Origin of the sequence: Streptomyces sp. A5-4 (assembly GCF_051131715.1) — a bacterium.
Lineage (GTDB): Bacteria > Actinomycetota > Actinomycetes > Streptomycetales > Streptomycetaceae > Streptomyces.
In genome coordinates this window covers 3278463-3334739 of sequence record NZ_CP178591.1, presented here as the reverse complement: position 1 = coordinate 3334739, position 56277 = coordinate 3278463, and the positions used below count along the sequence as shown (strand labels likewise).

Annotated in this window: 49 protein-coding genes and 1 pseudogene (2 of these 50 running past the window's edge); 26 read left to right on the top strand and 24 right to left on the bottom strand. The window is 72.2% G+C overall.

Annotated elements, in window-relative coordinates; genetic code table 11:
* Both ACLLJJ_RS15250 and thpR read left to right on the top strand, forming a co-directional pair.
* Positions 1–15 carry the 3' portion of an MFS transporter gene (locus ACLLJJ_RS15250; RefSeq protein ID WP_434591178.1) on the top strand. Its footprint begins 1383 nt before the window's first position, so 15 of the gene's 1398 nt are visible here — the last part of the coding sequence; the start codon falls outside the window, past its left edge; it ends in the stop codon at positions 13–15.
* Between the two features lie 102 nt (positions 16–117).
* A complete protein-coding gene (thpR, locus tag ACLLJJ_RS15245; RefSeq protein WP_434591176.1) occupies positions 118–684 on the top strand; it encodes an RNA 2',3'-cyclic phosphodiesterase in 567 nt (188 codons plus the stop codon).
* Between the two features lie 174 nt (positions 685–858).
* Here the strand turns inward: thpR and ACLLJJ_RS15240 are convergent, their stop codons facing one another.
* A complete protein-coding gene (locus tag ACLLJJ_RS15240) occupies positions 859–1851 on the bottom strand; it encodes an aldo/keto reductase (protein ID WP_434591174.1) in 993 nt (330 codons plus the stop codon).
* A 149-nt stretch (positions 1852–2000) separates the two neighbouring features.
* Positions 2001–2756, bottom strand: a complete 756-nt coding sequence (locus tag ACLLJJ_RS15235; protein ID WP_434591171.1) for an SGNH/GDSL hydrolase family protein — start codon at positions 2754–2756, stop codon at positions 2001–2003.
* Here ACLLJJ_RS15235 and ACLLJJ_RS15230 point away from each other — a divergent pair.
* Positions 2755–3741 carry a WD40 repeat domain-containing protein gene (locus ACLLJJ_RS15230; protein WP_434591169.1) on the top strand — a complete coding sequence of 329 codons (987 nt, stop codon included), beginning with the start codon at positions 2755–2757 and terminating at the stop codon, positions 3739–3741. The genes ACLLJJ_RS15235 and ACLLJJ_RS15230 overlap by 2 nt on opposite strands.
* Before the next feature lie 75 nt (positions 3742–3816).
* On the opposite strand, the gene ACLLJJ_RS15225 is transcribed toward ACLLJJ_RS15230, so the two are convergent.
* Complete coding sequence (locus tag ACLLJJ_RS15225; RefSeq protein WP_434600429.1) at positions 3817–4629, bottom strand: TetR/AcrR family transcriptional regulator; 813 nt, start codon at positions 4627–4629, stop codon at positions 3817–3819.
* Here ACLLJJ_RS15225 and ACLLJJ_RS15220 point away from each other — a divergent pair.
* Positions 4591–5083, top strand: a pseudogene (locus tag ACLLJJ_RS15220) (ABC transporter permease); the annotation flags it as partial. The gene ACLLJJ_RS15225 and the pseudogene ACLLJJ_RS15220 sit on opposite strands and share 39 nt — an antisense overlap.
* Positions 5084–5092: 9 nt before the next feature.
* Here ACLLJJ_RS15220 and ACLLJJ_RS15215 read toward each other — a convergent pair.
* The 8 genes from ACLLJJ_RS15215 to ACLLJJ_RS15180 form a co-directional block, all read right to left on the bottom strand.
* A complete protein-coding gene (locus ACLLJJ_RS15215) occupies positions 5093–5716 on the bottom strand; it encodes a Uma2 family endonuclease (RefSeq protein ID WP_434591167.1) in 624 nt (207 codons plus the stop codon).
* 156 nt (positions 5717–5872) lie between these two features.
* Complete coding sequence (gene serC / locus ACLLJJ_RS15210; protein WP_434591164.1) at positions 5873–6991, bottom strand: phosphoserine transaminase; 1119 nt, start codon at positions 6989–6991, stop codon at positions 5873–5875.
* A gap of 321 nt (positions 6992–7312) precedes the next feature.
* Positions 7313–8557, bottom strand: a complete 1245-nt coding sequence (locus ACLLJJ_RS15205; protein ID WP_434591161.1) for a cytochrome P450 family protein — start codon at positions 8555–8557, stop codon at positions 7313–7315.
* Positions 8554–9816, bottom strand: coding sequence for a cytochrome P450 (locus ACLLJJ_RS15200; RefSeq protein ID WP_434600428.1), 1263 nt, complete (start codon positions 9814–9816; stop codon positions 8554–8556). The genes ACLLJJ_RS15205 and ACLLJJ_RS15200 overlap by 4 nt, the downstream gene beginning before the upstream one ends.
* A 35-nt stretch (positions 9817–9851) precedes the next feature.
* Positions 9852–10562 carry a GTP-binding protein gene (locus tag ACLLJJ_RS15195; RefSeq protein WP_434591158.1) on the bottom strand — a complete coding sequence of 237 codons (711 nt, stop codon included), beginning with the start codon at positions 10560–10562 and terminating at the stop codon, positions 9852–9854.
* Entirely contained in the window at positions 10543–10926 is a 384-nt protein-coding gene (locus tag ACLLJJ_RS15190; RefSeq protein ID WP_434591156.1) for a DUF742 domain-containing protein, read from the bottom strand. Before ACLLJJ_RS15190 ends, ACLLJJ_RS15195 begins: the two co-directional genes overlap by 20 nt.
* Positions 10923–11363, bottom strand: coding sequence for a roadblock/LC7 domain-containing protein (locus tag ACLLJJ_RS15185; RefSeq protein ID WP_434591153.1), 441 nt, complete (start codon positions 11361–11363; stop codon positions 10923–10925). Before ACLLJJ_RS15185 ends, ACLLJJ_RS15190 begins: the two co-directional genes overlap by 4 nt.
* Positions 11360–12856 carry a sensor histidine kinase gene (locus ACLLJJ_RS15180; RefSeq protein ID WP_434591151.1) on the bottom strand — a complete coding sequence of 499 codons (1497 nt, stop codon included), beginning with the start codon at positions 12854–12856 and terminating at the stop codon, positions 11360–11362. Before ACLLJJ_RS15180 ends, ACLLJJ_RS15185 begins: the two co-directional genes overlap by 4 nt.
* A gap of 178 nt (positions 12857–13034) precedes the next feature.
* Here ACLLJJ_RS15180 and ACLLJJ_RS15175 point away from each other — a divergent pair, with 178 nt between their 5' ends.
* The 10 genes from ACLLJJ_RS15175 to ACLLJJ_RS15130 all read left to right on the top strand — a co-directional run bounded on the left by ACLLJJ_RS15175 (position 13035) and on the right by ACLLJJ_RS15130 (position 28357).
* The gene (locus ACLLJJ_RS15175) at positions 13035–15998 is read left to right on the top strand and encodes an FAD-binding and (Fe-S)-binding domain-containing protein (RefSeq protein WP_434591148.1); all 2964 of its coding nucleotides are present in this window, start codon (positions 13035–13037) and stop codon (positions 15996–15998) included.
* 358 nt (positions 15999–16356) lie between these two features.
* Positions 16357–17334 (top strand): EamA family transporter, encoded by a 978-nt coding sequence (locus tag ACLLJJ_RS15170; RefSeq protein WP_434591145.1) that lies wholly within the window; start codon positions 16357–16359, stop codon positions 17332–17334.
* A gap of 102 nt (positions 17335–17436) precedes the next feature.
* Positions 17437–18261 (top strand): TIGR03084 family metal-binding protein, encoded by an 825-nt coding sequence (locus ACLLJJ_RS15165; RefSeq protein WP_434591142.1) that lies wholly within the window; start codon positions 17437–17439, stop codon positions 18259–18261.
* Positions 18258–19973 carry an acyclic terpene utilization AtuA family protein gene (locus tag ACLLJJ_RS15160; protein WP_434591139.1) on the top strand — a complete coding sequence of 572 codons (1716 nt, stop codon included), beginning with the start codon at positions 18258–18260 and terminating at the stop codon, positions 19971–19973. Before ACLLJJ_RS15165 ends, ACLLJJ_RS15160 begins: the two co-directional genes overlap by 4 nt.
* A 349-nt stretch (positions 19974–20322) precedes the next feature.
* Positions 20323–21924, top strand: coding sequence for an acyl-CoA carboxylase subunit beta (locus ACLLJJ_RS15155; protein WP_434591136.1), 1602 nt, complete (start codon positions 20323–20325; stop codon positions 21922–21924).
* A 7-nt stretch (positions 21925–21931) separates the two neighbouring features.
* Positions 21932–23947 (top strand): biotin carboxylase N-terminal domain-containing protein, encoded by a 2016-nt coding sequence (locus tag ACLLJJ_RS15150; protein ID WP_434591133.1) that lies wholly within the window; start codon positions 21932–21934, stop codon positions 23945–23947.
* Between the two features lie 119 nt (positions 23948–24066).
* Positions 24067–25236 (top strand): acyl-CoA dehydrogenase family protein, encoded by a 1170-nt coding sequence (locus ACLLJJ_RS15145; RefSeq protein ID WP_434591131.1) that lies wholly within the window; start codon positions 24067–24069, stop codon positions 25234–25236.
* A gap of 48 nt (positions 25237–25284) precedes the next feature.
* Positions 25285–26892, top strand: coding sequence for a 4-coumarate--CoA ligase family protein (locus ACLLJJ_RS15140; RefSeq protein ID WP_434591129.1), 1608 nt, complete (start codon positions 25285–25287; stop codon positions 26890–26892).
* Positions 26893–26975: 83 nt separating this feature from the next.
* On the top strand, positions 26976–27737 hold the full coding sequence (locus ACLLJJ_RS15135) for an enoyl-CoA hydratase family protein (RefSeq protein WP_434591127.1): 762 nt from the start codon (positions 26976–26978) through the stop codon (positions 27735–27737).
* Complete coding sequence (locus tag ACLLJJ_RS15130; protein WP_434591125.1) at positions 27725–28357, top strand: TetR/AcrR family transcriptional regulator; 633 nt, start codon at positions 27725–27727, stop codon at positions 28355–28357. Before ACLLJJ_RS15135 ends, ACLLJJ_RS15130 begins: the two co-directional genes overlap by 13 nt.
* A gap of 86 nt (positions 28358–28443) precedes the next feature.
* On the opposite strand, the gene ACLLJJ_RS15125 is transcribed toward ACLLJJ_RS15130, so the two are convergent.
* Entirely contained in the window at positions 28444–29544 is a 1101-nt protein-coding gene (locus ACLLJJ_RS15125; RefSeq protein WP_434591122.1) for a citrate synthase 2, read from the bottom strand.
* Between the two features lie 388 nt (positions 29545–29932).
* Between ACLLJJ_RS15125 and pdxH the strand changes: the two genes are divergently transcribed.
* Positions 29933–30556 carry a pyridoxamine 5'-phosphate oxidase gene (pdxH, locus tag ACLLJJ_RS15120; RefSeq protein WP_434600427.1) on the top strand — a complete coding sequence of 208 codons (624 nt, stop codon included), beginning with the start codon at positions 29933–29935 and terminating at the stop codon, positions 30554–30556.
* 377 nt (positions 30557–30933) lie between these two features.
* The gene (locus ACLLJJ_RS15115; RefSeq protein ID WP_434591119.1) at positions 30934–32316 is read left to right on the top strand and encodes a PAS domain-containing protein; all 1383 of its coding nucleotides are present in this window, start codon (positions 30934–30936) and stop codon (positions 32314–32316) included.
* A gap of 476 nt (positions 32317–32792) precedes the next feature.
* On the opposite strand, the gene ACLLJJ_RS15110 is transcribed toward ACLLJJ_RS15115, so the two are convergent.
* Genes ACLLJJ_RS15110 through ACLLJJ_RS15095 form a run of 4 tightly spaced genes read right to left on the bottom strand, consistent with a single transcriptional unit; the run spans position 32793 to position 36308 of the window.
* Positions 32793–33992 carry an ABC transporter permease gene (locus tag ACLLJJ_RS15110; RefSeq protein WP_434591117.1) on the bottom strand — a complete coding sequence of 400 codons (1200 nt, stop codon included), beginning with the start codon at positions 33990–33992 and terminating at the stop codon, positions 32793–32795.
* Positions 33992–34744 carry an ABC transporter ATP-binding protein gene (locus ACLLJJ_RS15105; protein ID WP_434591114.1) on the bottom strand — a complete coding sequence of 251 codons (753 nt, stop codon included), beginning with the start codon at positions 34742–34744 and terminating at the stop codon, positions 33992–33994. Before ACLLJJ_RS15105 ends, ACLLJJ_RS15110 begins: the two co-directional genes overlap by 1 nt.
* Positions 34741–35799 (bottom strand): peptidoglycan-binding protein, encoded by a 1059-nt coding sequence (locus ACLLJJ_RS15100; RefSeq protein ID WP_434591112.1) that lies wholly within the window; start codon positions 35797–35799, stop codon positions 34741–34743. The genes ACLLJJ_RS15105 and ACLLJJ_RS15100 overlap by 4 nt, the downstream gene beginning before the upstream one ends.
* Positions 35796–36308: a hypothetical protein gene (locus ACLLJJ_RS15095; protein ID WP_434591110.1), complete on the bottom strand. Its 513-nt coding sequence runs from the start codon at positions 36306–36308 to the stop codon at positions 35796–35798. The genes ACLLJJ_RS15100 and ACLLJJ_RS15095 overlap by 4 nt, the downstream gene beginning before the upstream one ends.
* A 144-nt stretch (positions 36309–36452) precedes the next feature.
* Between ACLLJJ_RS15095 and ACLLJJ_RS15090 the strand changes: the two genes are divergently transcribed.
* Complete coding sequence (locus tag ACLLJJ_RS15090; protein WP_434591108.1) at positions 36453–37118, top strand: response regulator transcription factor; 666 nt, start codon at positions 36453–36455, stop codon at positions 37116–37118.
* Between the two features lie 113 nt (positions 37119–37231).
* Complete coding sequence (locus ACLLJJ_RS15085) at positions 37232–38419, top strand: ATP-binding protein (RefSeq protein WP_434591106.1); 1188 nt, start codon at positions 37232–37234, stop codon at positions 38417–38419.
* Positions 38420–38502: 83 nt separating this feature from the next.
* On the opposite strand, the gene ACLLJJ_RS15080 is transcribed toward ACLLJJ_RS15085, so the two are convergent.
* Positions 38503–39258, bottom strand: coding sequence for an SIS domain-containing protein (locus tag ACLLJJ_RS15080; protein WP_434591104.1), 756 nt, complete (start codon positions 39256–39258; stop codon positions 38503–38505).
* A 199-nt stretch (positions 39259–39457) separates the two neighbouring features.
* Between ACLLJJ_RS15080 and ACLLJJ_RS15075 the strand changes: the two genes are divergently transcribed.
* Both ACLLJJ_RS15075 and ACLLJJ_RS15070 read left to right on the top strand, forming a co-directional pair.
* Positions 39458–40150, top strand: coding sequence for a metal-dependent transcriptional regulator (locus ACLLJJ_RS15075; protein WP_434591101.1), 693 nt, complete (start codon positions 39458–39460; stop codon positions 40148–40150).
* A 688-nt stretch (positions 40151–40838) separates the two neighbouring features.
* On the top strand, positions 40839–41714 hold the full coding sequence (locus tag ACLLJJ_RS15070) for an alpha/beta fold hydrolase (RefSeq protein WP_434591099.1): 876 nt from the start codon (positions 40839–40841) through the stop codon (positions 41712–41714).
* A gap of 179 nt (positions 41715–41893) precedes the next feature.
* Here ACLLJJ_RS15070 and ACLLJJ_RS15065 read toward each other — a convergent pair whose 3' ends face one another.
* Genes ACLLJJ_RS15065 through ACLLJJ_RS15055 form a run of 3 tightly spaced genes read right to left on the bottom strand, consistent with a single transcriptional unit; the run spans position 41894 to position 45074 of the window.
* Positions 41894–43519, bottom strand: a complete 1626-nt coding sequence (locus ACLLJJ_RS15065) for a transporter (protein WP_434591096.1) — start codon at positions 43517–43519, stop codon at positions 41894–41896.
* On the bottom strand, positions 43516–44337 hold the full coding sequence (locus tag ACLLJJ_RS15060; RefSeq protein WP_434591095.1) for an ABC transporter ATP-binding protein: 822 nt from the start codon (positions 44335–44337) through the stop codon (positions 43516–43518). Before ACLLJJ_RS15060 ends, ACLLJJ_RS15065 begins: the two co-directional genes overlap by 4 nt.
* Before the next feature lie 41 nt (positions 44338–44378).
* Positions 44379–45074 carry a bifunctional DNA primase/polymerase gene (locus ACLLJJ_RS15055; RefSeq protein WP_434591094.1) on the bottom strand — a complete coding sequence of 232 codons (696 nt, stop codon included), beginning with the start codon at positions 45072–45074 and terminating at the stop codon, positions 44379–44381.
* Positions 45075–45347: 273 nt separating this feature from the next.
* Between ACLLJJ_RS15055 and ACLLJJ_RS15050 the strand changes: the two genes are divergently transcribed.
* Together ACLLJJ_RS15050 and ACLLJJ_RS15045 are read left to right on the top strand one after the other, a co-directional pair.
* Positions 45348–46739 carry a transcriptional regulator gene (locus ACLLJJ_RS15050; RefSeq protein WP_434591091.1) on the top strand — a complete coding sequence of 464 codons (1392 nt, stop codon included), beginning with the start codon at positions 45348–45350 and terminating at the stop codon, positions 46737–46739.
* A gap of 195 nt (positions 46740–46934) precedes the next feature.
* Positions 46935–48803 (top strand): hypothetical protein, encoded by a 1869-nt coding sequence (locus ACLLJJ_RS15045; RefSeq protein WP_434591088.1) that lies wholly within the window; start codon positions 46935–46937, stop codon positions 48801–48803.
* Between the two features lie 93 nt (positions 48804–48896).
* On the opposite strand, the gene ACLLJJ_RS15040 is transcribed toward ACLLJJ_RS15045, so the two are convergent.
* Complete coding sequence (locus ACLLJJ_RS15040; protein WP_434591086.1) at positions 48897–50219, bottom strand: ABC transporter substrate-binding protein; 1323 nt, start codon at positions 50217–50219, stop codon at positions 48897–48899.
* Between the two features lie 87 nt (positions 50220–50306).
* On the opposite strand from ACLLJJ_RS15040, the gene ACLLJJ_RS15035 reads away from it, so the two are divergent.
* Positions 50307–50837, top strand: a complete 531-nt coding sequence (locus ACLLJJ_RS15035) for an SCO4402 family protein (RefSeq protein ID WP_434591083.1) — start codon at positions 50307–50309, stop codon at positions 50835–50837.
* A gap of 95 nt (positions 50838–50932) precedes the next feature.
* A complete protein-coding gene (gene purU, locus ACLLJJ_RS15030; RefSeq protein ID WP_434591080.1) occupies positions 50933–51829 on the top strand; it encodes a formyltetrahydrofolate deformylase in 897 nt (298 codons plus the stop codon).
* A gap of 64 nt (positions 51830–51893) precedes the next feature.
* Here purU and ACLLJJ_RS15025 read toward each other — a convergent pair whose 3' ends face one another.
* On the bottom strand, positions 51894–53219 hold the full coding sequence (locus ACLLJJ_RS15025; RefSeq protein WP_434591078.1) for a zf-HC2 domain-containing protein: 1326 nt from the start codon (positions 53217–53219) through the stop codon (positions 51894–51896).
* Positions 53216–53788, bottom strand: coding sequence for a sigma-70 family RNA polymerase sigma factor (locus ACLLJJ_RS15020; RefSeq protein ID WP_434591075.1), 573 nt, complete (start codon positions 53786–53788; stop codon positions 53216–53218). Before ACLLJJ_RS15020 ends, ACLLJJ_RS15025 begins: the two co-directional genes overlap by 4 nt.
* A gap of 287 nt (positions 53789–54075) precedes the next feature.
* Here ACLLJJ_RS15020 and ACLLJJ_RS15015 point away from each other — a divergent pair, with 287 nt between their 5' ends.
* Together ACLLJJ_RS15015 and ACLLJJ_RS15010 are read left to right on the top strand one after the other, a co-directional pair.
* A complete protein-coding gene (locus tag ACLLJJ_RS15015) occupies positions 54076–54450 on the top strand; it encodes an STAS domain-containing protein (RefSeq protein WP_434591073.1) in 375 nt (124 codons plus the stop codon).
* Positions 54451–54573: 123 nt separating this feature from the next.
* Positions 54574–55098: an EF-hand domain-containing protein gene (locus ACLLJJ_RS15010; protein WP_434591070.1), complete on the top strand. Its 525-nt coding sequence runs from the start codon at positions 54574–54576 to the stop codon at positions 55096–55098.
* Between the two features lie 11 nt (positions 55099–55109).
* Here the strand turns inward: ACLLJJ_RS15010 and ACLLJJ_RS15005 are convergent, their stop codons facing one another.
* A protein-coding gene (locus ACLLJJ_RS15005; protein WP_434591067.1) for an AMP-binding protein crosses the window boundary here: on the bottom strand, positions 55110–56277 show its 3' portion. It continues 395 nt past the right edge of the window; the window shows 1168 of its 1563 coding nt (coding positions 396–1563); its start codon lies off the right edge, out of view; its stop codon occupies positions 55110–55112.

Below are 56277 nucleotides of genomic sequence, written 5' to 3'. Positions count from 1 at the left end.
GCGACGGTGGCCTGACACCGATGAGCGGGGCGGGACAGGGCCCGGACGCACCCGCATCCGGGCCCCCCCGCACGCCCGAACCCGAAACCCGCGAGCCCGATCCCTGAAACTGTTCGCATGAGACTCTTCGCCGCCGTACTGCCGCCCGCCGGAGCCGCCGTCGAACTCGGCCTGGCCGTGGACCACTTGCGGACCCTGCCCGGCGCGGACGAGCTGCGCTGGACCGCGCGCGCCGGGTGGCACTTCACCCTCGCCTTCCTCGGCGAGGTGGACGACACGCTGCTCCCCGGCATCAAGGAGCACCTCGGCCTGGCCGCCGCCCGCCACGAGGCCTTCCCGCTGCGCATCGACTCCGGCGGCCACTTCGGGCAGCGCGCGCTGTGGGCCGGCGCCTCGGGCGGCCTCGATCCAATGCGCCGCCTCGCGGAGCGCACGGACGCGGCGGCGCGGCGGGCCGGCGTGCCGATGGAGGAGCACCGCGCGTACCGGGCGCACCTGACGCTCGCCCGCAGCCGGACGGGGGAGACCGACCTGCGGCCGTACGTCGAGGCCCTCGGCGGGTTCGAGGGCGCCGGGTGGACGGCGGGTGAGCTGGCGCTCGTACGCAGCAACCTGCCGGTCGTCGGGGTGCGCGGCGAGGAGTCCAGGTACGAGACGGTGGCGGCCTGGGCGCTGGGGCGCTGACCGAGGCCGTTAGGCTCGACGGGTGGACCCGAAAATCAGAAACCAGGTCATGGCCGGCGTGCTCGTACTGCTCTTCGTCGTCGTCGCGGTGGCGGCCGCGGTCGGCGGCTGACCGGCCGGGGCCGCCGACCGCAGGTGACGTACGGCGGGTGACGTACCGCGTGCGGGCCCGTCCTACCAGGCGAACGCCTCGGGGGACGGTCCGGGACCCGGGAAGATCTCGTCCAACGACTTCAGCATCTCCTCGGGCAGCCCCAGCTCGATCGCGCGCAGCGCCGAAGCCAGCTGGTCCGACGTGCGCGGGCCGACGATCGGTCCGGTGATGCCGGGCCGGGTGAGCAGCCAGGCCAGGGCCACCTCGCCGGGCTCCAGGCCGTGCTTGGCGACGAGGTCCTCGTACGACTGGATCTGTGCGCGCACGTCGGTGTTGGCGAGTGCCTCCGCCGACCGGCCGGTCGCCGCGCGGGCCGAACCGCCCTCGGTCTCCTTGCGGATCACACCGCCCAGCAGACCGCCGTGCAGCGGCGACCACGGGATGACCCCCAGGCCGTACTCCTGCGCGGCCGGGACGACCTCCATCTCGGCGCGGCGCTCGGCGAGGTTGAACAGGCACTGCTCGCTGACCAGGCCGTACGAGCCGAGCCTTCGGGCCGCCTCGTTGGCCTGGGCGATCTTCCAGCCGGGGAAGTTCGACGAGCCCGTGTAGAGGACCTTGCCCTGTGCGACCAGGACGTCGATCGCCTGCCAGATCTCCTCGACGGGGGTGTGCCGGTCGATGTGGTGGAACTGGTACAGGTCGATGTGGTCGGTCTGCAGCCGCTTGAGGCTGGCGTCGACCGCACGCCGGATGTTGAGGGCGGACAGCCGGTCGTGGTTGGGCCACGGGTCGCCCTCGGCCATGTTGGCGAACACCTTGGTGCCCAGGACGACCTTGTCGCGGCGCCCGTCGCCCTTGGCGAACCAGGAGCCGATGATCTCCTCGGTGCGGCCCTTGTCGGCGCCCCAGCCGTAGACGTTGGCGGTGTCGAAGAAGTTGACGCCCGCGGCGAGTGCGGCGTCCATGATCGTGTGGCTGTCGGCCTCGCTGGTCTGGGGGCCGAAGTTCATCGTGCCGAGGACGAGTCGGCTGACCTTGAGGCCCGTGCGTCCGAGCTGTGTGTACTTCATGGGCATACAGCCAATGCCTTCGAGTGCGCTCGAAGCAAGGACCAACCTGCCCGGAACGAGCGGGCGTCCGGACGCGCCGGCCCGGCCGGAGTGCCTCGTCGGGGCCGAAGCGGTGGCGGCCGTCCCGGAGCAGGCGTGGCGAGCGGGCCCTAGACCAGGGCCCCCGCTGTCCCGTACCGCACGCCGACCCCCCACGCCTGGTGCATCGCGTCCGCGAACGCCGCCGCGAGTTTGTGCTCGCCGGTCGGGCCCGGGTGCGTGCCGTCGTAGGTGTCGGTGTGGATGTCGTACGCCGTCGGGTGTGACGCCAGGAGCACCGGCGAGGCGGCGGTGTCGAGGTCGGCGACGGCCTTTGCCAGCAGTTCGTTGAAGCGCTCGCACTCGGCGGCGAACGCGGGGTCGGTCTCGGCGCGGATGTTGGGTATGACCGGCAGGAGCACCGCGCGGATGTGCGGGTTCGCCGCGCGGGCCTCCGCGATGAAGTGCCGGGCGTTGCGCGCGGTCTGAGCGGCGTCCGTGTAGAAGCCGAGGTCGATCAGGCCGAGCGAGACGAGCAGGACGTCCGGGCGGGTGGCGGTCACCGTCTCGCGGATCAGCGGCGCCATGTGCAGCCACCCCTCGCCCCAGCCCGCCAGGTGCTTGTGGGCCTTGGGCGGGAACGCGGGGTCGCCGTACGCGGACGAGACCGGGGCGTTCGCGAGGGTGTCGTACACCTCGGTGCGGGGGCCGACGATGCGGAACGGGCCGCCGAAGGAGGTCGCCAGGTGCTGCCACATGCGAAAGCGCCATGTGAAGTCGCCGGCGCGCCCGATGGTCATGGAGTCGCCGACGAACAGGAAGCGCATCGCGTCATTGTCGCGGATCTCTGCGGTGACCTGCGACGTGATGCTCGACACTTGGGTCATGCGTTCGCTCTTGTACGTCGTGCCCGGTGCCGCCGCCCTGTCCGCCCTCGTCCTGTTCGGGGCCGGTACGGCCGTCGCCGACGACGGTGACTTCACGATCAAGGATCCACGGATCACCGAGTCCAGCGGACTGGCCGCCAGCCGCGCGCACCCCGGCGTGTACTGGACCCACAACGACCAGGACAAGCCGTACATCTACGGGATCGACTCCAAAACCGGCGAGACCGTCGCGACGATCACCCTGCGCGGGGTGGGGGCGCCCCGCGACATGGAGGCGATCTCGGTGGGGTCCGACGGCAATGTGTACGTCGGCGACATCGGCGACAACCTCAACGGGAGCTGGAGCCATGTGTGGATCTACCGCTTCCCGGAGCCGAAGCAGCTGAAGGACGCGACGGTCGACGCGACCCAGTTCACGGTGAAGTACGCGGACGGGGCCCGCGACGCGGAGGCGCTGATGGTGCATCCGAAGACCGGACGGGTCTACATCGCCAGCAAGAACGAGGACGGTGGCGGGCTCTACGAGGGCCCGGCGCAGCTGTCCGCGGGGGGCACGAACACCTTCCGGCGGGTCGGGGAGGTGCCGTGGGTGACGGACGGGGCGTTCTCGCCGGACGGCAGCCGACTGGTGCTGCGCTCGTACTTCAGCGCGCGTGAGTACGCGTGGAAGAACGGGCGCCCGGGGGAGGACAGTTCGGTCGGCGCGCCGTTCCAGGGGCAGGCTGAGTCGGTGACGTACACCGTGGACGGCTCGGCGCTGATGTTCGGCTCGGAGGGCGTCGGGAGCGAGGTGCGCGAGGTCGACGTGAAGGAGCCGGAGGGCGGCGGCGGGAACGCGGACTCCGGGTCCGATTCGCCTTCCCGTGCGGGCGGTTCGGGGGATGGGGGCGGCGGCTCGGACAACAAGGTCGTGCTTGGCCTCGGCGGATTCGCGGTGGTGGCCGTGCTGTTCCTGGGGCTGCGGCGGATGACGCGGCGCGGCTAGGTCCCATCGTGAGCCCGGGTGCCGGGTGCCGGGTGCCGGGTGTCGGGCGGTGTCCGGGCTCAGAGGGGGCGTGGGTCACCCCTCGGGGTGCTTCCCGGCGTTCTCCCCGGCGTTCTCCTCCGCGCGCTGCCTCACCAGGGTCTCGAAGCCGTCGATCAGTCGCCGCAGGCCGAATGCCAAGTGGTCGAAGCCGGTGGCGAAGGTGTCCTCGGACAGGGCCGCCATGCGCGGGAAATCGCCGCTCAGCATGGCCCGTTCGAGATAGGGCTGCTGGCCCTCCCAGAACGCCTCGTGGCTCAGGCCGGTCTCCCGCACCGCCTCGGCGGTCTGGATCTCGGTGCGCGCGGTGCCGGTGACGTAACTCTGGATCGTGATGATCACGGCGATCAGCTCGGGGTCGGTGAGCCCCATGCCCTTGAGGGCGCCCACGGCCGCTTCGAGCCCGCGTACGGCGCTCGGTCCCAGGACGGTACGGGCCTGGTTGACCTTGAGCAGCCACGGGTGGCGGCGGAACAGGTCGAGGTCGCCGCGCGCCATGCCCTCGACGGCCCCCTGCCAGTCGGCCCCCTCGTGCGGACCTGCGGCGTCGAGCGTTTCGCCCCGCACCCGGTCGAGCATCAGGTCGAGCAGCTCGACCTTGCTCGGGACGTAGCGGCACAGGGACATGGTGCCCGTGCCGAGGTCGGTCGACAGCCGTCGCATCGAGACGGCGTCCAGGCCCTCGGCGTCCGCGATCCCGATGGCCGTGGCGACGATCCGGTCGAGGGTGAGGCCGGGCTTGGGGCCCCGGCTGGGTCGCTCGCCGGTGCCCCAGAGGAGCTCCAGGCTGCGGCGGATGTCGCCGCTTCCGCCCCCTCGGCCGTGGTGACGGGCCGGGGCGTCAACGATCTGATCGTGGCCTGCGCGGAGTTGACCATCCTGGCGATGACGGCGTACGCGATGGGCTGGCGCTCCGACGGCGGCTTCGCGGCGGCGTCGGCCGCCTTCGCCCTGCTGCTGCTCCTGCGGTTCTGCCTGATCTGGGTGGGCGTCCTGCTCGGCCTGCTGGTGCCGAGCGCGGAGGCGGCCGGCGGGCTCTACGTGGTCGCCTTCCCGGTCACCATGGTCTCCAGCGTCTTCGTGCCGCCGTCGACGATGCCGGACTGGCTGGGCACGGTCGCCGCCTGGAACCCGATCTCATCGACGGCCGCGGCGACCCGCGAGCTTGTTCGGCAACCCGGTGGCGAGCGACGGCAGCTGGATCCAGGAGAACGCGCTGCTGATGGCGATGGTGTGGCCGGTGGTCATCACGGCCGTGTTCCTGCCGCTGGCGGTGCGGCGGTTCCAGCGGTTGAGCCGGTGAGGACGCCCCTCAGGCTTCGGGAGTCTGCCTGCGGGCCCCGGCGTTGAGGATCTCCGCGACGTCGAGGTTGACCTTGGCGCCGATGGACTCCGGGAGGGTGACCTGCTGGCCGGGGGCGTAGACGCGGTGGCTGTCGTATTCGCCTGCGACGGGGTCGGTGAGCACGTGGATACGGCCGTGCTTACGGTCGACGATCACGTAGACCGGGATCTTGGCTTCGGCGTAGGCGGCCACCTTGTTGCGCAGGTCGTTGTCGTAATTGCTGGCGGTGACCTCCAGGACGAGGCGGAAGACCGCCGGGTCGTAGCAGTTGTTGTCGAGTTCGTGTTCGTCGAGGTCGGCGTCGACGATCGCGAGGTCGGGGATGGCGTAGTCCGCCGGGCCGCTGGGCAGCCATACGCCGACGGCCTGGAGGACTCCGGTCTCGTCATCGTCCAGACCGGCCATGATGAACGGGCGCATGAGCTTGGTCAGCGCTCGCGCGTGGGGGCCGTCTGCCGATGGGGTCACGGTGATGACGCCTCCGATGATCTCGACGCGGTAGCCGGGGAGCTGCTCCATGAGCCGGTTGGCCGCTTCGAGCAGCGATTCCGGCTCGCCGTCGCAGGAGTGCTCGACTGCTGCTGCAGACATCGCGGGCCTCCTGATGGGCTTGGTCGAGGACATCATCGTAGGCCGGAGAGCCGCCGTGTGTCCTGTATGTACCCCTTCACCCCGTCGAGTGAGCGTGAAGGGCCCCGGCGCACAACTCGGCGCCGGGGCCCTTCACGTACAGCGTGCGGGGTGCTGTTAAAGCTTCTCGATCACGTAGTCGATGCACGTCGTGAGCGCTGCCACGTCCGCCGGGTCGACCGCCGGGAACATCGCGACGCGCAACTGGTTGCGGCCCAGCTTGCGGTACGGCTCGGTGTCCACGATGCCGTTCGCGCGCAGCACCTTGGCGACCGCGGCCGCGTCGATCTCGTCCGTGAAGTCGATCGTGCCGATGACCTGCGAGCGCTTGGCCGCGTCGACGACGAACGGCGTCGCGTGCTTCGACTCCTCGGCCCAGCCGTACAGGTTGCGCGCGGAGGTCGCCGTGCGCTCGACCGCCCAGTCGAGGCCACCCTGGCCGTTGAGCCACTTCAGCTGCTCGTTGAGCAGGAAGAGGGTGGAGAGGGCGGGCGTGTTGTACGTCTGGTTCTTCAGCGAGTTGTCGATCGCCGTCGGCAGGCTGAAGAACTCCGGGATGTGCCTGCCGGACGCGTGGATGCGCGCCGCGCGCTCCAGGGCCGCCGGGGAGAACGCCGCGATCCACAGGCCGCCGTCGGAGGCGAATGACTTCTGCGGGGCGAAGTAGTAGACGTCGGTCTCGGCGATGTCGACCGGGAGGCCGCCCGCGCCGGAGGTGGCGTCCACCAGGACGAGGGAGCCCGCGTCGGCGCCGGGGACGCGCTTGATCGGGGCCGCGACGCCGGTGGAGGTTTCGTTGTGGGTGAACGCGTAGACGTCCACGCCCTCCTCGGCCACCGGGTCCGGGTGCGTGCCCGGGTCGGCGGACAGGACGGTCGGGGCGGCCAGCCACGGTGCGAGCTTGGCGGCCTTCGCGAACTTCGACGAGAACTCACCGAAGGTGAGGTGCTGCGACTTGTTCTCGATCAGACCGTGGGTCGCGATGTCCCAGAAGGCGGTGGAGCCGCCGTTGCCCAGGATCACCTCGTAGCCCTCGGGGAGCTGGAAGAGGTCACGTACGCCGTCGCGCACCGCGCCGACCAGGTTCTTGACCGGGGCCTGGCGGTGGGACGTACCGAGCAGTGAGGTTCCGGTGGCGGCGAGGGCGTCCAGCGCCTCCGTACGCACCTTGGAGGGGCCCGCGCCGAATCGTCCGTCGGCGGGCTTGATGTCAGCGGGAATCTGGATCTCAGCCACGGGTGGAGCGTAGTCGCTCCGTGGTGGGGTGAGAGAGCCGTGTCCGGCGGTTGAGATGTGGGGTGCGGGTGCGGGGGCGTGCGGGTGGGGCGCCTGCGGCGGGCTGTTCCCCTATCCGCCCCTTCCCGCAACCGGCCCGGCCCCGGGCCCCCGGACGCCCTTCGGGCGTGTCCTCAAACGCCGGACGGGCTGGACGTTTCCCGGATGCCGCGCATATTCAGCCCGTCCGGCGTTTGGGCACCGGGGCCGGGGAGGGAGCCCCGGTTCGGGAAGGGGCGGGCAGGGGACAGTGCCGCGCAGCGGCCCGGCCCCCCGCCCCGCTCAGCCCAGCCGGACCGGCAGGTCGTACAGGTCGTTCTGGGTCACCACCGGCTTGTTGCGGAGCTCCGCCGCGGGGACCGCGAGCTCAAGGCCGGGGAAGCGCGCGTACAGCGCCGGCAGCGCCACCCCCGCCTCCAGGCGGGACAGCGCCGCGCCGGGGCAGACGTGCGGGCCGTGGCCGAAGGAGATGTGGCGGTTCGGCGTGCGCGTGACGTCGAAGTCGCCCGCCGTCGGACCGTGCTGCTCCTCGTCGCGGCCGATCGCCCCGAAGGAGACGATCAGCGCCTCGCCCGCCGGCAGCACCGCACCCGAGTCCCCGACCGCGATGTCCTCCGTGGCGAAGCGGAAGAGGACGTGCGAGGTCGGCGTGGACCAGCGCAGGGTCTCCTCGATGACGTTCTCCCACGGGACCTCGCCGGACAGCACGAGCGCGCGCTGCTCGGGGTGCGTCTGGAGGGCGACCACCGCGTTGACGATCAGGCTGATCGTCGTCTCGTGACCCGCTGCGACCATCAGCTGGAGCGTGTTGCGGATCTCCTCGTCGGTGAGGTGGTCACCGTCCTCGGAGGCGGCGATCAGCGCGCTGGTGAGGTCGTCGCCGGGATCCGCCCGCTTCGCGTCGACGACCCGGGTGAACAGCTCCCCGAGGTCCGCCATCATCTGCGGGACCTCCTCCGGGGGCGTCTGCGAGGAGAAGAACCGGTCGAAGAGCGCCTTGAGACGGGGATGGTCGGCCGCCTCCACGCCCATCAGCTCACCGACGACGTTCATCGGGAGGGGGTACGCGAACTCCGCCTTCAGGTCCACCACTTCACCCGTGGGGCGCGCCGCCAGGCCGTCCAGCATGCCGGTGGTGAGTTGCTCGATACCGGCGCGCAGGAGCTCGACCCGGCGCACGGTCAGCGCCTGCGCGACCAGCGTGCGCAGCCGCCGGTGCTCCGCGCCGTCGACGGTGAGCATGGAGCGGCCCGGATTGGCGAGACCGATCAGCGGCCAGTCCAGGGGTATCTCGCCGCGCTGCCACGCGCCCCACGCGTTGATGTCCTTCACCAGACGGGCATCCGTGAGCAGCTGACGGGCCGCCGCGTGATGGGTCACGGAGTAGCAGGCCACCCCGCCCGGCAGCGCCACCCGGGCGAGCGGGCCCGCCGCGCGCAGCACGGCGCTCTCGGCGTCCAGATCGGCGACGAACGGGTCCAGAGTGATGGTGTCGCCTGCGGCAGCGGAGTGCGGGCAGGTCGTCATCTGGGGCCTCCGAGAGCGGGTGTTCCGAGTGAAGGGGTCGGGGTGAAGCGCACCGGTAGCACCGACAGGCCGCGCAGCCACGGCGACGGGCGCCGTTCGAGCGCGTCGGCCGGGACCGAGAGATCGAGGTCGGGCAGCCGGTCGAGGAGCACCTCGATGCCCGTGCGCGCGATGACCTCGGCCATCTCCTGCGCCGGGAACGGGCAGCGGTGCTCGCCGTGACCGAAGGAGAAGAACGCGTTGTTCCCGCCGGTCAGCGCCGTGCCGTCGATGTGCACCTGCGGGTCCGCGTTGGCGGCGCCGATGCCCAGCAGCAGCAGGTCGCCGCGGCGGATGTGGCGGCCCCCGAGGTGGGTGTCGCGGGACGCCCAGCGGCCCGCGACGTTCTGGGTCGGGGTGTCCTCCCACAGGACCTCGTTCATGGCCTCGGCGACGCTGTGCCGGCCGCCGGACAGGGACGCGGCGAACCGGTCGTCGGTGAGCATCAGCCGCAGGGAGTTGCCGATCCAGTCGGCGGTCGGCTGGTGGCCGGCCGCCAGCATGACCATCAGGTCCTGGCCGATCTCCTCGTGGGTGAAGCCGTCCGCCAGGCCCGACTGCCCAGTGATCATGCGGGAGGCCACGTCGGCCCCCGGATCGGCGCTCTTGTCGGCGATCAGCCGCAGCATGGACGTCCCGAGGTGGGCCTGGCCCGCGAGGGCGTCCGTACTTCCGTCGATCATGTCGTTCATGGCTGTGGCGAGACCGGGACCCTGGGCGTCCGTGAAGCCGTAACAGCGGGCGAGCACCAGGATCGGGAGCAGCGTGGCATACCGCCCGATGAGCTCGGTCTCGCCGCTCCCGCAGAACGCGTCGATGAGGGCGTCCGCGAACTGCTCGGCGTGCCGCCGCAGTTCGAAGGGGTCGACGGCCTCCAGCGCGTCGCCGATCATCGCTGCCCGCCGCTGGTGGCGCTCGCCGACGGTGTAGAGGATCGACGGCTGCTTGCGGCCGATCATCGGCAGCATCGGCCAGTCGTCGGGGATGTGCTCCCACTGGTTCCACAGGTCGGAGTCGCGGCTGAAGAGGACCGGGTCGCTGGTGAGCTGGTGCAGCTCGCGGTACCCGATGACCAGCCACGCCGGTATGTCGCCGGCCAGCAGCACCGGGCTGACGGAGCCGTGGTCGCGGCGCATCTCCCGGTAGAGGGCGCCCGGATCGGAGTGGAAGCGGTCCCCGCTCAGCGGCACGGCGGAGGTGTGGGTGTCGGGCACCGGGATGTGGGCCGGGCACTGGGGCGGTGGCGGGGTGGACGTCACGGTGTGGTGGTCTCCGGAATCGGTGTCGTGTCCCGAGTCGGCGCGGTGTCCCGAGCCGCCGGCATGTCCCCGCGGGCGGCGGAGGTGCTCGGGCGGCTCCGGAGACTCTGCAGGTGCTCGACGAGCGTGATGAGCACGTCCTTGCTCGACGTACGGGACCGTGCGTCGCAGTCGATCATCGGTACGTCGTCGGGCAGATCCAGCGCCTCGCGGACCTGCTGCTCGCTGTGGACCGGGCCGCCGAAGTCGTTGCGGGCGACGACGAACGGCGTCCCGTGGTGCTCCAGGCGGTCGATGGCGTACCAGGAGTCGGCGAGACGGCGGGTGTCGACGAGGACGACCGCGCCCAGGGTGCCGGAGAACAGCCGGTCCCACAGGAACCAGAAGCGTTCCTGGCCGGGCGCGCCGAACAGGTAGAGGACCGTACGGTCGTCGATCGAGATCCGGCCGAAGTCGAAGGCGACGGTGGTCGCGGACTTGGTCCGTACGCCGCTGAGGTCGTCCAGGACGTCGACGGACTCGCCCGCCTTGGTCATCGTCTCCTCGGTGTTCAGCGGACGGATCTCGCTGACCGAGCGGACCATGGTCGTCTTGCCGACGCCGAAGCCACCGACAATGACGATCTTGAGACCGTTGTCGGCGGTGCGCGCGAGAGCGCGGCGGCCCGGCTCGCGGCCGGACGTTCGGTCAGAGATTGCGGAGTCCAACGAGCACCTGCTCCAGGAGGTCGTGGTCGGGCAGTTCGGCCGAGGACGGCGCCGCGCGCGGGTGGCGGGCGCTGATCCGGCCGGTGTCGAGCAGGTCGCTCAACAGGATGCGGACGATGCTCACGGGCAGGTTGAGCTCGGCGGCGATCTCCACCACGGCGATCGGGAAGCTGCACATCCGCAGGATCGCGGCGTGCTCCGACTGCATTCCGGGCGTCGGCTCGCACTCGCCGACGACCAGGGTCACCAGGTCGAAGGCGTCCGATCCCGACCGGCTGCGCCCCTGCGTGAGGGTGTACAGCCGGTCCGGGTCGTCGTTGCGGCTGAACCGGGACCTCCCCGCCGGAGGCAGGGGAGGGGTCACGGCTGCAGGTCGGCGTCGGGCCGGCCCGTTTCGCCCGGTTCCTGCCGTGGTTCCGCGCTGAGGTATTCGCCCAGCTGCTCCACGAGTTCGCTCATGTTGTGGCCGATGAGGCCGACGTCGGAGTCCTCGCCCGCCACGACCGCGAGATGCGCGCCCGAGCCGGCCTCGACGATGAACAGGATGCCGCCGTAGAACTCGGCCATCGCCTGGCGTACGCCGCCGCTGCCGTCGCCGAACTCCATCGAGGCGCCGTGCGAGAGGCTCTGGATGCCCGCGGAGATGGCGGCCAGCTGGTCGGCCTGGTCGACGGAGAGTTCGGGAGTGCGGCAGAGCCGGAGGCCGTCCCGGGACAGGACGAGTGCGTGCCGGGCGCCGGGGGTGCGCTCCAGCAGGCTCTCCAGCAGCCAGTTGAGCTTCTCGTCGGTGGTGGCGGTCATGGGGTGTTGCCCTCCGGGTGAGACGAAGACGGTGACGCGCTCCGGCCCTGTACGGCGCGGCGGAAGGTGCTGAACCGCTCCGCCCTGGCCGTCTGGTCCGGCGGCGGTGAGGCCGGGGTGGTGCCGGGGGTGCGGACCTGCGGGGTTTCGGCGTGTGTGGCGGCGAGGGTCCGGCCCCGGCGGCGCTTGGGGAGGCCGCTGTCGCCGAACTGGGGCAGACCGGCGGTGGTTTCCGCCGATGGGGATGCCGATGCGGATGCGGGTGCCGGTGACTCGGTGGCGGGCCGGGCGGGCGTGGACGGCTGCCCGGGAGCCTGCGCTGCCTCTGCCGTGGTGGCCGGAGGCCGTGCTGCCGGTGCGGGTACGGGCTCGGGCGCCGGGTCCACTTCGGGGCGCGGGCGGGCGACGAGCTCCTGAGGGAGCATCATCAGCGCGCCCGTGCCGCCGCGCGCGGACGGGCGGAAGGAGACCGTCAGCCCGTGCTTGCGGGCCAGGCAGCCCACCACGGCCAGGCCGAGGCGGGTGCCCGACAGGGTGGTCAGGTCCAGTGCCGCCGCGGACACGGCCCGTTCGGCGCGGCGCAGTTGCACATCGCTCATCACCAGACCGCTGTCCTCGACGGTGATGATGATCCCGGCCGGGACCTCTTCGACGTACACATGGACTTCGGCGGTGGGCGGCGAGAAGTTGGCCGCGTTGTCGAGCAGTTCGGCGAGGGCGTGCATGACGCCCTCGGCGGCGTGTCCCGCGACCGCGACCTCGCTGGTGGAGTGCAGCCGCACCCGCTGGTAGCCGCTGATCCGGCCCATCGCGCCGCGCAGGATCGACTCCATGACGATGGGCTTCGCCCAGCGCCGACCGGAGCGCGCCCCGGTCAGTACGGCGACACTGTCGGCCAGCCGGCCCGCCTGCGCGGTGCGGTGGTCCAGGTGCATCAGGTCGCCGAGGACGCTCTCGTCGGTGTGCCGGTGCTCCATCTCGCGCAGGTCGGCGGCCATGCTGGTGGCCAGGGCCTGCATGCGGCCGGCGGCGTTGGCGCAGGCCGACATGGCGGCGGAGCGCGACGACTCGCCGCGGGCGACCTCCTGGGCGAGCGTGGCCAGGACGCGGCGCGCGGCGCCGTCGTCGCTGGCCGGCAGCGGGGTCGCGGCCAGGGCGGTCGCGGCGGAGGCACCCTCGCGCAGACGCGTCACCAGGGCGGGCACCGTCCGGTCGGCGAACCGGTCGCTGTCGGCCTCGGTCCCGGCGATCCGCTCACGCAGCAGACGTACCGACCCGAGGGCGTACGTGGCGACCGTGACGGCCGCGCTGAGCGCTACGGCGGCTGCGCCCGCGCCCCAGGCGAGCGGGACTTGCGCCCGGTCCGGGGCGACGGCCACCGCCCAGACGAAGAGCAGGGCGGTGACGGCGACCGACAGGAGGAGAGCCGTGGCGGCGGGCCGCAGGTGTGGGCGCTCCGTCCGGCGTTGCGCGAGGTGGGTGTGCGCTGACATCAATCGTGGCCTCGTGGACGTCATGGACGGGAGGAAGTCGGGCTCACTATAAGAGAGTTCTTGATCACTTTGGGAAGTTCTTGTTGGGATTCTTGCTACTTGTGCTCGGCAACTCGCCCTGGAAGTACCGATACGGGGTGTGAGATGCGACACGGGATGCCGGGGCATCCTTGATTGCATGGCTGAACAGCAGGACGGGACGACGATCCGGGCGCGTGACACCACGGCGCTGGTGCGCGAGTTGAAGTCGGCCGTGCGCGGAGAGGTCGCCTTCGACGCGGCGGCCCGCGCCCTCATGACGATGGACGCCTCCAACTACCGCCGCGTGCCCCTCGGAGTCGTCGCCCCGCGCGACGCCGACGACATGGCCGCCGCGCTCGCCGTCTGCCGGGCGCACGCGGTGCCCGTCGTGCCGCGCGGCGGTGGCACGTCGATCGCGGGACAGGCCACCGGCACCGGAGTCGTCCTCGACCTCACCCGCCACCTGCGGGCCATCACCGACCTCGACCCCGAGGCCCGCACCGCCGTGGTGCAGCCGGGCGTCGTACTCGACGATCTGCGGGCGGCGGCGGGCGCGCACGGACTGACCTTCGGCCCCGACCCCTCCACGCACAGCCGCTGCACCATCGGCGGCATGATCGGCAACAACTCCTGCGGCTCGCACTCGGTGGCCTGGGGCACCACCGCCGACAACATCCACCAGCTGTCGGTCGTCGGATACGGCGGCGAGGTGCGGCACATCGGGCAGGGCTGGCAGGGGGCGCCCGAAGGGCTGCGCGCGCTGGTGGACACCAACCTCGCGCTCCTGCGCACCGGATTCCCCCAACTGCCCCGCCGCATCTCCGGATACGCCCTGGACGCGCTGCTCCCGGAGAAGGGCCTGGACCTGGCGCGCGCGTTCTGCGGGAGCGAAGGCACGCTCGGGGTGGTGAGCGCGGCGACCGTGCGCCTGGTGGAGGCGCCCCGCGCGCGGGCGCTCGCGATCCTCGGGTACGCCGGGGAGAGCGCCGCCGCCGAAGCCGCGTCCGCCCTGCTGCCGTACGGGCCGCTGACCGTCGAGGGCATGGCCGAGGACCTGGTCCCCGCGCCGGAGCGGGCCCTGCTGCCGCGCGGCTCCGCCTGGCTGTTCGTGGAAATGGGCGGCAGCAGCCCCGCCGAGGCCCGCTCGCACGCCGAGGCGCTGGTGAAGGCGGCCCAGGCCCTGGATGGCGCGGTCGTCACGGACGCGGCCGGACAGCGCGCCCTGTGGCGCATCCGCGAGGACGCCAGCGGCACGGCGACGAGGATGCCCGACGGGAGCGAGGCCTGGCCCGGCTGGGAGGACTGCGCGGTCCCGCCCGCCCGGCTCGGCGGGTACCTGCGGGACTTCAGGGCGCTCCTCGGCCAACACGGACTGCGCGGCACGCCCTACGGCCACTTCGGCGACGGCTGCATCCATGTGCGGATCGACTTCGACCTGCTGAGCGAGGACGGCGTACGCCGGTTCCGTCGGTACTCCGAGGATCAGGCGCAACTCGTCGTCGCACACGGCGGCTCACTCTCCGGCGAGCACGGCGACGGCCAGGCCCGCGCCGAACTGCTCCCGAAGATGTACGGCGACGAGCTCGTCGCGCTCTTCGGCCGGGTCAAGGACGTGTGGGACCCGGCGGGCGGCATGAACCCGGGCATCCTGGTCCGCCCCGCCCGTCTCGACGAGAACCTCCGCTTCGCCGTGCTGCCCAAGGACCGGGTTGACGTCGCCTTCGCCTACCCGCACGACGGCGGCGACTTCTCGGCCGCCGTACGCCGCTGCGTGGGCGTCGCCAAGTGCCGCACCGAGGCGCCCCCGGGGGCCGCCGTCATGTGCCCCTCCTTCCGGGCCACCGGCGACGAACAGCACTCCACGCGCGGGCGCGCGCGACTGCTGCACGAAATGCTCGCAGGAGAGGTCGTCACGGACGGCTGGCGCTCCACGGAGGTGCGCGACGCGCTCGACCTGTGCCTGTCCTGCAAGGGGTGCAGGACCGACTGCCCGGTGGGCGTCGACATGGCCACGTACAAGGCGGAGTTCCTGCACCACCACTACAAGGGGCGGCTGCGCCCCGCCGCGCACTACGCCATGGGCCGACTGCCCCGGTGGCTGCGGCTGGTGTCCCGGCTGCGGCTGGCACGGGCGGCGAACGCGGCGGTACGAGTGCGTCCACTGGCCGCCCTCGCGAAGCGGCTCGGCGGGATCGCTCCGGAGCGGAGCATCCCCCGGCTGGCCACCGAGACGTTCAGCAGCTGGTGGCACCGGCGGCTGAAGGAGCGGATGCGGGACGGCCGGCAGCTGCGGGAGGACGGGCGGCCGGGCGGTGGGCCGACCGTCGTCGTATGGCCCGACACCTTCACCAACTACCTGTCGCCGTCGGTGGGACAGGCCGCCGTACGGGTCCTGGAGGCGGCCGGGCTGACGACCGTGCTCCCACCCGCGATTGTCGTCCCTGTCCCCGACGAGGGGGACGGCGAGGTGGCGCGGAAGGGAGCCCACGCCTTCAGCGCACGCCGCCGGGGGGTCTGTTGCGGGCTCACCTACGTATCGACGGGCCAGCTCGACCGGGCCCGCGAGGTCATGCGGCGCACACTGGACCTGCTGACACCGCTGCTCGCCGGGGGTGCGCGGCTCGTCGTACTGGAACCGAGCTGCGCGGCCGCACTCAAGTCCGACCTGCCGGAGCTTCTGCCCGACGACCCGCGCGCCGCCGCCCTCGCCTCGTCGGTACGGACCTTCGCCGAGGCCATCGAGGAGTGCGCCCCGAACTGGCAACCGCCCCTCGTCGACCGCCCCGCAGTCGGCCAGACGCACTGCCACCAGCACGCCATCCTCGGCGACGCGGCGGAACGCCGACTGCGCGAACGGGCGGGGCTGACGGGCGAACTCAGCGGCGGATGCTGCGGTCTCGCCGGGAACTTCGGCTTCGAGCGCGGGCACTACGAGGTGTCGGTGGCGTGCGCGGAGGAACAACTGCTGCCGGCGGTGCGGAAGGCGACGGCTGATGACGCTGGGGGAACGGTCGTCCTCGCGGACGGTTACTCCTGCCGCACGCAGCTGGAACAGCTGGCCGGCCGGCGGGCCAGGCACCTGGCGGAGGTCCTCGCGGAGGGGCTGGGGGAGGGGGCGTAGGGGCGGTCTTCTGTACGTGCTCATGGAAGAAGCGGTCCGCTGACTCACGCGGGCAGCACTTCCCGCAACCGCGCCTCGAAGGCCATGGCGTGTCCGGCCGGCCCGACTTCACGCGGTTCGGGCTCACCGTCGCGGCGGAGGGGCAGACCGCTTGGCTCGATGCCCCGGAGTATCCGGTGCCGGTGGTGGGCTGACCGCCGGGCGCGCTCTCGGGGGCCTCGCGAAGCCCCGGCCGTCCGCGCTGTCGGCAGGTCAGGGCGTGTGGCCGCCGGGCATCCCGTTCCCGCCCCCCGCCCCCCTCGCGCCCCGGGTAAGGGGTGTGGGCGGCGCATGGTCCTGTTCCCCTTACCGTGGAGCTATGGACCAGCCCACCTCTGCCGACCTCGGCCACGCACCCGCCCCGGAGATATCCGGATTGCTTTCCGCCGCCGGGGCCGCCGACGCCTCCGCCACCCCCGCCGCGCCCGGTCCGGGCAACCGCGCCAGGCTGGTGCCGGTCGCGATGGTGGTGGCGGGCGGGCTGTCCGTGCAGTTCGGGTCCGCCGTCGCCGTGACGCTGATGCCGAGCACGGGCGCGGCCGGTGTCGTCGCCGTGCGGCTGACCTTCGCGGCCCTGATGCTGCTGGTCGTGTGCCGCCCGCGTGTACGCGGGTACGCACGTGCCGACTGGGGGACCATCGCCGCGTTCGGCGTGGCCATGGCAGGCATGAACGGGCTCTTCTACCAGGCGGTGGACCGCATCCCGCTGGGCGTCGCAGTCACCCTTGAGGTGCTGGGCCCGCTCGCCCTGTCCGTGTTCGCGTCCCGCCGCGCGATGAACGCGGTGTGGGCCGGGCTCGCGCTCGCCGGGGTCGCACTGCTCAGCGGCGGCGGCTTCGGCCGCCTCGACCTGGTCGGTGTGGCCTACGCGCTCGGCGCCGGGGCGTGCTGGGCGGCGTACATTCTCTTCAGTGCCCGCACCGGACGCCGCTTCCCGCAGGCCGACGGGCTCGCGCTCGCGATGGGGGTGGCGGCGCTGCTCAGCCTGCCGCTCGGGCTGGCCGAGGCGGGCAGCAAGCTGCTGGAGCCAAGGACACTGCTCCTCGGCGCCGCTGTCGCGCTGATGTCGTCCGTGCTGCCGTACACGCTGGAGCTGGTGGCGCTGCGCCGGCTGCCCGCCGCGACCTTCGCGGTCCTGATGAGCCTGGAGCCGGCCATCGCGGCGGTCGCCGGATTCCTGGTGCTGCACCAAGCCCTGTCCACGACCGACGCGTTGGCGATCGCGCTGGTCATCGGGGCGAGCATGGGCGCGGTACGGAGCCAGACGCGGCAGGGGCGGCGGAAGGCCGCCGCGTAGGGCCCTCGGACCCGGCACGGAAATAATGCAAGCACGCTTGCTTGTTTCTGTGCGGGCTGCCATGCTCCGGGACACACCGCCCACCCTTGAGGGGAGCGCACCGTGTCCGATCCGTCAGCCGTGCTCGACGATCTCCGTGCCGAAGGGGACGCGCTCGACCAGTTGGTCGGGGGCCTGAGCGAGCAGCAGTGGTCGCTGGCCACCCCCGCGCCACGCTGGAGCATCGCGCACCAGGTCGCGCATCTCGCCTGGACGGACACGGCGGCCCTGCTGTCCGTGACCGACCCGGAAGCCTTCGCGGAGGAGACCAGGAAGGCGCTCGAATCCCCCGGCACCTTCGTGGACGAGGGTGCGGAGGCGGGCGCCGAGCTGCCGGTCGACGAGCTGCTCGCGTGGTGGCGCGACGGGCGCGAACAGTTGCAGCGCGCGGTGCGGGCGGCCCCGGCCGGGGCGCGTTTCCCCTGGTACGGGCCCCCGATGAGCGCCGCTTCCCTGGCGACGGGCCGGCTGATGGAGACCTGGGCGCACGGCCAGGACATCGCGGACGCGGTGGGCGTACGCCGCGCACCGACCGCCCGGCTGCGGCACGTGGCGCGGATCGGTGTGCGGGCGCGCGACTACGCCTACTTCGTACGGGGCCTGGCCGCGCCCACCGAGGAGTTCCGGGTGGAGCTGACGGCGCCGGACGGGTCCGGCCTGTGGGCGTACGGGCCCGAGGACGCCCCGCAGCGGGTGACCGGACCCGCGCTGGACTTCTGCCTTCTGGTCACCCAGCGGGCGCACCGCGCGGATGTCGCCGTACGCGCGGAGGGCGCCGACGCGGACCGGTGGCTGGACATCGCGCAGGCCTTCGCGGGCCCCGCGGGTGACGGGCGCCCGGCGTCGGCGGAGACCGCGGCACCGCCGGGAGAGGGTGCGGGCGCGTGACCCCGGCGCCGCGACGGCCGCTGCGGATCGGCAACGCGTCCGGGTTCTACGGCGACCGGTTCGACGCCGTGCGCGAGATGCTCACCGGCGGCGAACTGGACGTACTGACCGGCGACTACCTCGCCGAACTGACCATGCTCATTCTCGGCCGGGACCGGCTGAAGGACCCCACGCGCGGCTACGCCAAGACGTTCCTCCGGCAGCTGGAGGACGGGCTGGGTCTCGCCCGGGAGCGCGGCGTGAAGATCGTCGCGAACGCGGGCGGGCTGAATCCGGCCGGACTCGCCGACGCTGTACGGGAGTTGGCCGACCGGGTCGGTGTGCCGGTATCGGTGGCCCAGGTGGAGGGCGACGACCTGCTGGCTCGCGGCGGCTGGGGCGAGGGCGTACTGACCGCCAACGCGTATCTGGGCGGAGGCGGCATCGCCGCCTGTCTGGACGCGGGCGCGGATGTGGTGGTGACGGGCCGGGTCACGGACGCGGCACTGGTCACCGGGCCCGCGGCGCACTGGTTCGGGTGGGGCGCGAGGAGCGCCGAGGACCTGGACGCGCTCGCCGGGGCGGTGGTCGCCGGGCATGTACTGGAGTGCGGGACACAGGCGACCGGCGGGAACTACTCCTTCTTCGGCGGGCTCGACGTGCGGCGGCCGGGCTTTCCGGTGGCGGAGATCCACTCCGACGGCTCCTCGGTCATCACCAAGCACGAAGGCACGGGCGGGGCCGTCGACTTGGGGACGGTCACCGCGCAACTGCTGTACGAGACGGGGGGAGCCCGCTACGCGGGGCCCGATGTCACGGCGCGGCTCGACACCGTGCGGCTGGCCCAGGACGGGCCCGACCGGGTGCGGATCTCGGGTGTACGGGGCGAGGCGCCGCCGCCCACCCTCAAGGCAGGGCTGACCCGGATCGGCGGGTGGCGCAACGAGGTCGTGTTCGTCCTGACCGGGCTGGACATCGACGCCAAGGCCGCGCTGGTGCGCGGCCAGGTGGAGGACGCCCTGGCCGCGACGGAGCGGCGCCCGGCGCAGGTGCGCTGGGAGCTGTCCCGCACGGATCACGCGGACGCCCCGACGGAGGAGCGCGCGAGCGCGCTGCTGCGGCTGGTGGTCCGAGGCAGTGACCCGGAGGCGGTCGGCCGGGTGGTGAGCGGCGCGGCGATCGAGCTCGCGCTGGGCAGTTACCCCGGCTTCCACGTGACGGCGCCGCCGGGCAAGGGGACGCCGTACGGGGTCTTCGAAGCGGCGGCGGTGGACGCGGCGGGCGTTGAGCATGTCGCGGTGCTGCCGGACGGGGCGCGGGTGCGCGTGCCGGCCGCCGCGCTGACCCGGGTGCTGGAACCGGTGGACGCGCCCCCGCTGCCCCCGCCGCCGGCGCCCGGCCCCACCCGGTGGGCCCCGCTGGGGCTGGTCGCGGGGGCGCGGAGCGGTGACAAGGGCGGGGACGCGAATGTCGGGGTGTGGGTGCGCTCGGAGGAGGCGTGGCGGTGGCTGGCGCACGAGCTGACGGTGAAGCGCTTCGGTGAACTGCTCCCGGAGACGCAGAAGTTGACCGTCACCCGGCATGTGCTGCCGAACCTTTGGGCGCTGAACTTCGTGGTGGAGGGGTTGTTGGGTGAGGGGGTCGCGGCACAGGCGCGGTTCGACCCGCAGGCGAAGGGGGTGGGGGAGTGGTTGCGCTCCCGGCACGTGGAGATACCGGAGGGGTTGCTGTGAGTGGTGGGTGCGCGGGGGCGGGTAGGGGAACAGCCCCGCACCGCGCCACCGCGCACCGCGCACCCCGCACCCGCACCGCGCCACCGCGCACCCCGCACCCGCACCGCGCCACCGCGCACCCCGCACCCGCACCGCGCCACCGCGCACCCCGCACCCGCACCGCGCCACCGCGCACCCCGCACCCGCACCGCGCCACCGCGCCACCCCGCACCGCGCCACCGCGCACCCGCAACCCGCGCACCCATACCGCGCCCTTGCTCCCACTCTCGTCCGCGCCCCCTCCCCTCCCCTCCCCTCCCCTCCCCTCCCCTCCCCTCCCCTCCCCTCCCCACCCCACAGAGGTGACCCCGTGACCACGCTCGCCTCCGCCCTCGACCCCCGCTCCCCCGAGTACGCCGCCAATCGCGCCACCACCCTCGCCGGCCTCGCCGAGCTCGACGAAGAGCACGCCAAAGCCCTTGCCGGCGGCGGCGAGAAGTACGTTGCCCGGCATCGCAAGCGCGGCAAGCTCCTCGCCCGTGAGCGCATCGAGCTGCTGCTCGACCCCGACACCCCGTTCCTGGAGCTGTCGCCGCTCGCCGCGTGGGGGAGCGACTACCAGGTCGGCGCCTCGATGGTCACCGGCATCGGTGTCGTCGAGGGCGTCGAGTGCCTGATCACCGCCAACGACCCCACCGTGCGCGGCGGAGCCAGCAATCCCTGGACGCTGAAGAAGGCACTGCGGGCCAACGAGATCGCGTACGCGAACCGCCTGCCCTGCATCAGCCTCGTCGAGTCCGGCGGCGCCGATCTCCCCTCCCAGAAGGAGATCTTCATCCCCGGTGGTGCCCTCTTCCGGGACATCACCCGGCTGTCCGCCGCCGGCATCCCGACCATCGCGGTCGTCTTCGGCAACTCCACGGCGGGCGGCGCGTACGTACCCGGCATGTCCGACCACACGATCATGATCAAGGAGCGGTCGAAGGTCTTCCTCGGTGGTCCGCCGCTGGTGAAGATGGCCACCGGCGAGGAGAGCGACGACGAGTCGCTGGGCGGCGCCGAGATGCACGCCCGCACCTCCGGCCTCGCCGACCACTTCGCCGTCGACGAGCCCGACGCCCTGCGCCAGGCCCGCCGGGTCGTCGCCCGCCTCAACTGGCGCAAGGCGCACCCCGACCCGGCGTCGACCGCCGAGCCGCCCAAGTACGACGAGGACGAGCTGGCGGGCATCGTGCCGGGCGACCTCAAGGTCCCCTTCGACCCCCGCGAGGTCGTCGCGCGCATCGTCGACGGCTCGGACTTCGACGAGTTCAAACCGCTGTACGGGGCCAGCCTGGTCACCGGCTGGGCCCGGCTGCACGGCTATCCGGTCGGCATCCTCGCCAACGCGCAGGGCGTGCTGTTCAGCGAGGAGTCGCAGAAGGCCGCCCAGTTCATCCAGCTCGCGAACCAGCGCGACATCCCGCTGCTCTTCCTCCACAACACCACCGGCTACATGGTCGGCAAGGAGTACGAGCAGGGCGGCATCATCAAGCACGGCGCGATGATGATCAACGCGGTGTCCAACTCCAAGGTCCCGCACCTGTCCGTCCTGATGGGCGCGTCGTACGGCGCGGGGCACTACGGCATGTGCGGGCGCGCGTACGACCCGCGTTTCCTCTTCGCCTGGCCGAGCTCCAAGTCCGCGGTCATGGGCCCCCAGCAGCTCGCCGGGGTGCTGTCGATCGTGGCGCGCGCGTCCGCCGCCGCGAAGGGGCAGCCGTACGACGACGAGGCCGACGCGGGACTGCGCGCCATGGTCGAGCAGCAGATCGAGTCGGAGTCCCTGCCGATGTTCCTGTCCGGGCGGCTGTACGACGACGGGGTCATCGACCCGCGCGACACCAGGACCGTCCTCGGCCTGTGCCTGTCGGCCATCCACACCGCCCCCGTCGAAGGCGCCCGCGGCGGCTTCGGCATCTTCCGGATGTGAGTCGGACATGACGAACAGCTCCGCACCGACCAACAGCTCCGCACCGACCAACAACGCCACCCTGGCCATCAACTCCGTCCTCGTCGCCAACCGGGGCGAGATCGCCTGCCGGATCTTCCGCACCTGCGCCGAACTCGGCATCTCCACCGTCGCCGTGTACTCCGACGCGGATGCCGACGCGCTGCACGCGCGCGTGGCCGACTCGGCGGTGCGCCTGCCGGGCGCCGCCCCGACCGACACCTACCTGCGGGGCGACCTGGTGGTGAAGGCGGCGCTCGCGGCATGCGCGGACGCCGTGCATCCCGGGTACGGCTTCCTCTCCGAGAACGCGGGCTTCGCGCGCGCCGTACTGGACGCCGGCCTCGTATGGATCGGGCCACCGCCCGAGGCGATCGAGGCCATGGCGTCCAAGACGCGGGCCAAGGAACTGATGGCGAAGGCGGGGGTGCCGCTGCTCGCGCCGGTGGAGGAAGTGACCGCCGCGGACCTGCCCGTGCTCATCAAGGCGGCGTCCGGGGGCGGCGGTCGCGGCATGCGGGTCGTAAGAGAACTTGCGGACTTCAGCGGCGAGTTGGAGGTGGCCCGTGCCGAGGCGCTGTCCGCGTTCGGGGACGGCGAGGTGTTCGTCGAGCCGTACATTGAGCGTGGCCGGCATGTGGAGGTGCAGATCCTCGCTGACCACCAGGGCACGGTGTGGGCGCTGGGCACCCGCGACTGCTCCCTCCAGCGCCGCCACCAGAAGGTCGTCGAGGAGGCGCCCGCCCCCCTCCTGCCCGCCGGGCTGGCCGAGACCCTGTACGCCGCGGCCGTCCAGGCGGCGAAGGCCGTCGGCTACCGGGGCGCGGGCACGGTCGAGTTCCTGGTCTCCGGCGACCAGGCGTACTTCCTGGAGATGAACACCCGCCTCCAGGTCGAACACCCGGTGACGGAGGCGGTGTTCGGCCTCGACCTGGTCGCGCTCCAACTGCGCGTCGCAGAGGGCGAGTCGCTGCCGCCCGAGCCCCCGGCCCCGCACGGGCACGCGGTGGAGGCACGGCTGTACGCGGAGGACCCGGCCCGCGACTGGCAGCCCCAGACCGGGCCACTGCACGCCCTGCGGTTCGCCGAAGCGCCCGGACTGCGGGTCGACAGCGGATACGCGGACGGCGACGGGATCGGGGTGCACTACGACCCGATGCTGGCCAAGGTCGTCGCCCACGCGCCCACCCGCGCCGAAGCGGTCCGCAAGCTGGCGCACGCCCTGGAGCGGGCCCGTATCCACGGACCCGTCACCAACCGCGAGTTGCTCGTACGCTCCCTGCGCCATCCGGACTTCGTCGCCGGACGGCTCGACACCGGCTTCTACGACCGGCACCTGGAGACCCTGACCGGCGCGGCCCCCGGAGCGGCGCCCGCCCTGGCCGCCCTCGCCGCCGCGCTCGCCGACGCCGCGACCCGGCGGGCGGCGACCGGGACCCTCGCGGCCCGCATCGGCGGGTGGCGCAATGTGGCCTCTCAGGGGCAGGCGAAGACCTACCGCTGCGAACCCGACGGCGTCGAGCACGAGGTCCGCTACCGGGCCACCCGCGACGGCTTCACCGCCGAAGGCGCCCCCGGCGTACGGGTCCATGCCGCGCGCCCCGACCGGGTCACGCTCGAAGTCGACGGCGTACTGCGCCACTTCGACGTCACCGCGTACAGGGACGAGCGCGGCGACAAGGTGTACGTCGACAGCGCCACCGGCGCGCACACCCTCACCGCACTGCCCCGCTTCCCCGACCCCACGGCCCCCACCGAGCCCGGCTCCCTGCTCGCCCCCATGCCCGGCACGGTGGTGCGCGTCGCCGAAGGGCTCGCGGAGGGCGCGCATGTCACCGCCGGGCAGCCCCTGCTCTGGCTGGAGGCCATGAAGATGGAGCACCGCGTCACCGCGCCCGCCTCCGGCATCCTCACCGCGCTGCACGCCGTCACCGGCCGCCAGGTCGAGGTGGGCGCCCTGCTCGCCGTCGTACAGGCCGAAGAACCCCCGGCAGCAGCCGAATAGGAACCCGCACCTGCCGCGCACGGCACCCGTCCGACCGCACCCGCGCGAGCCGCCGCACCCGCACCCGTACCCGTACAGACCGAAGAAGCACCCGCAACGGTCCAGGAGGCACAGCACTCATGAGCATCGCCACCGCAGTCGTCGAAACCGAAGAGCACAAAGCACTCCGCTCCGCCGTCGCCGCCCTCGGGCGCCGCTACGGGCGCGACTACCTCACCACCGTCGTACGCGAAGGACGCCACCCCGACGACCTCTGGGCGGATGCCGCCAAGCTCGGCTACCTCGGCGTGAACCTCCCCGAGGAGTACGGCGGGGGCGGTGGCGGCATAGCCGAACTCTCCATCGTCCTGGAGGAACTGGGCGCCGCGGGCTGCCCGTTGCTCATGATGGTCGTCTCGCCCGCCATCTGCGGCACCGTCATCGCCCGCTTCGGCACCGACCGGCAGAAGGCCGCCTGGCTGCCCGGCCTGGCCGACGGCAGCCTCACCATGGCCTTCGGCATCACCGAACCCGACGCGGGCTCCAACTCCCACCGCATCACCACCACCGCGCGGCGCGACGGCGCCGACTGGCTGCTCACCGGGCGCAAGGTCTTCGTCTCCGGCGTCGACATCGCCGACGCGACCCTCATCGTCGGCCGCACCGAGGACGCGCGCACCGGCAGCCTCAAGCCGTGCCTGTTCATCGTCCCGCGCGAGACCCCCGGCTTCCAGCGCTCGCAGATCGACATGGAACTCCAGGCGCCGGAGAAGCAGTTCGAGCTGGTCCTCGACGACGTACGGCTGCCCGCCGACGCACTCGTCGGCGACGAGGACGCGGGCCTCCTCCAGCTCTTCGCCGGCCTCAACCCCGAGCGCGTCATGACCGCCGCCTTCGCCGTCGGCATGGGCCGCTACGCGCTGGGAAGGGCCGTCGAGTACGCCAAGGAGCGCACGGTGTGGAAGGCCCCCATCGGCGCCCACCAGGCTATTGCCCACCCCCTCGCGCAGGCGCACATCGAGCTCGAACTGGCCCGCCTGATGATGCAGAAGGCCGCCCACCTCTACGACGCGGGCGACGACCTCGGCGCCGGAGAGGCCGCCAATATGGCGAAGTACGCCGCCGCCGAGGCCTGCGTGAAGGCCGTGGACCAGGCCGTCCACACCCTCGGCGGCAACGGCCTCACCCGCGAGTACGGCCTCGCCTCCCTGATCACGGCGGCGCGGGTGGCCCGTATCGCCCCCGTCAGCCGGGAAATGATCCTGAACTTCGTTTCCCACCAGTCCCTGGGTCTCCCCAAGTCGTACTAGGAGGCGCGATTCTGGCCACCACCCATTCAGTTGCGGGAGGGAATCGTCATGGTGTTCCACAGCGAGTACGCACCGGTACAGCCCGTCGATATGCCCATCCACGAGGCGGTGCTGGGCCACGCGGCCGACTACGGCGAGACACCCGCCCTCATCGACGGTGCCAAGGGCGACACGATCACCTACGCCCAACTGGACGCCTTCCACCGCCGCATCGCCGCGGCGCTCACCGAGGCGGGGGTGCGTAAAGGCGACGTACTCGCTCTGCACAGCCCCAACACCATCGCCTACCCGGCGGTCTTCTACGCCGCCACGCGCGCGGGGGCCTCGGTCACGACCGTCCATCCGCTCTGCACGGCGGAGGAGTTCGCCAAACAGCTCCAGGACTCCTCCGCCCGCTGGATCGTCAGCGTCTCACCGCTCCTCGGTGTGGCACGCAGGGCCGCCGAGCTCGTCGGCGGGGTCGAGGAGATCTTCGTCTGCGACAGCGCGGAGGGGCACCGCTCGGTCCTCGACATGCTCGGCTCGACCGCCCCCGAGCCGAACATCACCATCGACGCGGCCGAGGACATCGCCGTACTGCCGTACTCGTCGGGCACCACCGGCGTCCCCAAGGGCGTGATGCTCACGCACCGCAGCATCGCCACCAACCTGGCGCAGCTGCACCCCTTCATCCCCATGGGCCCCGGCGACCGTATCCTCGCCGCACTGCCCTTCTTCCACATCTACGGGCTCACCGCGCTCATGAACGCGCCGCTGCGCAACGGCGCGACGGTCGTCGTGCTGCCGCGCTTCGACCTCGACCAGTTCCTCGCGGCGATCGAGAAGTACCGCATCAACGGGTTGTACGTCGCCCCGCCGATCGTCCTGGCCCTCGCCAAGCACCCGTCCGTCGCCACCTACGACCTGTCCTCGCTGGAGTACATCGTCAGCGCGGCGGCCCCGCTCGACGCCAAGCTGGCCCAGGCCTGTTCGAGCCGCCTCGGCCTGCCGCCCGTACTCCAGGCGTACGGCATGACGGAACTGTCCCCCGGCACCCACGTCGTCCCGCTGGACGCGCACCACCCGCCGCCCGGGGCCGTCGGCAAGCTGCTGCCCGGCACCGAGATGCGCATCCTGTCGCTCGACGACCCCGGCAGGGACCTGGGCGTCGAGGAGGAGGGCGAGATCGCCATCCGCGGCCCGCAGGTCATGAAGGGCTACCTCGGCCGCCCCGACGCCACCGCCGACATGATCGACGAGGACGGCTGGGTGCACACCGGCGACGTCGGCAGGACCGACGCGGACGGCTGGCTGTTCGTCGTCGACCGGGTGAAGGAACTCATCAAGTACAAGGGTTTCCAGGTGGCACCGGCCGAACTGGAGGCGCTCCTGCTCACCCACGACGGCATCGCCGACGCGGCGGTCATCGGCGTGTACGACGACGACGGCAACGAGGTGCCGAAGGCGTACGTCGTCCGGCAGCCGCGCCCGGGGTTCATCGACGGGATTTCCGAGGGACTCGGGGAAGGGCTGACGATGGCGGACGTGATCGCGTTCGTGGCGGAACACGTGGCGCCGTACAAGAAGGTGCGGCGGGTGGAGTTCATCGGTGGCATCCCGAGGGCGGCATCCGGCAAGATCCTCCGGCGCGAACTGCGCGACCGGGAGCGCGCGTAGACCACCGGACACTCAGGGGCCATAGGGACCACAGGAACGGCAACACACACCAGAGCTGTCAGAACGACAGGAAGAGGCCCGCCATGACGCCCGTATCCCCGCTCGTACGGGCCGCGCACGACCGGGGCATCACCACCCTCACCCTGGACTCGCCGGCCAACCGCAACGCGCTCTCCGCGCGACTGGTCGGCGAGCTGGGTGACGCCCTGGCCGCGTGCGCCAAGGAACCCACCGTGCGGGCCGTGCTGCTCACCCACACCGGCAACACGTTCTGCGCGGGCGCCGACCTCAAATCGCCGGCCGACCCGCACGCCTTCGTCCGGCTCATGCGGGCCGTCGTCGAGCTGCCCAAGCCCGTCCTGGCCCGGGTGACCGGGCACGTAAGGGCCGGGGGGCTCGGGCTGCTCGGCGCGTGCGACATCTCCGTGGCCGGGCCCGGCGCGAGCTTCGCGTTCACCGAGTCCCGGCTGGGGCTCGCACCCGCCGTCATCTCGATGCCGCTGCTGCCCCGCATGGACGGCCGGGCAGCAGCCCGCTACTACCTGACGGGGGAGCGGTTCGACGCGGCGGAGGCGGCCCGTGCCGGGCTGATCACTCTCCCGGCCGACGGGGCGGCGGACAACGCCGTCGACGAGGCGCTGGCGCCCGTGCTCGACGGGCTGCGCAGGGCGTCCCCGCAGGGGCTGGCGGAGTCCAAGCGCCTGGTCACAGCTACAGTGCTGGCAGCTTTCGACCGGGACGCCGCCGAGCTCGTCGAGCGGTCGGCGGGCCTGTTCACCTCACGGGAGGCGGCCGAAGGCGTGACGGCATTCCTCGAACGACGGGACCCCGCATGGGTGCTGTGACCCCGCCCCCGGCCACAGACGAAGCAACGGGCAGGGCCCCCGGCCACGCCCCCAAGCAGGACCGCTCCCGGGCCACCCGGCAGCGCCTCCTGGAGGCCGCCGTGTCCTGCCTGGCCGAACGCGGCTGGGCGGGCTCCACGGTGTCCGTCGTCGCGGAACGGGCCGGCGTTTCGCGAGGCGCGGCGCAGCACCACTTCCCGACCCGGGAGGACCTGTTCACGGCGGCCGTCGAGTACGTCGCCGAGGAGCGCTCCACGGCCCTGCGCGCCCTCTTCCCGGAGGGCCCGGCGCACCGCGCGGCCGTCGTCGGCGCCCTCGTCGACCTCTATACGGGCCCGCTCTTCCGGGCGGCCCTGCACCTGTGGGTCGCCGCGTCCAACGAGCACCAGCTGGGTACCCGCGTCACCGAACTCGAAGCCCGCGTCGGCCGCGAGACCCACCGGATAGCCGTGGACCTGCTCGGCGCCGACGAATCGGTCCCCGGCGTGCGCGAAACGGTCCAGGGCCTGCTCGACATGGCCCGCGGCCTGGGCCTGGCCAACCTCCTCACCGACGACGCGACCCGGCGCGACCGGGTGGTGGCCCAGTGGGCCAAGCACCTGGACGAGGCGCTGGGGTGAGTGCGTGACGAACGCCGGGCGGCCCACTCCGCGAGGAAGTGGGCCGCCCGGCGCGTCGTACGGTCCGCCCGGCGTGCGATGCCGCCTCAGCGTGCGATGTCGTCGAACCCCGTGACCTCGCGCGGATTGCGCGTCGCCGGGCCGATATAACGCGCGGAGGGGCGCACCAGGCGGCCGGTGCGCTTCTGCTCCAGGATGTGCGCGCTCCAGCCCGCCGTGCGCGCACAGGTGAACATCGACGTGAACATGTGCGCCGGGACCTCGGCGAAGTCGAGCACGATCGCCGCCCAGAATTCGACGTTCGTCGCCAGCACCCGGTCGGGGCGCCGCGCGTGGAGCTCCTCCAGGGCCGCCTTCTCCAGCGCCTCGGCGACCTCGAAGCGCGGCGCCAAGAGTTCCTTCGCCGTACGCCGCAGGACGCGCGCCCGGGGGTCCTCGGCGCGGTAGACGCGGTGGCCGAAGCCCATCAGGCGCTCGCCCTTGTCCAGGGCCTGCTTGACGTACGCGGTCGCGTCGCCGGTGCGCTCGATGTCCTCGATCATGCCGAGGACGCGCGACGGCGCACCGCCGTGCAGCGGCCCCGACATGGCGCCGACCGCGCCCGACAGCGCCGCGGCGACGTCCGCGCCCGTCGAGGCGATGACCCGTGCCGTGAAGGTGGAGGCGTTCATTCCGTGCTCGGCGGCCGACGTCCAGTACGCGTCGACGGCCTTGACGTGCTTGGGGTCCGGGTCGCCGCGCCAGCGCTTCATGAAGCGCTCGACGACGGTGTCCGCCTTGTCGATCTCCTTCTGCGGCACCATCGGCAGGCCCTGCCCGCGCGCCGACTGGGCGACGTACGACAGAGCCATCACGGCGGCGCGCGCGAGGTCGTCGCGCGCCGTCCGCTCGTCGATGTCGAGCAGCGGCTTCAGGCCCCACACCGGCGCGAGCATCGCCAGCGCGGACTGCACGTCGACGCGGATGTCACCGGAGTGCACCGGGATGGGGAAGGGCTCGGCGGGCGGCAGACCGGGGTTGAACGCGCCGTCGACCAACAGGCCCCACACGTTCCCGAAGGACACGTGCCCGACCAGGTCTTCGATGTCGACACCCCGGTAACGGAGGGCCCCGCCCTCCTTGTCCGGTTCTGCGATCTCCGTTTCGAACGCGACAACTCCCTCAAGTCCGGGTACGAAGTCGGACATCAGGCGGCTCCTCATGAGGTGTGCGGAATCAGCAGAGTCAGCAGATTCAAGTGTCAATTTCCGTCAGCGCCGGGCAGGTTCCGCGGCCTTCTGTGCAGGCATGTGTTCATACGTGCACGACTCGCGGTCCTTGTCGGTCACTCCGGTGATGCCCCGCGCGGCCGGTGCTCACCCAACCGCGCAGGAAGCAGGCACGATATCCCCTGCTGTGCGGAGGCCACAGTGCCCAGGGAGAAGATTTTGGCGGGTTCCGCCGATGCGGGGAAGCGTGACATCCGGCACACTGCCCCATCCGTGCCCGGGAGGATTGACGGCACCGCGTGCCGGGCAAACTGCGTCCCTGCGGCAGGATGACACTGTGCCGAACCGAGATTTCGACCCCGCCGCCATGCGCGCGCAGTACCGCACCGAAGCCTTCACGGAGGCGGACCTCGCCGCCGGCCCGATGGATCAGTTCGCCCGCTGGTTCCGGCAGGTCGCCCACAGCGGCCTGCACGAGCCGAACGCCATGGTCGTCTCCACGGCCACCCCCGAAGGCCGCCCCTCCTCACGCACCGTGCTGCTCAAGCACTACGACGAGAAGGGCTTCGTCTTCTTCACGAACTACGCCTCCCGCAAGGGCCTGGAGATCGAGGCCAACCAGTACGTGGCCCTGCTCTTCCCCTGGCACCAACTGGCCCGCCAGATCACCGTCACCGGCACGGCGACCCGTATCGGCCGCGACGAGACGGCGGCCTATTTCCGGACCCGCCCGCACGGCTCGCAGCTGGGCGCCTGGGCGAGCGCCCAGTCGTCGGTGATCGCCTCGCGCGAGGAACTGCTGCACAGGTACGAGGAGCTGGCCGCCCGCTACCCGGAGAGCGAGCGCGTCCCGGTGCCGCCGCAGTGGGGCGGATTCAGGGTCGCGCCCGAGACCGTGGAGTTCTGGCAGGGCCACGAGAACCGCCTGCACGACCGGCTGCGGTACGTCGCCGACGAGGGCGCGTGGCGCGTCGAGCGCCTCTGCCCGTAGGTCCGCGGCGGCGGGAACGGCGGGAACGGCGGGAACGCAGAGACCCGCGGGCTCTGGTTCCTCCGGAGAGGAGCCGGCCGGACGTACCGGCGAGCCCGCGGGTCGGTGACTGCTTGGGATTGGGCCGGCGACGCCGGCACCGCACATCATGCGACGACGGGCGTCAGCCCGCAGTCACCTCACGCGTCCGGTTTCCATACATCGGCCGAACCACCTCCCTTCGTGTGTGCTCCACACGATAGGAAACCCGCCCGCACGGCTCAACCCATTTACGGAAGCCCGGCCGGGGCCACCTATTTCCGCGAACTCGCTGTGGGCTGGGTCACGTTCGAGTTGAATGATCCCCAGTGCAAGGCGACATCTGCAGGGGGTGCCAGGTGAGTGCTTCCCGAAGTAGCAAGACCACCGACGCGCCGGGGCCCGGCGAGCCGGGACCGGGCTCCGACGAACTCCTGGCCGCGCTTCTCGACGGCATGGACGCGGCGCTCTGCGCCTTCGACGCGGACGGGGTGATCACCCACTGGAACCGCGAGGCCGAGCGCATCCTCGGCTGGAGCTCCGCCGAGGCCGTGGGGCGGTCCGGGTTCGCGGGCTGGGCGGTGCGGACGGCGGACGCGGACGACGTGCAGGGCCGACTGATGTCGGTGATGCACGCACCGGGCCGCCAGGTGCACGAGTTCGCGCTGGTGCGCAAGGACGGCGGGCGGGTGCTCGTACGGACCCAGTCCGCCGGGGTGCGGAGCGCGGAGGGCAAGCCGGCCGGGGTGTACTGCGCGTTCAGTGAGGTCCATGCGCAGATCGACCTGGAGCGGGCCATCGCGCTGAGCGAGGCCCTCTTCGAGGACGCGGCCTGGGGTGTCGTCCTGGTGGACGTCGACCTGCGCCCCACCGTCGTCAACGCCCATGCGGCGCGCGCACTCGGCGCGGGGCGCACGACACTGCTCGGGCGCCCCCTGGGGGAGCTGATCGTCCGGGGCGTGGAGGAGCTGGAGGGCGCCCTCCAGCACGTACTGGCGGAAGGCGCGCCGCCCGCGCCCGCCGAGCTGTGGGTGACGCTGCGCACGCCGGAGCAGGGCGGCAAGGGGGAGCGCAGGCGGTGCTGGCGAAGCGGCTTCCTGCGGCTCGCGTCGCCGCTCGCGGAGGAACCGGTGCCGCTGGGGGTCGGCTGGCTGTTCCAGGACATCACCGAGGCGAAGCTGGCCGCACAGGACGCCTCCCAGCTGCGTTTTCGCGGCAATCAACTGCACCGCGCCGGGCGGACCGCCGCGGAGTGCGAGGACCCCATGGAGGCCGCGACGTCGTACGTCGACTTCGCCCTCGCCGGGTTCGCCGACCACGCCCTGATCGACCTGACGGTGGGCGACCAACCGGCCCGCCTGGTCCGGGCGGCGGCGACGCCCGCCGGCTCGCCGGGCCCGTGCCTGGCGGCGGCCGATTCGGCGGAGATCCCGGTCCGCTACGCGCAGGGCCACCCGGCCCTCCAGTGCCTGGACCGGCGCGGCCCGGTCCGAGCGAGCGCGAGTGCGTCGGGAACCCCGACGCCCCAGGAATGGGCGGCGCACCGCCAGTGGCCGCAGGACACCGTCCACGCCCTGTGCACAGTGCTGCGCAGCCGGGGCCGGACGCTGGGCGTGGCCACGTTCCTGCGCGGCCCGAGCCGCAACGCGTTCGAACGACCGGACGCGGCGTACGCGGAGAACATAGCGGTACGGGTAGCGGCGGCGATCGACCTGGCACGAGCACTGCGGGGCCAGCGATAGGCGCCGCCACCCCCGTCCCTGCCATTTCAGCCGCCCGGCGTTTGAGGACCGGGCCCGGAAGGTGAAGCTGCCCGCGCCTGCCCACCCCGCCCATGTCAGCCGTCCGGGGACCGGGTTGCGGGGCGGCCCCGCGTTCTCCCACCCCGCCACTTCAGCCCGTCCGGCGTGCGAGGACCGGGACCGGGGCGTGGGGCGGCCCCCGCGTTCTCCCACCCTGCCCATGTCAGCCGTCCGGCGTTTGAGGACCGGGGTCTGGGGCGGAGCCCCAGTTTCGGGAAGGGGCGGGTAGGGGGCTGCGCCGCACCCGCGCCGACCCGCACCCGCGCCGACCCGCACCCGCGCCGACCCGCACCCGCGCCGACCCGCACCCGCGCCGACCCGCACCCGCGCCGACCCGCACCCGCGCCGACCCGCACCCGCACGCCGCGCCCGCACCCCACTCCCGCGCCGCAGGCAACCCGCACCCCGCCCCACCCCTACGCCGCGTGCAACGCCAACGTCGGCGACAGTCGCGCGGCCCGCACCGCCGGGTACAGCCCCGCCACCGTCCCGATCACCAGCGTCGCCCCGAATCCGCCGACGACCGCCCAGGCCGGCACCACCCACGGCAGCCCGCCCGATGTCGCGTAGATCCAGGTCGCGACCGACCCCATGGCGACCCCGGCCAGCCCGCCGAGTCCGGAGAGCATCAGGGACTCCGTGACGAACTGGATGCGGATCTGACCCCGCGTCGCGCCCAGGGACCGCCTGAGCCCGATCTCGTAACGCCGCTCAAGCACCGAGATGATCATGGTGTTGGCGACCCCCACCCCACCCACCAGGAGCGCGATTCCGCCGAGCCCGAGCAGCAGGCTGCTGAACGCGCCCTCCGACGCGGCCTTCGCCTGGAGTGCCGACGACGGGTCGGTGACCCGCACGTTCTGCGGGTTCCGCGGATCGACGGTCGGCGCGATCAGCTTGCGCACCGCAGCCACGGACGCCTCCGTCGAGCGCTCGTACAGCGATGTCGGATGGCCGTCGAAGCCGAGCAGCTTCTGCGCGGCCTCCCAGCCGACCAGCGCGGAACGTTCGATCTCGGGCGACAGCGGCAGCGGAGCGAGGATGCCGACGACGGTGAAGTACCGGTCGCCGATGTAGACCTGCTGGCCCGGCGAGGTGATGCCGAGGCGCTGCGCGGAGACATGGCCGAGCACGACCGAGGGGTAGCGGCCGTTGGCCTTGTTCAGCCAAGTGCCCCTGGCGGCCTTGCCGCGCAGCACCTTGAGCAGTTCCTCCGTGCTCGCCTTGACGGCGATACCGCCCGTCTCGTCGTCGGAGATCTTCTCGCTGCGCCGCACCGCCTCTTTGACGTCCCCGGTCGCGGCGGCCTCCTCGATCCCTTCGATGCGCCCCAGCATGCCGAGTGAGCCCTTGGGCAGCTTGACATCCTCGCCGGAGAACATCCCCTCGCCCGGGGTGGCCACGAGCATGCTCGTGCCCAGCTTGTCGAGGCGTTCCATCAGCTGGGCCTTGCTGGAGGCGGAGATGCCGACCACCGAGATCATGGTCGCGATCCCGATGGCGATGCCCAGCGCGGAGAGGATGACCCGCATGGGCCGGCTGCGCAGCCCCGCCGAGCCGACGTGCAGGACGTCGCGGGGGCCGAGCCTGGCGGCCTTCAGTCGTGTACGGGCCATCAGATGCCGTTCCTCATGTCCATGTCCGCGACGACCAGGGTGTCGCTCAGGGCGTCGTTCGGCGGGTCGTCGCGGCCTTCGTCGGTCAGGTCCGCGACCACCAGGCCGTCACGGAGCCGGACCTGCCGCGGCAGCCGCTCGGCGATCTCCGTGTCGTGGGTGATGACGGCGATCGTCGCCCCTTCCCTGTTGAGGTCGTGGAGCAGCTCCATCACGGCCTCGCCGGAAGCGGAGTCGAGCGCCCCGGTCGGCTCGTCGGCGAGCAGCAGATCCGGTTCGCCGACGACGGCGCGGGCGATGGCGACCCGTTGTTTCTGCCCGCCGGACAGCTCGTGCGGCCGGTGGCCCATCCGGTCCGAGAGCCCCACCCGGGCCAGCGCGTCCGCCGCCCGCCGCCGCCGCTGGGCGCGGGAGAGCCCGGAGTAGAGCAGCCCCTCGGCCACGTTGTCCCGGGCGCTGATGCCCGGCACCAGGTGGAACGCCTGGAAGACGAAGCCGACGTGCTGGGCGCGCAGCGCGGACAGTCTGCGGTCGGTGAGCGAGGCGACGTCGTACCCGGCGATGGCGACCGTGCCCGCCGTCGGCCGGTCCAGGGTGCCGATGATGTGCAGCAGGGTGGACTTGCCGGAGCCGGACGGGCCGACGATGCCGAGCAGTTCGCCCTCCTCGACGGTGAGGTCCACGCCGCGCAGGGCGGCGACACCGCCGGGGTACTCCTTGGTGACCCCGGCCAGCTCGACGACGGTGCTCATATCTTCGGCACCCCGACCTTCATGCCCTCGCGCAGCCCGCCGCCGCTGATCTCGACGCGGCCCTGGCCGAACATGCCGAGCTCGACCTTCACCTCGCGCGAGGCGCCGTTCTCGACGACCTCGACGCCGAAGCCGCCCTTGGGCAGGGCGAGCAGGGAGTTGACGGGCACGGACAGGACGCCCTGGCGGGTCTCGCCGGTGAGGGAGACCGTCACGGGGGCCTGGTCGACGGCGTCGACCTTGTCCGGCTTGTCGAAGGAGACCGTCACCCCGATCTTGGGGGTCTGGTCGTCCGGGCTGTCGCCCGCCTTGGCGGTCTTGGAGATGGAGGAGATGCTGCCCTCGGCGCTGGAGCCGTCCGGCAGCCCCACACCGACCTTGTCCCCGACCTTGGCGATCTTGCTGTCGGAGACCTCCAGTTGGAAGGTGACGACCCGTTCGGAGCCGGTGCTGGTGAAGACGGGCCGGCCGGGCGCGATCTGGTCGCCGACCGCGGAGTCCGCGCTCTTCACGCGGATCGCGCCGGAAGCGAAGGTGATCTGCTCCGGGCCCACCGTGCCGGTCTGCTTGAGGTCGTGCGCCTTCTGCCAGCGCTTGACGGCCTTCGCGGTCAGTGACGTGTACTCGTCGTCGACGGTGAAGCCCGGGTAGCCCAGAGCCGCGAGGTTCTGTTCCAGTTGCTCGACGTCGCGGCCCTCGTCACCGGTCTTCAGCGTCCGGTACATCGGCCCCGAGCCGTACATCAGGCGGACCGGCTTCCCGTTGATCTCGTACAGCCTGCCGTCGCGCCGCACCTCGGAGCCCGTGCCCGCGGCCCAGGTCAGGGTGCCCACCGCGCCCGCGTTGAGCTTGCGCTCCTTGCCGTAGCCGAGTTTCCCGTCGATCTGGGTGCTGTCGCTGAGGTCACCGCGCTCGATGGGGGCGGTGGCGGGCGGCAGGGCGGAGTCCTGGGTGGACTCCTCCTTGTCGGGGGTGGCCAGGGCGGTGGCGGCGACTCCGCCGCCCGCCACGGCGATCACCACCAGGGCGGCGACGACGATCCTGCGCGCCTTCATCGCATGATGCTTTCGCAGGCCTTGTTGGCCTTCTCGAACTTCTTCATCTCCGCGCCCTGCGGAATCTTCTGCGCCTGTGCCATCCCGCCCTTTCCGAAGTCCGGGTCGGGCATGTTGAACCCGTTCTTGCGCATGCACTGGGCGAGCTTGAGCATCTTGTCCTTGTCCGCCTGGGTCATGCCGCCGCCCGCCGAGCCGGGCCCGCCCTTTCCGGCGCAGGCCTTCATGGCCTTCTCCATTTTTTCCTTGCTCATGCCGTCGCCGCTGATGGTCATGCCGCGCTCGTCCTCGCCCGGCTTGGGGTCGGGCACGTCCATCCCGTTGTCCCGCAGGCACTTGCGGTGCTTGGCCGCGTCGTCGCTGGCCTTGCCCGCGTTGTTGCCGGTGTCCTTCGAGGTGTCGCCGGCCTTGTCGCTCCCGCCGTCTGAACCGCAGGCCGAGGCGAACAGGGCGAGTGCGGCGAATCCCGAAGCGAATACCGCCGAGCGGGTACGGGTCCTGGTCCTCATGGTGTGTCTCCTCCTGGAGGGCATCGCGAAAGGCGAAGAGGCCGTATTCGGGCCGCGGAGGGAGCGTGCCAAGGACCGGCATTTCGTTTCTCTCAGCGCAGTCGCTTACATCGGCGAAAGGTCCACTTCAGGTACACAGAGCACATGCGTGTGCTGGTGGTGGAGGACGAGGAATTCCTGGCCGAGATGATCGCCGAGGGCTTGCGCCGCGACGCGATCGCCGTGGACGTGGCGCCCGACGGCCTGACGGCCCTGCGCAAACTCCAGCTGGGCGAGTACGACGTCATGGTCCTGGACCGGGACCTGCCGGGCGTGCACGGCGACGACGTGTGCCGCAAGGTCGTCACGCAGCGGCTGCTGACCCGCGTCCTGATGCTGACGGCCGCCGGCACGGTACGGGACCGGGTCGACGGCCTCGGCCTGGGCGCCGACGACTACCTGACCAAACCCTTCGCGTACGACGAGCTGCTCGCCCGCGTCCTGGCCCTCGGCCGCCGGGCCCGCCCCGCGCTGCCCCCGGTGCTCGAACGCGCGGGCCTGGTCCTGGACACCGCCCGCAGGCAGGTCAGCAGGGACGGCCGCTACCTCGCGCTGTCGCGCAAGGAGTTCGCCGTGCTTGAGGCCCTGCTGCGCGCCGAAGGGGCGGTGGTCAGTGGCGACGACCTGATCGAACAGGTCTGGGAGGAGGACACCAGCTACCGCACCAACGCGGTCCGGGTCACCCTCAGCAAACTGCGCGCCAAGCTGGGCGAGCCGACCGTGATCGAGACGGTCCCGGGCGTGGGCTACCGCGTCGGGGGCGATTCATGACGGGCGTACGGGACATCCGCGGACGGGTGAGAGCCCGGTACGGCGGCCCGCCGGGCCGGTGGCTGCAGGGAAGGTGGCCGGCCGCCCCGTGGCCCGCGGGCTGGCGGTGGGGCATGACCAGTGAGCGCGGCCGGCTCACCGCGCTCTACGGCGGTCTGCTCGTGCTGGCCGGTGTCCTGCTCATCGGCCTGATCTACCTCCTGGTCAGGGACGCCCTGTACTCCAGCATCAGCTCGGCGCTCACCACCGTGGTGCCGACCTCGGGCGTCACCGGCGTCCAGGACTGGCAGACCGTGGCCCCCGCACAGCCGGTGGTCCCCGACTACGCACAGGCCGGCGTCGCGGAGCCGGCGGCGAAGTACGCGGCGACGCGGCGGCTGTCCACCGCGGCCGAGGACGCCGCCCTGGACAGCCTGTTCGCGGTGTCCGGAGTGGCACTCGCCCTCTTCTCGACCGCCTCCATGGCACTGGCCTGGTGGATGGCGGGCCGGGTGCTGCGCCCGGTTGGCGTGATCACCGCACGGGCCCGCCGCTTGTCGGGCGAGAACCTGCACGAGCGGCTCTCGCTGAAGGCGCCGCCCGGTGAGCTCAAGGAGCTCGCCGACACCTTCGACGGGATGCTCGACCGGATCGAGCAGCTTGTCTCGGCCCAGCAGCGGTTCGCCGCCAACGCCGCCCATGAGCTGCGTACCTCGCTCGCCGTGCAGCGGGCCGCCGCAGAGATCGGCCTGGCCGACGAACCGTCCCCGCGGAAGGTGGCCCGGATCCGCGAGAAGCTGATCGAGACGGCAGGGGAGAGCGAGCGGCTGATCGAGGGCCTGCTGCTGCTCGCGGTCTGCGACCAGGGGATCCAGCGCCGCGAACCGGCCGCGCTGGACACGATCGTCACCACGGTGGCCGCCGCGCTCGGGGAGGAGGCGGAGCGCCGGGACGTCACCGTGGAGACCGTGGCCAAGCCGCTGACGGTCCAGGGCGACACGGTCCTGCTCGACCACCTCGTGCACAATCTGGTCGCCAACGCGATCCGCCACAACCACCCCGGCGGCACCGTCCGGGTCCGCGTCGGCGCGAACACCCTGCAGGTCACCAACACCGGACCGGTGGTCGCGCCCAAGGCGGTGCCGCGGCTGTTCGAACCCTTCCGGCGGGCCAAGGAGCGCCGTCACGCACCCGGCGAGGGCGTGGGCCTCGGCCTGTCCATCGTGGCGTCGATCGCCCGCGCCCACGGCGCCACGGCGACGGCGACGGCCAATACCGGGGGCGGCCTGACGGTACGGGTGACCTTTCGGCGGAACCCGTGACGGGCTCCGCGCGGCTTCCGGTGCCGGTGCCGGGAGGGCCGCTGCCGAAGGGGTCAGTGCCGGGAGGGCCGCTGCCGGAAGGGTCAGTGCCGGAAGAAGATCCGGTCGCCGTACTCCGTCATGATCCGGCCGTTCCAGTCGTGACCGCCGTCGACATTGCCCGAGCGCAGCAGCGGCGGCTCGATGCCGCGCTCCGCCAGGCTGCCCGCGGCCGTGGCCATCACGGCCTGCATCAGCGCGCTGGTGACCACCGTCGACGCGGGCGCGAAGGGCGCCTCGATGCCCTCGGCGGTGAGCTCCGCGTCCCCCACCGCGATATGGCTGTCGAGGACGATGTCGCAGTGGTCCTTGAGATATGTGCCCGACTTGTGCCGGGACTTCGTCTCCTCGGCGTAGGCCACCGAGGTCACCCCGATGACCGTCAGGCCCAGCGCGCGGGCGTTCATCGCCATCTCCACGGGCAGCGCGTTGCGCCCGGACAGCGAGATCACGACCAGCACATCGCCCGAGGTGGCGGGGGAGGAGTCGAGCACCGCACTCGCCAGACCGTCGACGCGCTCCAGCGCGGAGCCCAGGGTGGCGGGCATCACATCGACCCCGACGGCGCCCGGCACGGCGAGCAGATTCATCAGGGCGAGGCCGCCGGCCCGGTAGACGACGTCCTGGGCGGCGAGCGAGGAGTGGCCCGCGCCGAACGCGAAGAGCCGGCCACCCGCGGCGACGGCGTCCGCGACGGCGGTGCCGGCCGCCGTGATGTTGTCCGCCTCCTCGTCGCGCACCCGGTGCAGCAGCCCGATCGCGGCGTCGAAGAACTGACCGGCCAGTTTGCTTTCGCTCATCGCGTCCGAGCCCCTTTCAGCGGTACGTCGTACCTACGTCGTGCGGTGTGCGCCCCCGGCGGAACCGGTGGTGGCGCGGATCACGTTGCGGTCTGGACCAGTGCCCTGTCAATACGGCTTCCTCCGGCCGCGACACGGTTGTCGGTGCTATCCGGCAGAATTGGGTCAGGGCCAGCGCACGAGCAATCGAGGGGCACGTATGTCCGGACTGATCGACACAACGGAGATGTATCTCCGCACCATCCTCGAGCTCGAGGAAGAAGGCGTGGTCCCCATGCGCGCCCGTATCGCCGAGCGCCTGGACCAGAGCGGCCCCACGGTCAGCCAGACCGTGGCCCGCATGGAGCGCGACGGCCTGGTGACGGTCGCAGGCGACCGGCACCTGGAATTCACCGACGAGGGCCGCAAGCTCGCCACCCGGGTGATGCGAAAGCACCGGCTGGCGGAGTGTCTGCTTGTCGATGTGATCGGCCTGGAGTGGGAGCAGGTCCACGCGGAGGCATGTCGCTGGGAGCATGTGATGAGCGAGGCGGTGGAGCGGCGCGTTCTGGAGCTGCTGCGCCACCCGACGGAGTCTCCGTACGGGAATCCGATCCCGGGTCTGGAGGAGCTGGGCGAGAAGGCCGAGGCCGATCCGTTCCTGGACGAGAGCATGGTCAGCCTGGCCGATCTGGCGCCGGGCCCGGAGGGCAAGACGGTGGTCGTGCGGCGGATTGGCGAGCCGATCCAGACGGACGCCCAGCTGATGTACACGCTGCGGAGGGCGGGCGTGCAGCCCGGCTCCGTGGTGAGCGTGACGGAGTCGCCCGGCGGGGTGCTGGTCGGCAGCAGCGGCGAGGCCGCCGAGCTCAACGCGGAGGTGGCCTCGCACGTCTTTGTCGCCAAGCGCTGACGGCGCGCGGCCCGCAGGCAACAGCGTGCGTCCGCAAGGCAGTTGGCACCCCTCGGCGATCCCGCGGAATCCCAGCGACCGGGCGGATCGCGTGCGAGGGTGTGACAGAGGCACAGGACGTGAGGGCCGCCGGACGGAACTGCCCGTCCGGTCGGGGAGGGGGGCAGGGGATGCGCCCGTCGCACAGGCGCCGAGCCGGTGCCGTTGGGGTGCGTACGGCTGATGCCGTCCGCGCGTTCCGTACTGCCCGTACGCCGTGTGTGATCCGTATGGACTGTGAGGTCCGGGCCGATGGCTCTGTCCGTCCCGCACGGTCCCTACGCCCCACGCGGTGCGGGTGTTCTTTTCCATGTGGGTGCCCCCTGCGGCGCGGGCGCTACGCGCCCTGCGCGCCGGCCCCCACTCACACAGAGGGCTCCGGCGCCCTGAGGCGCCGGAGCCTGTCCTCCCCTGTGCTGACCCGGAGCCCCGAGCTCCCAGGGTCAATCCCCTCGGACCGTCTTCCCCGATCGGCCCGCCCCCCGCAGAAGATCTCCCCTCGGCAGCGAGCATCAATCCTTGAGCGCTGTCACACGAACGAGGGGTGTTGCGCGCGAGAACCCTGTTTTCGAATACAAGTTCGATAGTCTGGCGTGGCTCGACCACTCATGGATGAACCACCCGGGGGATGAAGGGGGTGCCAGGACAAATGGTGCGACGCATCGACGTGACCGGAGCCGACGGCGTACGCCTTGCGGCCTGGGAGTTCGCCGACCCGCCCAAGGTGGGCGGGGAGGCCGAGCGGGCCACCGGGGTATTACTGCTCCACGGCCTGATGGGCCGCGCCTCGCACTGGGCGGGCACCGCGCGCTGGCTTTCCGAGCGGCACCGGGCCGTCGCGCTCGACCAGCGCGGCCACGGCCGCAGCGACAAGCCGCCCGAAGGGCCGTACACCCGGGACGCGTACGTCGCGGACGCCGAGGCAGCGGTCGAGCAGCTCGACCTCGGTCCCGTCACGCTTATCGGGCACTCCATGGGCGCCCTCACCGCCTGGCAGCTCGCCGCCAAGCGCCCGGACCTCGTCCGGGCAGTGATCATCTGCGATATGCGGGCCTCCGCGCTCGGCGCGGCCTCGCAGCGCGAGTGGGACGACTGGTTCGGGTCCTGGCCGGTGCCCTTCGCGACCCTGGCCGACGTCCGCAAGTGGTTCGGCGAGGACGACCCCTGGGTGGAGCGGCCGAGTCCGGCGCGCGGTGAGTTCTTCGCCGAGGTGATGGCCGAGCGCGCGGACGGCTGGCGCCCGGTCTTCTCGCGCCGCCAGATGCTCACCGCCCGCGAGACCTGGGTCCACGACGCGCACTGGGAGGAGCTGGCACTGGTCCAGTGCCCCACGCTGGTGGTCCGCGGCCTGGACGGCGAGCTGGGCCGCGCGGAGGCCCAGGAAATGGTCCGGGTGCTGCCGCGCGGGCAGTACGGCGAGGTGGTGGACGCGGGCCATCTGGTCCACTACGACCAGCCGGAGGGCTGGCGCGACGCGATACAGCCATTCCTGGAGGAGACGGCGGACGAGCCGGTGCCGTCCTGAGCGGGGGTACGCGCCGAGGTACGAGCCCGAGCCGCCTTGAGCCGCGCCCGCCCGGCTGCGCGGGCCGCTGAGCCGACCCCGGCGCCGCGCGAGCCGCGTCGCCGACCGTCCCGGCATCGCGTCCGGCGCCGATGCCGCCTGCGCGGGCTCACCGCGAGCGCGGCGCGGGCCGGGCGCGGTCAGCCCTTGCTTACCGCCGCCAGGATCTCCGGCAGTCGCGCTGCCGTCTGCGGGGCCGCGAAGCGGACCCCGGCCCAGGAGATCAGAGCGCCGTACGCCGCACCCAGCGGCAGCACGATCCACGACCAGCTCTGCGCGCTCGCCACATGCAGCCAGATCGTCAGCGTGAGCAGGGGGGCGCACAGCAGGGCCGCCGCGATCATGCCGCCGAGGATGGAGATCCAGGCGAGGCCCGCCTGCCCGGGGGCGACGTTCTTGTGGGCGCTGTTCTGCGGGATCGAGTACGGGAAGCGGGCCGAGGCCACCGCGCCCGTCGCCAGCATCGCGCCCAGCAGCCCGAAGGACAGTCCCAGCGCCTCGGGCAGGGCCGCCCAGTTGTCCACCAGGGCCGCGGTGACCACGGTGACCAACGCGCTGTACGGCAGCGTGATCAGCAGCAGGGCCAACGCCCGCGCGCGCAGCTCGGCGTACGCGTCACGGGTCGTGGAGATCGTCATCGCGACCATCCAGAAGGCCGAGGTGTCCTGGCCGAACTGGTTGTACATCTGGATGCCGAGCATCCCGGCCGCGAAGCACGCGAAGTAGATCGTGCCGGAGCCCTGGATCGCGTTGAACACCGGCACGATCAGACCGATCGCCAGCGAAGTCACCCACGCGGCCTTGGTCTTCGGGTCCCGCCACACGTATCGCAGGCTGCGCAAGATCACCGTGCCCGTGCGCCCCTCGGGCAGGAATCGCCCGCCGAGCCCGGCCGAGGACTCCTTGCGGGCCGGCTCCGAGGCAGCCAGCGTCGAGCCGTCCGGTGAGGTCATCAGCTTCACCAGGCTGCGCTCCCAGGACCACAGCAGGGCCACCAGGGCCGCCACCGCGAGCAGCGACTGGGCCGCGCCCCGGACGTACGCCCCGTCGCTCACCGCGTCCACCGCGCCGATCGCCGAAGCGGGCGGCAGCCAGCTCAGCACGTCAGCGACGGGGTCGAGCCGTCCGAGGCCGCCCGCGCTGCTGAGCCGCTGCGCGCCGAAGTTCACCACCTGGATGCCGACCGCGATCACCAGGCCGCTCAGCACCGCCAGATCGCGGCCCTTGCGGCTGGTCAGCAGCCGGACATTGGCGCCGGCCACCGCCCGCGCCAGCGCCACGCACAGCAGCAGGGTCAGCGCCACGGCGAAGACGCCGACGACGGCCGCCGCCGCGCTGTGCGCCACCGCGATCACCGAGCCGAGCGCCAGGCAGAACGTGAACAGTGGCCCGATTCCCACCAGCGAAGCCGCCAGCAACGCCCGGACCAGCGCCCGGGGCCGCAGCGGGAGCATCACCAGACGGGTCGGGTCGAGCGTCTCGTCGCCGCTGGGAAAGAACAGCGGCATCACGGCCCAGCCGAGCCCCAGCACGGCGGCCAGCAGCACCACGACCGTCGCCGCGTGCTCACTGCCGCGCAGCGCGATCAGCCCGACCAGCTGGAGCGCGCCGAACAGCAGCGCGATCACGCCGGAGGCGATGTACGCGGCCTTGCGCTTGGCGGACTGCCGCAGCCCGTTGCGCAGCAGGGCGAGCTTGAGCCGTACGAAAACAGCAGTGGTCCCCGGCACGGGGGCGGCGGCAGTGGTGGGCGCGCCCGCGGTCATCGGGCGCCGCCGCCCAGCCAGTCCAGGTCCTGCCCGGCGGCGCGTTCGTTCGCGCCGACCAGTTCGAGGAAGGCGCTCTGCAGGGTGGGCGCGTCGCCGCGCACTTCCGCCAGCGTGCCCTGCGCGCGGATGCGGCCCGCGGCCATCACCGCGACCCAGTCGCACAGCGACTCGACGAGCTCCATCACATGGCTGGAGAAGACGACGGTCGCGCCCGAGACCGTGTAGCGCTCAAGGACGCCGCGGATCGTCTGCGCCGAGACCGGGTCGACGCCCTCGAACGGCTCGTCCAGGAAGAGGATTTCGGGGTTGTGGAGCAGCGCCGCCGCCAGGCCGATCTTCTTGCGCATGCCGGTCGAGTAGTCGACCACCAGCTTGTGCTGCGCGCCCGCCAGATCCAGTACGTCGAGGAGCTGCGTGGCCCGCTTGTCGACCTCTTCGCCCGGCATCCCGCGCAGCCGCCCGGTGTAGGCCAGCAGCTCACGCCCCGACAGCCGCTCGAAGAGCCGCAGCCCCTCGGGCAGTACGCCGATCCGTGCCTTGACCGCGACCGGGTCCCGCCATACGTCGTGGCCGCCGACCAGGACGGTCCCCTGGTCGGGGCGGAGGAGGCCGGTCACCATCGACAGCGTGGTGGTCTTGCCCGCGCCGTTCGGCCCCACCAGGCCGATGAACTGCCCCGCGGGCAGCTCCAGGTCGATGCCCGCGACGGCGACCTGTTCCCCGAAGCGCTTCCACAGGCCCTCTACACGTACGGCGGCGGGCGGCGCGTCGTGCGCTCCGCCCGCCTCTTCTGTCCCCACTGCCTGGTCCGGCATGTCGCACAGCCTCTCGGAGTCCCCGTCCTACGGGGGACACCCTACGGTCGGCGTGCGCGCTCCGCGGCTGCCTCGCGCCCGCAGGCGTAGGCCAGCGGACTGATCAGCTCCTCCGCGTCCGGGAGCCACCGGTTGGCAGGCGTGGGGCGGCGCGCCCACTGCACCGCGCCCATGCCTCCGAGCCGGGTCGGCGGCGCCGCGACGTAGTCGCCCTCGCCCCTCGCGACCAGGTCGATCGAAGTCGGTGCCCAGCCCAGTTTCCGTACCAGATCAGGCACCTTGGCGCCCGCGCCCGGCAGCACGAAGAACAGCATCCTGCGGTCGGGTGTGCAGGTGACCGGGCCGAGCGTGAGCTCCATGCGCTCCATCCGTGCCAGCGCCAGGAACCCGGCGGACTCGGGCACGTCGAGGGCGTCGAAGGTGCGGCCGGTGGGCAGCAGGATCGACGCCTTGGGCTGTTTCGACCACAGGCGGCGCGCCACCGTGACGCTGCCTGTCGCCTGTTCCGCCCAGTCGGGACGGGCGTGGTGCGCGCCCGGGGAGTCGCAGGCAGCACCGCACGAGCAGCGTTCCACCCCCTCGTGCGCTTCCAGCCAGGTGCCGGGAAACACGTCCCAGTGCCGTTCTTCCGCGTAACGCACGGCGCTGTCGAGCAGTTGATCGCCGCGCTGCTTGGGGATCTGGGCGGCGTCCGTGACTCCGATGGTCTCTTCCACGAACAGCTCAACTCCCGGCATCACCTGGGGTTACGGGCGGGCCCCGACCGGCAGAGGAGCATCGATCCTGCACGCGGGGCGCATGGAGGCATGGGCGGGGGCGCGCATGGGGCCGGGGGCCGGTGCGCGGGTAGCAAGAGAGGGGAGCGTGGGAATGCCGGTCATAGTGCCGTCAATCCCACTGTCTTCCGGCATATTCCGCATTCTCTGTATATCCGCCGGGCATTGATCAGCAGTGATCGGTGGTCGAACCGCTGATCACATCACTGATCACTGCGCCACCAGGGGGTAGTCATGGCAGCCAGGCCTCTCGTCGCCCGCCAGCCGAACGAACGGTTGCAGGCGCTCATTCAGGAAGCCGGATGCTCCAACGCGGGACTGGCCCGTCGCGTCAATATGTGCGGCGCCGAACACGGGCTCGACCTGCGGTACGACAAGACATCGGTGGCCCGCTGGCTGCGTGGTCAGCAGCCTCGCGGGAGGGCGCCCGGCATCATCGCGGAAGCGATCGGGCGCAAACTCGGCCGCACGGTGACGATCGACGAGATCGGCATGGCCAACGGCAAGAACCTGGCCTCCGGGATCGGTCTCCAGTTCTCGCCGACCGTGCTGGGCGCGATCGAGCAGGTCTGCGAGCTGTGGCGCAGCGACGTGGGGCGCCGCGACTTCCTGTCGGGCTCCACGGTCGCCGCTTCGGCGCTGGTCGAGCCGAGCCGCGACTGGCTGATCACGGGCGCGGACAGCCAGGTGGCCAGGACCGCGGGCGGCGGGCGGGTCGGCGCGTCCGACGTCGAGGCGGTACGGGCGACCACCAGCGCCCTCGTCGACCTCGACCACCGCTTCGGCAGCGGGCACGTACGGCCGATCGTCGTGCACTACCTCAACAGCGTGGTGTCCGGGCTGCTGTCCGGCTCGTACCGCGAGTCCGTCGGGCGGTCGCTGTTCGCGGCGGTGGCGCGGCTCACCGAGCTCGCCGGGTACATGGCCGTCGACACGGGCCAGCCGGGGCTCGCCCAGCGCTACTACATCCAGGCGCTGCGGCTCGCCCAGGCGGCGGGCGACCGCGGTTACGGCGGGTACGTACTGGCCGCTTCCATGAGCCACCTGGCGGCGCAGCTCGGCACTCCGCGGGAGATCGCGCAGCTGGCGCGGGCCGCCCAGGAGGGCGCGCGAGGGCGGGTCACCCCACGGGCCGAGTCGATGTTCTGGGCGGCCGAGGCCCGCGGGCACGCGCTGCTCGGCGACGCGCGGTCCTGCAACATGGTGGCGGGCAAGGCGCTCGGCGCGATGGAGCGGGCGCAGGACGAGGGCGACACGGGCGACGACCCGGTGTGGATCAAACACTTCGACCACGCCTATCTGGCCGACGAGTTGGCGCACTGCCACCGCGACCTCGGCCAGGCGGAGGCGGCGGCGCGGCGGGCCCAGGAGGCGCTGGACGGCCACCCGGACACGCGGGCGCGGCGCCGGGCGATCGGGCTGGTCCTGCTGGCCACCGCGCAGGTCCAGCAGCGCGAGGTCGAGCAGGCCTGCCACACGGGCACGCGCGCGGTGGAACTGCTCGGCACACTGCGGTCGAACCGGGGCGCGGAGTACCTGGAGGACTTCCAGCTGCGGCTGGATCCGTTCCGCGACGAGCCCTCGGTGCGGGAATTCGGCGCCCGGATGGAGATTCAGGCGGCGTAGCGAGCGCCTGACGTGCGGGTGGGCCGTGGCAGCGCCCCGGGGCGCGGGTGCTGCCGGCCACCTGCGTGGATGTGTGGGGAGAGTGGGTACGTGGCAGTGGCGTGTTGTCACCCGGTAGCGTGAACCGTCGGTGCCGTAGGTCCACACGTCAAACCCCACGCAAATCCACATGCACGTTCACACGTAGGAGTCCCGGTGACACAGAGCGGACAGGGTGACGAGTCGCGGCTTCCCGCTGCGCAGCCGCCCGCGCACGAAGGTGTCGTGCTGCCCGCCGATGGCAGCGGGCCCTGGATCCCCGGGGCCGCGGCCGCCGACGAGCAGGCCACTCCGACGGGTGGACAGCCATGGGGACAGCCCTGGGGACCCCAGTCCGAGCCGGCGCAACAGCAGCCCCCGCAGGGGCAGCTGCCGCAGCAGCCGGGCGGGCAGGTGCCGCGCCCGCAGCCGGGCCAGATGGAGCCGCTCCAGCAGGTGCCGCAGGCCGCACAGACGCCGCGGCCCCCTCAGGGGCAGTACGGGCAGCAGGGCCCGCAGGGACAACTGCCGCCGTCGCACCAGCAGATGCCGCAGCAGGGGCAGTCGGGCGGGCAGCTGCCGGACCAGCAGATGTACCCGCGGCAGGGCGGAGCGCAGCCGGGCGGGTCGGCGCGGCTTCCGCAGATGCAGTCGTATCCGGGGCAGTTGCCGCCGCAGCAGGCCCAACAGCCCTACCCGCAGCACCCGCAGCATGCCGGGCAGCTGCCGGAGCCGCAGTACCCCGGGCAGGCCTGGGGGCAGCAGTACCCGCCGGCGCCGGAGCAGCAGTACCCGCCCGTGCAGGAGCAGCCCCAGGCATACCCCTCGGCGTACCCCCAGGGGCAGGGCCAGGACCAGGGCCTGCCGCAGGCCTACGCGCAGCCCCTGCCGCCGGAGAACGCCGGAGTGGGTGGCGGCGATGCCGACGCCACGCAGTACATAGCGGCGTACGTCCCTCCGGTGGCTCCCGTCGGCCCCGGCGCGCTGCCGCCCGAAAACCCCGCGGAGTCCACGCAGCTCCTGGGCCACAGGCAGGACATGCCCGCCGCGGCCGCGCCCGTGTCGGGCGCCGACGCGGAGTCCACGCAGTTCCTGCCGCCCGTGCCCGCCGGGCAGAGCCCACCCACCCCGCCGCCCGGCGGGCCGTACGGCATCAGGCCGGGCGCGCCCGAGGACCGGCAGCCGCCGGCCGAGTTCGACAGCCTCTTCCGGGCCGATGCCGCGCCCGAAGCGCCGGACTCCACACAGCAGATGCCGCGCTTCGACGCGCGGCAGCAGGCCGGTCAGTCGCAGCCCGGACACCAGGCGTCCGGCCAGCCGCAGTTCGCGCAGCAGCAGGGGAGGGCCGCGCGCCGCAACGCCGCCGCGCCCGGCCGGGCCGCCCCGAGCGCCTACCCCGAGCCCGCCGCGCCGCGTCGGCGCTCCTCACGCGCGCCGCTGATCGCCGCCGTGGTGGTCGGCTGTGCGGTCGTCGGCCTCGGCGCGGGGTGGCTGATGAGCGGGGGCGACGAGGACAGCTCCAAGGGCGATCAGCCCGTCGCCGCGGCGAGCACCCCCGGCGACGCCAACTCGCCGAAGGCCGCCGAGGATCCGGCCAAGCCGCAGGCCGAGTCGCTGGACGCGCTGCTCGCCGACAGCAACAACAGCCGTGACTCCGTGATCAGCGCGGTCGCCGCGATCGGGACCTGCAAGAACCTGCCCAAGGCGGCGAGCGATCTGCGCGCCGCGGCGAAGCAGCGCAATGAGCTGGTGACCCGCCTCCAGGGGCTGACCATCGACAAGCTGCCGGACAACGCGCAGTTGTCGGCCTCCCTCACCACCGCGTGGAAGGCCTCGGCCGCGGCCGACAACCACTACGCGGCCTGGGCCGGCCAGGTCGGTGGCAAGAAGGGCTGCCCGAAGGGCCACGCGCGCTCGACCCCGCAGCAGCAGGCGGGCAATCGGCAGAGCGGCAACGCGTCCAAGGCGAAGAAGGAAGCGGTCGGGGTGTGGAACGCGATCGCTGAGAAGCACGGGTTGACGAAGCGGGACGCTACGCAGCTCTAGGCCGGTTGGGGACACGCCCGAAGGGCGTCCGGGGGCCGGTGCCTGCCCCGGCTCCGGGACGCCGCAGGCGCCCCATGCCCGCCGCCCACGCGCTCACCCCGCGGAAGGCGCCCGTACCAGCGTTTCGCCCACATCGACGAAGTCCCTCTTCAGCTGCACCAGCCGCCCCTGCCGCACCACCTGGAACGTCACGTCCCGGTTGACGATCCGGGGGAAGTCCCGCGAGGACAGCATGTCTTCGAAGCGCCAGCTGAGGCGCGGCGTGAGCCCGCCGGTCAGTACGCCGTCGCCCTGGTTCAGCGTCCGGAAGACATCGGCCGCCGAGATGTCCGCCTCGTCGCCTCCCCCGATCGCCTCCACCGTCGCCTTCAGCACGGTGTAGGCGATCCAGGTGGTCTGCACGCCGGGCTCGGCCGGGTCGATCCGGTTGTCCGCGAACGCGTGCTCGCGGATCACCTTGCGCATCGGGTCCCACCGCGGATCGCTCGCCACCGGGTACCAGCCCGTGACGTACGCGCCCTCGAAGGGGCCGTTCCGGCCGCCCGTGCGGTCGAGGAGCGGCTGCGCGACGCTGCCCAGCACCGACGCGACGGCGACCTTCGCGCCGGTCTCGGACTCCACGCGCCGGAACGAGTCGAAGAACGTCTCCGTACGGTCTCCCAGCACCGCCGTGACGCAGCCCTTCCCGGCCCCGGCGAGGGACGCCGGCCGCGCGCTCCTCAGCGACTGCCGCGCCGCCGCCGTGTAGTCGCTCGCGTCCTCCGCCGCCCTGACGTCCGTGGCCGGACGCCGGCCGCCCTCCGCGAGGCCCGAGCCGAGGAGTGCGGGCAGGTCGTCACCGGCGATGGTGTCGGGCCGCACCAGGGCGACGCGGGAGCAGCCGCCGGCGAGCTGCCGTCCGTTGCCGGCCAGCAGGGCCGCCTGGCCGCCGTTGACGGGGTACGAGAACGGGCTGACGAACTCCTCGTCGGACGCGCCGTAGCCGCCGATGTACGGGATCCCCGCGACCTCCAGCGGTGTCATGAAGGCCCGGCCGTGCTGGCTGTACGAGCCGACGACGGCGATCGCGCCCGCCCGTACCGCCTGCCGCGCGCAGGCCGCCGCGCCGAATGTGGTGTTGCGCTCGTTGCAGGTGATGACCTTGAGTTCGTGGCCCGCCAGGCCGCCCTTGGTGTTGACCCAGCGCGCGTACGCCTTCGCCATCGCCGGCATGCCGGGCATATTGGTCGCCTTGGTGCCTTCGGGCGCCCACGTCATCACGGTCACGGGCTCCCTGGCGCCCCCCGATCCGCCGGTGAGTGCCCCGCAACCGGCGAGCAGCGAAGCCCCGACCGCCGCTGCCGTACACGCGGCGAAGAGCTTCGCGGTCCTGGTCGGGCGTGGGCGGGGGGAGGAAGGGCCTTGCCGTCCGGTCATGTGCATGCACACTTCCGCGCCCTGGGTAACGGCGGAGTGAGTGCCGGTCGACACTCGGTGACATCGAGGTGAATTACGGGGGCCTGTATGCCCGCCGAGTCGGGGAACGTACGATCTGCAATCGTGCAAGGTTCGGTGAACTCTTCCCGTCGCGGCCGTCGCTCCCCCACCATGGGCGGCATGCCGCTCAATGACATGCCGTGGTGGCGCTGGCGCACGAACGTGCGTTCCGCGCTGCACATGCTCTCCGCCCCCGCCTTCCAGCAGCAGTGCTGGCTGGCCGGTCTTGAGGGCTATGGGGACGTGACCGACGCCGTGTACCGGCTGGTCGAAGACACCTGGCTGGACAACTGGTCGGCCGAGAAATACGTCGGCACGATCTTCCGGGACGCCCAGGAGGCGTCGCTGGTCGATCTCGCCGTCCTGCGGGTGCTGAAGATCATGCACCAGGTGGGGGCGGACGCGCCGGTGTCGGCGTATCTGGAGCACCACGCCTGGCCGGAGGCGGTGCGGGCGGCGCGCGAGGCGCACGCACGGCTGGCGGCGAACGACGGTGAGGACCCGGACGTCGAGCCGCGCTCCCTGGACGTCATACGCAACCTGACCCGCTCGGCATGACCCGGTCCGGCTGACCCCGCGGGCCCCCGGCGGGTGCCATCCGCATGGTGACCGGGGCGGACCCGCACGTGCCCGGTGTGGAATCCTCTGGGGTCATGAGCGTCACGCAGCCCGTCCCCGTTCCCGCACCCGTGTCCGACCTGCCCGATCAGTACGTCCTGACGCTGTCCTGCCCGGACAAACAGGGCATCGTGCACGCCGTGTCGAGTTATCTCTTCATCACCGGATGCAATATCGAGGACAGCCAGCAGTTCGGCGACCACGACACGGGGCTCTTCTTCATGCGGGTCCACTTCTCGGCGAAGGCGCCGGTGACCGTGGAGAAGCTGCGGGCGAGCTTCGCGGCGGTGGGCGACTCCTTCCGGATGGACTGGCAGATCCACCGCCCCGAGGAGCGGATGCGGATCGTCCTGATGGTCAGCAGGTTCGGGCACTGCCTGAACGACCTGCTGTTCCGCTCGCGCAGTGGCGCCCTGCCGGTGGAGATCGCCGCGGTCGTCTCCAACCACACGGACTTCGCGGAACTGGTCGCCTCGTACGATGTCCCCTTCCACCACATCGTGGTGACGCGGGACAACAAGGCGGCGGCCGAGGCGCAGCTGCTTGAGCTGATCCGCGCGGAGGACGTCGAGCTGGTCGTACTCGCCCGCTACATGCAGGTCCTCTCCGACGACCTGTGCAAGCAGCTGAACGGCCGGATCATCAATATCCACCACTCGTTCCTGCCGAGCTTCAAGGGCGCGAAGCCTTACCACCAGGCGCACGCGCGCGGTGTGAAGCTGATCGGCGCGACCGCGCACTATGTGACGGCGGACCTCGACGAGGGCCCGATCATCGAGCAGGAGGTCGAGCGGGTGGGCCATGGCGTGACGCCGGAGCAGTTGGTGGCGATCGGCCGCGACGTGGAGTGCCAGGCGCTGGCGCGCGCGGTGAAGTGGCACAGCGAGCACCGGGTCCTGCTGAACGGCCGCCGCACGGTCATCTTCGCGTAGCCCGCCCGCCCGTGGGACGGCGCCGCACAGCCGGCTCCGGGCGGCCGCGGTGCGTGGGCGCCGTCTAGAGGCGGCTCAGGGACGCCGCCGTGAACAGGACGTCCCGGATCGCGTCCCGGTCTCCCCGCTGGCCCGCCGCCGCTTCCTGGGGTGGGATGTGGCCCGAGGTCAGTTGGCAGAATTCGACGCCGTCCAGGGCCACATGGGCCACCTCGTGGTCGGGGGAACCGACCGCGGCCGGGGAGTCCAGGGCGATGTACCAGTCGCCGCCGCCCACGCCCTCGATCTCCAGGTGCAGGGAGCGGCCGGGTGAGCCGGCCTTCACCAGGCGGCCCGACGGGGACGCCAGGCCCGCGCCGCGGCGGGCGGCCAGGGCTGCGGGAAGCAGGCGTGCCGCCAGGTCGATCATGCGGTTCAGATGGACCGCTGACGGCGGCTCGTACGGGTAGTCCACCGCATCCGCGATGTCCCCCGCGTGCACCCAGCACTCGAAGGCCCGGTCGAGCAGCGCGTCGCGCAACGGCAGGCCGAAGTCGCCGTACGAAACGGAGAGTTCGGAGACGCCGCGGCCCGCGAAGGACGCCGTGCGGATCAGGTCGTGGCTCTGCTCGCGCCACGGCTCGCGGACGCTGCGGGTGGGCGGCCGGGCGTAACTGCGCCAGTACCGCTCGGTGCGCGCCGTCGGGGATGCCGGGCCGCCGGCCACCCGATCCGGTGGGTCCGCCAGTGGGTCGACGAGGCCGAGGGCCGTCGCGACCAGGCCGTCGACGGTCATCAGGTGCCCGATGACCCCGGCGACGGTCGTCTTGCGGCTCACCGCGGCCTCGCCCTCGAACCACCGCAGCCGGACCGGCGCGTGCCACTCGGAGTCGCCGATGTCCTTCAACAGGGCGTCGAGCCGCGCCGTTTCCGCGTCGTACGGCGTGACCCAGCCCGGGACGGGGACGCGTGCGGGGCGGCGGCCCAGGCAGCCGTCGAGCACCCGGTTGCGCAGGAGCGGGTCCAGGTCGAGGCTGCGCTCGGTCTGGAGCAGGCCGACCGCGTCCCGCAGTCGAAGCGCCTCGTCCGCGCACGGGGCGCACTCGGTCAGATGCTCCTCGACGGCCCTGGTCTCCTCCGGGGAGCACGCGGCCAGCGCCCACGCGCCCAGCAGCGACTTGAGCACCTCGTGCGACGGGGACGGCAGCGGATACGGCAGCGGCGGCGTCGACGGTGGCACCGGCAGCGCGGTGGCCGGGGGCGGCGTCCCCAGCGACTCGCGGTCGTCCGCCGCCGCCCGCGGTCCCGGTATGCGCGGAGCCTGCCTGCCGAGCCACCCCTCGGGTCTGTCGGGCTCGTGCCCGTCGTGCTCCTGACCGTCCCCGTCGCCGGGCCCGCGCGACCCGGTCACCGCGCCTGCCCGAAGTCGGAGGCCCCTGGCGGGCGCGGGTTGGCGGTGGACAGCAGTTGCAGGCCGAGCCTCAGCCGCCGACGCGCCTCGTCCTCGGTGACGCCCAGGTCGGCGGCGGTCTGCCGGTAGTCCCTGCGCTGGAAGTACGCGAGCTCCAGCGCGGCCCGCAGCGGCGCCGGCATCGACGTCACGATGTAGTCCGCGCGGGCCGCCGCCGAGGCCCTGCGGACCTGCTGCTCCAGCTCTTCCGTGGTGTTGTCGCTTCCGTCGGCTATGGCCGCCGCGCCGGTGCGGCGCAGCCGGTCGACGGCCTGGCGGTGTGTGATTTTGGCCACCCAGGCGCGCATCGAGCCCTGCTTGGGGTCGTACCCGTCGGGGTGCTCCCAGACATGGCCGAAGACCTCACGCGTGACCTGGTCGGCTGCTTCGTTGTCGTCGAGCACGCGGTGGGCCAGGCTGTGCACGAGCGAGGCGAACCGGTCGTACAGCTCTCCGAGCGCCGCCGCCTCGCCGTGTGCGAGCCGCTGCTGCATCCTGCGGTCCCAGCGAGGTGGTGCGTCCTTCGCCATGCTGCCCCCAGCCTGTGCCCCTGTGCGTGTACCCCTGCCGGCCCCTGTGCCCCTCGCCACTTCCTTCGAATGTAGTGCGGGCCACCGACAACGCACGCTCCTTTGGCGCAAGTGCGCCCTTGTCACGTTCAGGATGATAATGATCCAGTCCTTCTGCGGCAGTTGTGTTTCGAGTGGGAGCCGCTGGGCAGTCGCGAGGTGGAAGGGCAACCTCCGCATCAGCAGCCCGTACCGGCAGAAAAGACCGAAACCGAAACAGCAGCCAGCAGAACGAAAGGTCCAGTCGCGTGACGCTGAAGGTGATCGAGGCCGACGAGAACGCCTGGGCCGTGCTCCATGTCTCCGGGGAGCTGGATCTGGTGACGTCACCAGCGGTCCGCCAGCATGTCCACGACGCCGTGGCCGAGGGCCGCCACCGGGTGGTTCTCGACCTTTCCGAGGTCTTCTTCTGCGACTCCAGCGGGGTCGGCGTACTCATCGCCGCCCGTCGGCTGATGCATTCCTGCGGCGGGTATCTGCGGCTGATCCTGCCCGCGCACGGCACGGAGGACGGCTCGCACGTCAACCGGGTGCTGGCCGCGCTGGGTGTACGTCGCCTGTTCGAGGTCTACCCGGACGTCGAGACCGCCGCCGACGACGAGGCGCAGGCGCTCTCCGCCTGAGCCGTCGCCCTTCCGAGTTCGAGCAGGCCGAGCGCGGCAACAAGCCGTTCGGGCCACCCGTTCCGAGGAGGTTCGATGCGAGAACCGGTCACGACCCACCCGCCCACGTCGTACGCTCCGCACATGGACAGCGCAGAGTACGAGCGCAAGACGGCCGCCCGTTTCGCCACCTTCGACCAGGACGGCAACGGCTACATCGACCGCGAGGACTTCAGTGCCGCGGCCGCGGCCCTGCTCGCAGAGTTCGGCACGAAGGCCCGTTCCGACAAGGGACAGGCGCTCTACATGGGGGCGGAAGCCTTCTGGCAGGGCATGGCAGGCATCGCCGATGTGGACGGCGACCAACGGGTCACCCGCGAGGAGTTCATCACGGGTGCGGTGAAGCGCCTGCGGGACAACCCGAAGCGATTCGCCGAGATCGCCCGCCCCTTTCTGCACGCCGTGATCGCCGTCGCCGCCGAGGGCAAGAACACGGGCGTCGCGCCGCAGGCCGCCGAACGCGTCCTGCGCGTGCTGGGTGTCGAGAGTGAGATCGCGGGCCGGGTCGCGGGCGCTCTGGAGACGGACGAGGACGGGCTGATCAGTGAGGACCGGATCCTCACCGGCTTCGCGGCCTACTACACGACGGCGGACCCGGACACCCCGTAGCCGCAGGGCTGTTACGGACTGTCCGGCGCGTACCGCTCGCGCAGCTTGTACTTGAGCACCTTGCGCAGCGCCTCGTTGCGCGGCAGCGCGGCCACGATCTCAAGACGCTCGGGCAGCTTGTGCACGGACAGTCCCGCCGCCCGCAGCTGGGCGGTGACCGCCTCCAGGGTCAACGGGCGCGCGCCCGCAGGTTGTTCCACGACGGCGCACACCAGCTCGCCGCGCACCGGGTCGGGCAGCCCGACGACCGCCGCGTCGCCCACGTCCGGGTGCTGGTGGAGGAGGTCCTCGATCTCCTTGGCCGAGATGTTCTCGCCCTTGCGGATGATGACGTCCTTGAGTCGCCCGGTGAGCACCAGATGGCCACTGGCGGTGAGGTGCCCGAGGTCGCCGGTGATCAGGAAGCCGTCGCTGTCGAAGGCCTCGGCGGTCTGGGCCGGCTCCAGATAGCCGCGGCAGACCGCCTCGCCGCGCAGCCGCACCTCGCCGTCGGCGCCGGCCGGCAGCGGCTTGCCGTCGTCGGCGGTGATCCGTATCTCCATGCCCTCCGGCGGCCTGCCTTCGGTGGTGGCCAGGTTCTCCGCGGCGTCGTCGGGCGCCCCCATGGTGATCATCGGGACCTCGGTCATGCCGTAGCCGTGGGTCAGTTGGCAGCCCAGCTCGCGCACGACGGCGTGGTAGATCTCCGGGGGCTTGGGCGCCCCGCCGCCCGCCAGCAGTCGCAGAGTGGGGATGAGCTTCTCCTCCGGCCGCTCGCGCTGGGCGGTCAGGAACATCGAGTAGAAGGCGGTCGATCCGCCCGCGACCGTGACGCCGTGCCTGCGGTAGCCGTCGAGCGCGGCGGGCAGCGCGAAGTGCTCGAAGAGGACGGCGGGGAAGCCGTACAGCAACAGCATCACCAGGTAGTCCGGGCCGCCGATGTGCGCGTACGGAAAGGCGATCGAGCCGACGTCATCCGGTTCCAGGTGGAGCGCGTGCGCCAGGCAGGAGCCGCCCGCGAGCAGCGAACGGTCCGTGTGCAGGACGCCCTTGGGGTCCGACGTGGTGCCGGAGGTCCAGTAGATCCAGTGGATCGCCGTGCCGTCGTCTGCGGCGGGGGGCGGCGGCAGGATCGAGGGATCGCCGTCCGGCAGGTTCTCGTACGCCTCGAAGACCATGACGGGGTCCGGGAGTTCTAGT

Excerpts from the sequence above, each read along its gene's own strand:
- thpR (WP_434591176.1), top strand. The coding sequence starts at position 118 with ATGAGACTCTTCGCCGCCGTACTGCCGCCCGCCGGAGCCGCCGTCGAA.
- ACLLJJ_RS15240 (WP_434591174.1), bottom strand. The coding sequence starts at position 1,851 with ATGAAGTACACACAGCTCGGACGCACGGGCCTCAAGGTCAGCCGACTC.
- ACLLJJ_RS15230 (WP_434591169.1), top strand. The coding sequence starts at position 2,755 with ATGCGTTCGCTCTTGTACGTCGTGCCCGGTGCCGCCGCCCTGTCCGCC.
- ACLLJJ_RS15235 (WP_434591171.1), bottom strand. The coding sequence starts at position 2,756 with ATGACCCAAGTGTCGAGCATCACGTCGCAGGTCACCGCAGAGATCCGC.
- ACLLJJ_RS15215 (WP_434591167.1), bottom strand. The coding sequence starts at position 5,716 with ATGTCTGCAGCAGCAGTCGAGCACTCCTGCGACGGCGAGCCGGAATCG.
- ACLLJJ_RS15205 (WP_434591161.1), bottom strand. The coding sequence starts at position 8,557 with ATGACGACCTGCCCGCACTCCGCTGCCGCAGGCGACACCATCACTCTG.
- ACLLJJ_RS15185 (WP_434591153.1), bottom strand. The coding sequence starts at position 11,363 with ATGACCGCCACCACCGACGAGAAGCTCAACTGGCTGCTGGAGAGCCTG.
- ACLLJJ_RS15180 (WP_434591151.1), bottom strand. The coding sequence starts at position 12,856 with ATGTCAGCGCACACCCACCTCGCGCAACGCCGGACGGAGCGCCCACAC.
- ACLLJJ_RS15175 (WP_434591148.1), top strand. The coding sequence starts at position 13,035 with ATGGCTGAACAGCAGGACGGGACGACGATCCGGGCGCGTGACACCACG.
- ACLLJJ_RS15170 (WP_434591145.1), top strand. The coding sequence starts at position 16,357 with ATGGACCAGCCCACCTCTGCCGACCTCGGCCACGCACCCGCCCCGGAG.
- ACLLJJ_RS15150 (WP_434591133.1), top strand. The coding sequence starts at position 21,932 with ATGACGAACAGCTCCGCACCGACCAACAGCTCCGCACCGACCAACAAC.
- ACLLJJ_RS15145 (WP_434591131.1), top strand. The coding sequence starts at position 24,067 with ATGAGCATCGCCACCGCAGTCGTCGAAACCGAAGAGCACAAAGCACTC.
- ACLLJJ_RS15140 (WP_434591129.1), top strand. The coding sequence starts at position 25,285 with ATGGTGTTCCACAGCGAGTACGCACCGGTACAGCCCGTCGATATGCCC.
- ACLLJJ_RS15135 (WP_434591127.1), top strand. The coding sequence starts at position 26,976 with ATGACGCCCGTATCCCCGCTCGTACGGGCCGCGCACGACCGGGGCATC.
- ACLLJJ_RS15130 (WP_434591125.1), top strand. The coding sequence starts at position 27,725 with ATGGGTGCTGTGACCCCGCCCCCGGCCACAGACGAAGCAACGGGCAGG.
- ACLLJJ_RS15125 (WP_434591122.1), bottom strand. The coding sequence starts at position 29,544 with ATGTCCGACTTCGTACCCGGACTTGAGGGAGTTGTCGCGTTCGAAACG.
- pdxH (WP_434600427.1), top strand. The coding sequence starts at position 29,933 with ATGCGCGCGCAGTACCGCACCGAAGCCTTCACGGAGGCGGACCTCGCC.
- ACLLJJ_RS15110 (WP_434591117.1), bottom strand. The coding sequence starts at position 33,992 with ATGGCCCGTACACGACTGAAGGCCGCCAGGCTCGGCCCCCGCGACGTC.
- ACLLJJ_RS15105 (WP_434591114.1), bottom strand. The coding sequence starts at position 34,744 with ATGAGCACCGTCGTCGAGCTGGCCGGGGTCACCAAGGAGTACCCCGGC.
- ACLLJJ_RS15100 (WP_434591112.1), bottom strand. The coding sequence starts at position 35,799 with ATGAAGGCGCGCAGGATCGTCGTCGCCGCCCTGGTGGTGATCGCCGTG.
- ACLLJJ_RS15095 (WP_434591110.1), bottom strand. The coding sequence starts at position 36,308 with ATGAGGACCAGGACCCGTACCCGCTCGGCGGTATTCGCTTCGGGATTC.
- ACLLJJ_RS15090 (WP_434591108.1), top strand. The coding sequence starts at position 36,453 with ATGCGTGTGCTGGTGGTGGAGGACGAGGAATTCCTGGCCGAGATGATC.
- ACLLJJ_RS15085 (WP_434591106.1), top strand. The coding sequence starts at position 37,232 with ATGACCAGTGAGCGCGGCCGGCTCACCGCGCTCTACGGCGGTCTGCTC.
- ACLLJJ_RS15080 (WP_434591104.1), bottom strand. The coding sequence starts at position 39,258 with ATGAGCGAAAGCAAACTGGCCGGTCAGTTCTTCGACGCCGCGATCGGG.
- ACLLJJ_RS15075 (WP_434591101.1), top strand. The coding sequence starts at position 39,458 with ATGTCCGGACTGATCGACACAACGGAGATGTATCTCCGCACCATCCTC.
- ACLLJJ_RS15070 (WP_434591099.1), top strand. The coding sequence starts at position 40,839 with ATGGTGCGACGCATCGACGTGACCGGAGCCGACGGCGTACGCCTTGCG.
- ACLLJJ_RS15065 (WP_434591096.1), bottom strand. The coding sequence starts at position 43,519 with ATGACCGCGGGCGCGCCCACCACTGCCGCCGCCCCCGTGCCGGGGACC.
- ACLLJJ_RS15060 (WP_434591095.1), bottom strand. The coding sequence starts at position 44,337 with ATGCCGGACCAGGCAGTGGGGACAGAAGAGGCGGGCGGAGCGCACGAC.
- ACLLJJ_RS15055 (WP_434591094.1), bottom strand. The coding sequence starts at position 45,074 with ATGCCGGGAGTTGAGCTGTTCGTGGAAGAGACCATCGGAGTCACGGAC.
- ACLLJJ_RS15050 (WP_434591091.1), top strand. The coding sequence starts at position 45,348 with ATGGCAGCCAGGCCTCTCGTCGCCCGCCAGCCGAACGAACGGTTGCAG.
- ACLLJJ_RS15040 (WP_434591086.1), bottom strand. The coding sequence starts at position 50,219 with ATGACCGGACGGCAAGGCCCTTCCTCCCCCCGCCCACGCCCGACCAGG.
- ACLLJJ_RS15035 (WP_434591083.1), top strand. The coding sequence starts at position 50,307 with ATGCCCGCCGAGTCGGGGAACGTACGATCTGCAATCGTGCAAGGTTCG.
- purU (WP_434591080.1), top strand. The coding sequence starts at position 50,933 with ATGAGCGTCACGCAGCCCGTCCCCGTTCCCGCACCCGTGTCCGACCTG.
- ACLLJJ_RS15020 (WP_434591075.1), bottom strand. The coding sequence starts at position 53,788 with ATGGCGAAGGACGCACCACCTCGCTGGGACCGCAGGATGCAGCAGCGG.
- ACLLJJ_RS15010 (WP_434591070.1), top strand. The coding sequence starts at position 54,574 with ATGGACAGCGCAGAGTACGAGCGCAAGACGGCCGCCCGTTTCGCCACC.